Raw genomic sequence first — 55,410 nt, forward strand, 5'->3', positions numbered from 1 at the left:
GTCATGTCCATGGCACCAGTGTGCCCGGGATCCGCGCGGACGGGGGCGTCACGCAACGGTAAGCCCACTGTCGATTGTGGGGCGAGCCGGCGGACTGGGATCATGGGGCGCATGGACCCGGCCTATCGCGTAGACGTCTTCACCGATCCCGGGCTGTGCTCCGCGATCTTCAGTCGATTGCAGCACCGCCACGGCGGGGACAGCTTCGGGGACTACCAGCTCGTGCGCCGGGACAGGACCATCCCCCTGCGCCCCGACAACAGCCTGGACGTGGACGCCGTGCGCGCGTGGTCCCGCGAGGGTGAGGCCGATTTCCAGGTCGTGATCACGGAGATCCCCCGGCGGGCGGGCAAGCTGCCCAAGATGGCGGAGCTGCACTTCGAGGACGGGCTCGTGATCATCTCGCTGCCCGCGCTGGGCTGGCGGGGGCTCACGACCAAACTGGAACGCGCCATCTTCGACTCCCTGGACACCCTGGCCCATCAGGACCTCCGGGACGTCCAGGACCGGCGTGTGCGCTTCGGAGTGGTCCACGAGCAGGACGTGGACACCGGGCGTTCCGTGTTCATTGCGTCGCCGTGGTGGTGGCCAGGTCGCATCCGCCTGGTCCTGGGCATGGTGCGCACCAACCAGCCGTTCCAGGACGTCACCAAGCTCAAGCGCATGTGGGCGGCCGCCTCGGCCACCGGCGCGTTCGGCGTGTTCTACTCCTCCATCTGGCAGATGTCCCTGGCGTTGCCCTCGTGGCGGCTCGCCCTGATCTCGCTCCTGGCGGTTGGGGCCATGGTGGGGTGGCTGATGTTCAGCAACCGCCTGTGGGACCCGCCCCGGCGGCTCGGCAGCCGCGTGGAGGCCGCGATGTACAACGCCTCCACGATCGCCACGCTGCTCGTGACGGTTCTCACGTTCTACACCGTGCTCATGGCGGGGATCCTCGTGGCCGCTCTGGTGGTGATCGAAGTCGGATACATGCAATCCGTGATCGGAGTCTCTCCCTCGCTGAGCAACTACGTGGACATCGCGTGGCTCTCTGCCTCGCTCGGCACGATCGCCGGTGCTCTCGGGTCGAACTTCGACAGCCACGCGGACATCGAGCGGTTGACGCAGGGTCAGCGGAACGCCGAGCGGGTCGAGAAGGACGACGACCACTGACACGGGTCCCCATGACGGGCATTTGGGGCGTCCGAGCTGTCCCCATTTTGCGCTACGAATCAGCGCCGTCGTCCGGTCGATTGCGCGCAATGGAAGCGGGGAATCGGCCTCCCACGTGGGAGAACATGCGCTTGAGTTGATTTGTCCACAAAACTGCGATGGGTCTTGCGTGACGCGGTGACCGCTGGAAATCCTGGTGCGGACGTGTCAGCATATTCATGTCGCAACACGGGACATTCAGTGATATGCGGTCATGACCGGGGGGAATACGGGCCGCACGTCGATGACGGATTCGTACGCGTTCCACGCTGGGGGGCGTGGTGTGTTCGGGTCACCCGTGACGCGACGGTACGAGGTTCATGCCGGGGGGCATGTGCTTCGAGCGGACCTGATCCGCGCCGGTTCTCCGGCATATGCGTCCGCTGCGCCGCATGGACTCCTTCGGGGGAATGAGTCCTGGCGCAGCGGACGCAACGCGTTAAGGGGTCGTACGCCCGACCCGGCGCGTCATGGGGCCTGATGCAGAGGGCCGCACCTCGCGCCGTGGTGGGCGCTCCGGTCGCTTCTGCGTGTCCGAACCTGCTGGGACACTCGAGTCATGACCGCGCCCGCGAACACCGCACCCCTCCGGGACCGAGCCCTGCACCACCTCCGTGAGCTCACGGGGAACCCGCACGCCGATTTCCACCCCGGTCAGTTCGAGGCCATCTCCGCACTCGTCCAGGAGCATCGGCGCGCACTCGTGGTGCAGCGCACCGGGTGGGGGAAATCGGCGGTGTACTTCCTGTCCGCGCTGTTGATGCGGGCCCAGGGCTACGGCCCCACGCTGATCATCTCCCCGCTGCTCGCACTCATGCGGGACCAGGTCGCGGCGGCCCAGCGCGCGGGTGTCCGCGCCGCGGCCATCTCGTCCGCCAACCCCACCGAGTGGGCGGAGATCTCCGCGGCACTGGATCGCGGTGAGATCGACGTCCTGTTGGTGTCCCCGGAACGCCTCAACAATCCCCGTTTCCGGGACGAGCAACTCCCACAGCTCGTCTCCCGGCTCGGACTTCTCGTCGTGGACGAGGCCCACTGCATCTCGGACTGGGGTCACGACTTTCGCCCGGACTACCGGCGAATCAAGGACCTGCTCGCGGACCTCTCGGACTCGGTGGCCGTACTGGCCACCACGGCCACCGCCAACGAACGCGTGATCGAGGACGTCCGGGAGCAGCTCGGGGTGGGCTCCGGGTACCGCGGCGAGGTGTTCACCCTGCGCGGTCCGCTGTCCCGCGCGTCCCTGCGGCTCGGCGTGCTGCGACTGCCCTCCACCGCCACACGGCTCGCCTGGTTGCTCGAACACCTGGACCAGCTTCCAGGCAGCGGGATCATCTACGCGTTGACCATCGGGGCGGCGGAGGACACTGCCCGAGCGCTGACGGAGGCGGGCCATCCCGTGGCGGCCTACACCGGTCGCACGGACGCGGCGGAACGCGAGGAACTCGAGGTCGCCCTGAAGGAGAACCGGGTCAAGGCCCTTGTGGCCACGTCCGCGCTGGGCATGGGCTTCGACAAACCGGACCTGGGTTTCGTGGTGCACCTGGGAGCGCCGTCGTCCCCGGTGGCGTACTACCAGCAGGTGGGGCGCGCGGGGCGCGCGACCGACACCGCGGACGTCCTGCTGCTACCGGGCGGCGAGGACCGGGAGATCTGGGAGTACTTCGCCACCGCGTCCATGCCCACCGAGGAGAAGGCCACCGCGGTGCTCACCGCGCTCGCGGAGAACGGCGGCCCGTTGTCGGTGGCGGCTCTCGAGCCGCGGGTCAACATCAAACGCACCCCGCTCGAGCTGTTGCTCAAGGTGCTCGCGGTGGACGGCGCGGTGGAACGGGTCTCCGGCGGCTGGCAGAGCACGGGCCTGCCCTGGACCTACGACGCCCCGCGTTACGAGCGGGTGCGCAAGGCCAGGATCGCGGAACAGCAGGCCATGATGGATTACCAGTTCACGAGCGAGTGCCGCATGCGCTTCCTCACCCGCCAGCTCGACGACGCCACCGCGGAGCCGTGCGGTCGGTGCGACGTGTGCGCCGGGCCGTGGTACCCCACCACCGTGCATTCCGACGCCTCCGCCGCCGCGGACGCCGCCCTGCACCGGGCCGGTGTCCCCGTGGAACCCCGCGCGCAGTGGCCCACCGGCATGGATCGATTGGGGTTGCAGGCCAAGGGGAAGATCCCGGAAACGGAACGCGCCGAACGCGGCCGCGCCCTGGCCCGGCTCACCGATCTCGGATGGGGGCAGCGGTTGCGGGAGATCTTCCGCTCGGACGAGCACGGCGATCCCGTGGATTCGGTGGTCACGGCGGACCTGGGACGCGCGAGCATCACCGTCCTGGCGCAGTGGGACTGGCAGGAACGGCCCACCGCGGTCGTGGCCATGCCGTCGCTGTCCCACCCACAGCTCGTGGACTCGCTGGCCCGCGGGCTGGCCTCCGCGGGGCACCTGCCGTTCTGGGGCTCGCTCGAACTGAATCCGGACGTCCCCCGCGACTCCCACGGCGGCAACAGCGCCTACCGGCTCGCCGAGGTGTGGGACCGGTTCCTGGTCCCGGAGCCCCTCGCGGAACAGTTGGCGCGGGCGCCGCGGGCGAGCGTGCTGCTCGTGGACGACCTCGTGGACAGCCGGTGGAGCCTCACGGTCGCGGCCCGGCAGTTGCGCCACGCCGGGGCGGACGCGGTGCTGCCGTTCGTACTCGCCGCCCAGGGGTGAATCGGGCGGCCGTGGGATGGATCGGGCACTCTTAAGGGGACACCCAGGCGACGGGAAACGTGTGTAAATTATCCTTGCGACATGGTCGAACACCCGCAACCGCCGCTCGTGGACATCGTGATCCCGGTCCACTCCACCTCGCGGCCTTTGCAGCGGGCCGTGTCCTCGGCATTGCGTGCGGCCCCCGGTGCGGCCCCCGGTCAGTGCCGGGTGACGGCGGTCGCGCATCACCTCACCGCCGAGCAAGTGCATTCCATGTTGAGCGTCGAGCAACGCGCCGTGGTGGACGTCATCGAGTCCGAGGACCGGGGGAGTACCGCGGCCGTGCCGCGCAACGAGGCGCTGCGACGGACCAGCGCGCGCTACATCAGTTTCCTGGACAGCGACGACACCCTCGATCCCGGCGCGGTGACCCGGTGGCTCAGGATCGCCGAGCGGCGCGGTAGCGACCTGGTCATGCCCTTCCAGCACCACGAGAACCCGAGGGTGGACATCACCCCCATCGTCAGGCCGTTGCGCCGTTCGGATCTGGATCCCGTGAAGGACCGCCTGGGGTACCGCAGCACGGCATTCGGACTGATCCGTATGTCCGCGGTCAGGCGTACGGGGGCTCGCTTTGACGAGTCTGCGAGAACGGGTGAGGACCAGTCCTTCGTCATGGCCCTTTATGCGGGGGCACACCGGATCGATATCGCGCCCGGTCTCCCCGGGGTGCTGATGCATGCGGATGGTACGGACCGAGTCTCGCGCCAGCTCCTCCCGATCCGAGAAACCGTGGCAGCAGCCCTGGATCTCGGTCGCGAACCCTGGTTCGCAGGGGTCCCGGACGAGCTGAAGCGGTCCTACATCCTCAAGTACATCCGCGTGAACTTCTTCCCCGCTCTGGAACACGCCGTGCGCTCGGGGACCTGGGACGCCAACTACGCGCGGTCGGCGAACGCCGTGTTCGGCGAACTGACGCAGTACGCGCCGCACGTGACGGACCAGCTCTCGCGCGCGGACCTGCGGGTTGCGCGGTTGTTGTCCCCGGGCGCGGGGGAGCGGGAGTTGCTCGCGGCCCTGGCCGAGCGACGTCGTTACACCACGCCGGGGGCGCTGCTCACCGAGCGCTGGACCCGGGTGCTGGGCCGGCAGGCACCCCTACGGGTGGTCGCCGCGAGCGCCGTCCAGATGCTGCGTTACCGCTGGGCGCTCGCCGCGGGGTCGCGGAACTGAACCGACCGCCGTCGTGATGGGTCAGCCGCGACGGAACCTGCGCATGACCATGGCCACATGCGGTGCGAGATCACGCCATGAGATCGCACACCACAGCGCCAGGAAACCCACGGTCGCCAGGACGGTCACGAGCACGCCCTGGTGCGTGAACACGAGCCACAGCCCGGACAGGATCAGCACGTACCCCAGCACCACCCGGAACATGAGACCGGACCATTTCATGCGGTCGTGGACCCACACAATGATCAGCGGCCCCACCGCACTGATGAGGCAGCCGATCAGGTACCCCATGGCCGCGGCCATGACACCGAGCCGCGGACCCCACCACAGGACGGTGGCGACGCCCAGGACCAGCCCGAGCGCGTTGCACGCCGCGAGCGCGCGGACCCCCCAGCTCTCCCCGCCGTTGAGCCGCGAGTTGGAGGCGTTGAAGCTCGTGGCGGAGACCGCGAAGAACAGGACGATGAGCAGGGGGACGGCCCCGGTGAACTCCTCGGCGCGGGCGTTGTAGAGCACGTGGATCACGTACGGCGCCCAGAGGATGCCCACGCCGAACACGGGCAGGAACATGAGCACCATGACCCGCAGGATGGAATCGAGCTGCTGTTTCATGCCGGCCATGTCCCCGGCGGTGAACATGCGGGCCACGGCCGGCGCGAGGGCCACGAGCATGGAGGAGGAGAGCATGCTGGCCGGCGTCGCGATGCTCACCGCGGCGGAGTACTGACCCACCGCGGCGGGGGTGTCGTAGTGCTTGCCGAGCATCATGGACAGCTGCAGCAGACCCGAAGCGGTGAGGATGTTGATGGACGCCCACGCCGTGAACGAGTTGATCTGCCGTTTGAGGGACGCGGGCAGCGGGCCGCCGGAACGGTGCGGCCAGCCCGGGATCGCGTAGATCAGGTAACCCAGGCTCAGCGGTACCAGCAGCAACGGTGTGAAACCACCCAGCAGCACCACGAGCAGGAGGGTCAGGGTGATCCCCGAGCTGATGCAGTCCCACACGGCCGTGGTCACGAACTGGTTGTTGCCGGTGCGCACACCGCGTACGAAGTTGTAGGCGGACAGCGCGATCACCAGTAACCCCGCCGACAGGGCGTAGCTCGAGGGCAGGTGCAGGAAGAACGTGGCCACCACAACCGCCACCACGGCCAGCACCGCCGAGGCCAGGGCCGCGGTGCGTGACGTGTAGACCGCCACGGACAACTGCTCCTCGCGGTGTTGCTGACCGCGCGCCATGGCGATGAACTTGGCCGCCGCGTTGCCCGAGGCCTGCGGCCACAGCAGGACCAGGAACAGGGCCAGGGAGATGGCCAGATTGACGCGCCCCAGGATCTCACTGCCCAGGATGTTGCCCACCAGCAGGCTGTATCCGAAACGGGAGAGTCCCTGCACGAACACGGCGATCACGGTTAACGCGAACGACGAACCGATGGGGTTGTCCCGGTTCTCGTGATTCGGTGGGGGGAAGAGGATTCCCCGCCACCGCCGAGAGGGGGAGCCTGAGGTGGGGGAGGATGTCACATCCTGGAGTTTATCGACTCGCGTGTCGACCGGACGCATCCCGCGTCACGGCACGGTAGAGGCGGGAGAACTGCGCACCGATCTCCGCGCGGGAGAACCGGGAGCGCACGGTGGCGGCGATGGCGGCCGGATCGGCCTCACGGAAGCGGTCCCGCGCGGTCTCGATCGCGTCCGCGAGCACGGGGACGTCCCAGCTGCGGGTGAGCACCGAGTTCTCGGGGGTACAGTAGTCGTCGAACCCGCCGCTCAGGGGGACCGCGGCGGGCCGACCGGCCGCGATCGCCTCGGCGACGGCGGTGAAGAAGTTCTCCTGGGCGCTCGGCAGGAAGAAGATGTGCGCGTCGGAGAGCCGCTGGGCAATCTCCGCCGGGGGGACCGCCCCGGTCAGCTCGACCCGGTCCTCGATGCCCAGGATGCTGGCGGTCTCCTTCAGCGACTCCATGAGCGGGCCTTTGCCCACCAGGGTGTAGTGCACGTCCACTCCGCGGCGCACCAGTTCCGCGACGGTCTCCAACGCCAGGACGGGGCGTTTGCGATCGATGAGTGCCCCCACGCCCACCAGTCGCAGGGGCGGGCTTGCCGGGAACTCGGCGGCCGGGTGAGGGTTCTCCACGACGCACGGCACCACGTGGGTCGCCCCGGGGCGGGAGAAGCGCGCCATCTCGGTGCACAGCTCGGCGGTCACACCCGTGACCGCGTGAGGCAGTCGCAAGGCATGCCGCAGCCACGCCAACCGCTGCCACAGCGGATTCACACTCGCGGGATTGACCACTCCGTTCCAGTGCTCGGTGTGTATCCAGGGCAGCCGTCGCACGGCCCAGGCCGGTGCGCTCAGCAGGACCGCGGAGAACGCCATCGTGTGCAGCACGTCCGCGCCGCGCAGCCCGGCGGAGAGAACGCGGGTCACGTGCGTGTAGGAGCGCGGATCCGTCACGTCGAGCCACACGCGGGTGACAGGGATGCGCTGGTAGACCTCGTGCTCCGTGGTGCGCGTGCGTCGACCGATGTTCACGTGCACCACTGCGACGTCGTGGCCCGCTTCCTGCAGCGCCCAGCAGTGCTCCACGATGAAGGGGGTGCGGCTGGGGGTTTCCGCGTCGGGGAACCACGCGGTGACGACGAGTGATCGCACGGGACGAAGACCTTTCGGGCGGAAGCGGACGGAGCACAACGCCCCGCACTATGACTACCACGCCGGGGTGTGCTGCCGCTGCATCCCGGTGGGAACGACGCGCCCGCCGCTTTGACCGCTCGCGCACCGTGCCGATAAGCTGGCGTCCGTTGTTTTGGGATGGACTCGTTCTCATGGAACAGAGCATCACGAACGACACGGAGACGTGCCAGAGCGGCCGAATGGACTTCACTGCTAATGAAGGGTCCGGGTTAAACCGGACCGGGGGTTCAAATCCCCCCGTCTCCGCGGAATGTCGAGGGCCCCGCATGTCATGTGGGGCCCTCGTTCGTATCGGGGGTACCCCCGCGATATTTACATTGGTAAAGTTCGTGGCATTCGCAGTCCGGTGCTCCCGCCCACGGGCGTCAGCCACCTCGATCCGGTGCTGATCCCGCCTCCGCGAGCTGATTCCCGAGGGGGAAATCATGCCACGACGCTCCGCACGAACACTTCTCACGTTGTCCGTCTCCGCGCTGTTGCTGGCCACGGCCGCACCCGCGGCGGCCGCACCCCCGGAGGGACCCACCCCGGAACAACAGGCCCAGACGAAACCCCCGACCGTGGGCGGCGTCGAATCCCTCGGAAGAGGAACGGGCGCCCAGGGCAAGGTCCTGGCGGAAACCGACCGGATCGTCGTGAAGTTCAAGGACCACGTCCCCGAGGCGCAGAAGGAAGAGGTCCTGACCGAGGTGGGGACGTCCACCGAGATCGAGGATCCGGAGATCGTCAAGACCACGGGCAACGCCGAGCAGGTGGTGGAATCCGACACGATGCTCGACAAGGCGGAGCAGCAAGCGGTGGTCGAGACCCTCGAGAAGGACCCCGCCGTGGAATCGGCGGAACCGGACCTGATCGTGGTCAACGGGCTCGCGGCGCACACGGCGTCCGCCCCGAACGACCGCTACTGGAACTACCAGTGGGGTCCCCGCAACATCGGTGTGCCCTCCGCGTGGTCGCACGGCACGGGTAACGGCGTGGTGATCGGGATCGCGGACACGGGCCAGATTAACCACCCGGACCTCACTCAGCGCACGGTGCGCGGGTACGACTTCCTCTCGGACCTGTACCACTCGCGGGACGGCAACGGCCGGGACGGCAACCCGCAGGACGAGGGCGACTGGAGCCCCGGGCGGCCCAACTGGTGGCACGGTTCGCACGTGGCCGGGATCGCCGCGGCCCACACCAACAACCGCACGGGTATCGCCGCGGTGGCCCCGGACGCCCGGATCCAGCACGCCCGCGTCCTGGGAGCGGACGGCCGCGGGTACATCTCGGACATCGCGGACGGTGTGATGTGGTCCGCGGGCATCGCCATCCCCGGGGTCCCGCGCAACACGACCCCCGCCAAGGTCGTGAACCTCTCCGAGGCGTGGGACGCTCCCACGTGCGCACCCGTCATGCAGAACGCGGTCAACCGCATGCACAAGATCGGGGTCCCGCTCGTGGTCGCGGCCGGGAACGCGGGCAAGAGCGCCAATCTCGCCGCCCCCGCCAACTGTGGCGGCGCGATCGTGGTCGCCGCGACGTCGTCCCAGAACCGGATCACCGGCTACTCCAACTGGGGGCCCATGGTGGACGTCGCAGCCCCGGGCGGGGACACCAACGCGCCGATCTGGTCCACGGTCAACACGGGGGCGTTCAGCTTGGGCGCGCCCTCGTACGGGGACCTGAGCGGGACGTCCATGGCGGCGCCGCACGTGTCCGGGGTGATCGCCCTGATGAAGGAGCGCAACCCGAACATCGGCGTGGAGGCCATCCGCAAGACCCTGCGGGACACCGGCGTGAACGTGAACGGTTACCGCAAGGTGGACGCGGTGCGCGCCGCCCGCGCGGTGGCGCCCACCGCGCGCGGGGCGATCGCCACGTACTACAAGTCCCATGGTGGGGCGGGCGTCTACGGCAATCCGACCACCGGGGAGCGGGACACGGGCGTGGGCGGCGTCGTGCAGCACTTCGTGAAGAACGGGCGCACCACCAAGCTCTACTGGTCCTCCCGCACCGGGGTGCGCGAGGTCCGCACGTGGACGGGCATCGGCTCGCGCCACGAGGGCCTGGGCGGTGCCCGCGCGGTGGGCATCCCGTTCACCAACGAGCAGCGCACCGCCACGGGAGGCTACTACCAGAGCTTCGTGGACCCGCGTTCGGGCAAGACCACCAAGATCCTGTGGAGCGCTCGCACGGGTGCCCAACCGATCGTCGAGAGCTCGGGCATCGGCCAGGTCTGGGTCCGCAAGGGGTACGAGACCAAGGCGGGGTACCCGATCTCCCCGGAGGTCCGCACGTCCACCGGCGCCTACCAGCGGTTCCAGAACATCAGGACGGGCGAGCGCACGCAGTACACCTGGACCCCGCGCGGGGGTGTCAAGGTCACCCGCATCAAGTGACCGTCCCGCGGTGATCCACCCGCTGCATTTCTGGCCCGAAAGGGCACGCGACCGATTGGCAGCGTGCCTTTTCGGGCCTCGGATGTTCTCGGGCGGTTCGTGGGCGGGGTACGACAGCGCTGCGGCATCCGCGCGCGGACATTACCGAGCGGCGTCGTCCCCCACGCGGGTCAATTCCGTGGGGGTGGAGCGGCGCATGAAGCACGTGAGCACGAGGGCGATCGCCGCGATCACCGTGGCGGTGACGAATGCCGCGTGGACGCCGGGGATGGAATCGGTCACGGTGGTGCCGTCGGCCTGCCGATGAATCACGGTGCCGGCCTGCAGGACGCCCACGAGCAACGCCGTGCCCGCGCCGCCGGCCACCTGTTGCAACGTGGACAGCGTCGCGGAACCGTGCGAGTACAACTGCGGCGGCAGCGGGTTCAGCCCGGAGGTGAACGCGGGCGTGAAGATCAGCGCGAGCCCCACGGACATGGAGATCTGCAGGGTCACGATCCACCACACGGGGGTGTCGGACTGCAACCGGGAGAAGCCGAACATCACGAGGGTCAGCAGTGCGGCGCCGGGAACAGCCAGGGGGCGGGGGCCGAACGCGTCGAACAACCGACCCACGAGCGGTCCCAGCAGACCCATGATGAGCCCACCGGGCAGCAGGATCAGGCCGGTCTGCAGGGTGTCCAGCCCGCGGCCCGTCTGCAGGTAGAGGGGCAACACGATCACACCGCCGAACAACGCCATCATGCCGAGCGCGAGCACCGCCACTGAGACCGTGAAGTCCCGGTGCCGGAACGTGCGCAGGTCCAGGAATGGTTGGTCCTTGCGCTGCAACCGGATCTGCCGCCACACGAACAGGGCCACGAGGACCACGCCCAGCGCGAGCACGGTGGCACCGCCGGCGGTCGTGGAAAGCCAGCCGGACTCGGCGCCGGCGTGGGAACCGGCGGCCCCCACCACGGACAGGCCCTGGACCAGGGAACCGAAGCCCAGCACGGACAGCACCACGGACAGCAGGTCCAGTGTGAGGCTCCCGCGTTCGCTCACATCCCGCAACCGCAGCAGGCCGATCACCAGGGCCAGCAGGACGATGGGCAGTACGAACCAGAACACCGTGCGCCACGGGAAGTGCGCCAGGATCAACCCGGATAGCGTGGGACCCAGGGCGGGGGCCACCGAGATCACGATGGACACGTTGCCCATCACCACCCCGCGGCGCTGCTGGGGGACGAGCATGAGGATGGTGGTCATCAGCAGCGGGAGCATGATCGCCGAGCCGAAGGCCTGAATCACGCGCGCGGCGATCAGCACCCCGAAACTCGGGGACAGCGCGGCCAGCAGGGTCCCGGCCGCGAAACTGCCCATGGCCAGGGCGAAGACCGCGCGGGTACTGAAGCGTTGTAGCAGGAACCCGGTGGTGGGGATCACCACGGCCATCGTGAGCATGAAGGACGTGGTCACCCACTGCACCGTGGCGGCGTCCACGTGCAGGTCTCCCATGATGTGGGGCAACGCCACGTTCAGGACGGTCTCGTTGAGGATCACTACGAACGCGGCCACGAGCAGCACCGCAATGGTCCCGGTGGTGCCCTGGGGGGCGAACGTGCGTGGTTCGGCCGGAGCGGCAGAGGACATGGAGAGGTTCCCAGCGTTGGAGCGGACGGGGTCGGGCGGGCCTTCCGGGGCCGGGCCCCTGTAAGGGTAACGGTCGCAGACGAGCGCGTGCACATGCGCATCGGGAGCGGTTCGCCAGGCCCTCGGCACGCCCGCGGGTGGTGTGCTGGTCGGTCCGTCGAGCACTCGAGCGCGACACCGGCCGGACGTCCACGTCGGATTCATGCCCGGCCCGAACGGGGGTCACCCTTCGTTATCCTGAAGGACGTGGTGATTCAGCAACGCGTGGTGGTGGTGGGAGCGGGCCCCAGAGGTCTGTCCGTGGTGGAACGGCTCGCGGCGCACTCCGCGGCCCACGGGATCCGCGTCCACGTGGACCTGGTGGATCCTTTCCCTCCCGGACCGGGGCACGTGTGGCGCACCGACCAGTCGGAGCTGTTCCTCATGAACACCCCTTCTCTTTTCCCCACCGTGATCGCCGCCGACGGCGCATTGGCAGTCCCCGCGCTGGAGCCCCTGCGGGGGGTGAGCTTCGAACGGTGGCGCCGCGGCGTCGTCGCCGGGGAGATCACCCCGGTGAGCCCGCTCACGGACGAGCAACGCGACCAACTCGCGCGGCTGACCCCGCAGGGGTACCCGCCGCGCGCCACGTACGGGCGCTACCTCGCGTGGGTCTTCGCGACCCTGCGGGAGAACCTGCCGCGCACCGTGGAGCTCGCGGTGCACCGCGCCGAGGCCGTGGACGCGTGGGTCAGGACGGACGGGCGTCATCGCTACTCCGTGGAACTCGCGGGCGGTGTGGTGCTGCCCGCGGACGCTGTCGTGCTCGCGCTGGGCCACCTGGACGCGCACCTGCGTCCGTCCCAGAAGGAACTCGTGGACGGCGCCGCCGAACACGGACTGACGTACTGGCCGCCCACCGTGCCCGCGGACGCCGCGTGGCCCGATCTACCGCACGGCGAGACGGTGCTCGTGCGGGGCATGGGCCTGAACTTCTGCGACGCGCTCGCCCAGCTCACCGAGGGGCGGGGAGGTCGCTTCACGACCGATCTGGACAACCCCGAACGGTTGGTGTACCACCCCTCCGGACGGGAACCGAAGATCGTGGCGGGCTCGCGTCGCGGAACGCCGTACCGGGCGAAGCCGCGGCTCCGGGGGTACTACGCGGCGTCGTTGCAGACCCGCTTCTTCACCGTGGACGCGGTGCGCCACGTTGCGGCCTCGAGCCCCGGCGAGCTGTCCTTCGACCGGCAACTCGGACCCCTGATCCGCAAGGACGCCGTGTGGAACTACTACGTGGTGCTCGCGCGCACGGCACCGGACGCGTTCCTGGGGGACCCCCGGGCGTTCCTGGACCAGCTGGATGAAATCCTCACGGATCGCACGGACGTGAACTGGGCGCGCAAGAGCGACGCGCTGATCTCGGACTCGGTGGTCCCCGGGCGGCAACTGCAGCAGGCCCGGCTCGCTCGGCCCTTCGAGGACGTGAGCTTCGCGAGCCACGACGAGTACGCGGCCGCCGTGGTGCACTACCTGGACCGGGACGTCCACGGGTCCCTGCAGGGTGAGGACGATCCCGTCAAGATGGCGATCGCGTCCCTCAATGCCGCGCGCAGCGTGCTCAAGTGCGTCCTTGCGGAGATCGGCATCTCGGACTCGTCCTGGGTCCACGAGCTGCAGCGCGAGTTCGAACCCTTCGTGGAGGGGCTGGCCTCCGGACCGCCCGTGCTGCGGATCCAGCAGCTCGCCGCGCTGACCCGCGCAGGGATCGTGCGGTTCCTGGGCCCCGAACCGCGCTTCGTCGTGGACCGCTCCGAGGGTTACTTCGTGGCCGCGTCCCCGTGGGTCGAGGCGGCACCCGTGCGCTCACGGTGGATGATCGAGGCCATGTCCCCGAGTAACGACGTCCACCGCAACATCTCCCCGCTGCTCACGCACATGCACGAGCGCGGCCTGGTGCGCGCGAAACTCATGGAGACGCGCGACGGCGCGAGCCCCGAGACGAGCACGGGTCTGGACGTCTCGCGCGAGCGTCCGCGGGGTGCCCACGACGACGACGCCGCGGCCGGCTCGTTCGTCTACCGCGCCGTGGGGGACAAAGACGCGGTGGAACCCGGCATCCACGTGATCGGTCTGCAACTGTCCTCGGTGCAGTGGGGTGTGTCGATCGCGGCCGAGGCCGGTGCACCGGCCCACCTGGGTGCCCGGACCATCGCGGACGCGGACGCCATCGCCCGGGAGATCCTGGGGGAGCCGCGCGCGCGGCAGTGATCCGGCGCGGGCGGCGTCATACGGGGAGTGACCGTGCGCGGAGCAACTGCGCGCCATGGGGCCGGGACGGGTGGGCTCGGGCCGACACCGCCGGAATCAGGTCGACCCGGCCGGGATCGCGCCGAACCATGCGGGTCCCACCACAACCGCGCCGCCGGCTCAGCCCAGGACGGCGCGGGCGGTGCGTTCGTCGGTGACGAGGTGGGACACGTACCCGGCCCGCAATGCCGCGCGCAGGACCGGGGTCTTCGCCGCGCCGCCGGCCACGCAGATCCGGATCTCCTTGTGCCGCAGGGAGTCCAGGGGGATGGCCACGGTGCGGGCGTCGAGCTCGGGCACGGCGGGGTTGCCGGCGTCGTCAATGAAGTGCGAACACAGGTCACCCACCGCGCGCTGCGCGACCCCTTCCCGCTCCTCGGTGGTCAGGTAGTCGCGTGCGAGCAGGGGTGCGTCCCGTCCGGCGGAGCCCACGGTGAACACCGCCACCCGGGCGCTGCGGCCCAGGTCCAGGACGTACTCGATGTGCCGGTCCTGCGCCACGAGACGTTTGACCTCGGGGCTGTCGAAGAGCGCCGGGAGGGGCAGCGTGTGGGGGTAGGCGTTGAACGCGGTGCAGAACATCCGCACGGTCTCGAAGTGCCCCGCCGCCGGTGAGGCCAGGCTGCTGCCGCCTTTGAGCTGGACCATGTGCACGCCGCTACGCGGTTGGGGGGTCAGCGCCTGGGCCACGGCGCGCATGGTGCGACCCCACGTGATGCCCACGAGATCGCCGTCGGCCACATTCTCCTCGAGCATCCGCGCCCCGGCGACACCCAGGTTGTGCAGCAACTCGTGCTCGGTCTCCGCATCGGCCACCACGGTGGCCTGGGCGAGCCCGAACGCGGAGCACAGCTCGCGCCCCACGTCCGTGGACACCGTGCGGGGGTCCCGGATCTCGATGCTCACGAAACCGCGCTCGCGCGCGTGCTGCAGCAGTTTGGACACCGTGGGGCGGGACATGGCCAGTGTCCGGGCCACCTCCGCCTGGGACAGGCCGCGTTCGTGGTAGAGCCGGGCCGCCTCCAGGGACTGGACGTCCCGCGCGGTCAGGTCCACGACGGCGCTCCGGTCACCGGCCGTGCAGCCACGTCACAGCCCCATGATCACGCCGACGAGCGCGGCGTTGAGCATGTTCGTGAGGAACCCACCGAGCAGGGCGAACAAGCCCAGCTGGGCCACGTCCGCGCGCCGGTCCGGGGCCAGCCCGCCGATGGAACCGATCTGGATCGCGATCGAGGACAGGTTGGCGAAGCCCGCGAGCGCGAACGTGGTGATCAGCACGGACTGGGGATCCAGGTTGGGGATCTCCGGGCCGAACGCGGTGTAGCCCACGAACTCGTTGAGGATGGTCTTCTGGCCGATGAAGTTGCCCACCTGTGCGGCGTCCTGCCACGGCACGCCCAGGGCCCACGCGAGCGGCGCGAAGATGATCCCGAACAGCCCCTCGAGGGACCAGCCCTCGAAACCGAAGAGTGAGCCGATCCAGCCGAGCACGGCGGAGACCAAGGCGATCAGCGCGATGAACGCGATCAGCAGGCAGCCCACGATCACGGCGATCCGGCCGCCGCTGATGGCGCCGTTGCCGATCGCGTCGATCAGGTTCTTGGACTCGGTGTCCCGGACCTTCAGCGTGTTCACGGAGGCCACGGAGGTCTCGGTCTCGGGCATGAGGGCCTTGGCCACGAGCAGGGAACCGGGGGCGTTCATCACAGACGCGGCGAGCAAGTAGGGCAGCGGTGCGCCCAGCAGGGAGTACCCCACGAGGGTCGATCCGGCCACGGCGGCGAACCCACCGGTCATACACGCGAACAGTTCGGAGCGGGTGAGCTTGCTCAGGTACGGCTTGATCATGAGCGGTGCCTCGCTCTGGCCCAGGAAGATCACGGTGGACGCGAACACGGACTCGATCTTGGACGTGCCCATGATCTTGTTCAGCGTCGTGCCCAACACGTGCACGAAGACCTGGATGACCCGCAGGTAGTACAACGCACCGATCACGGCACCCAGGAAGATGATCACGGGCAGCACACTGAGCGCGAACACGAACCCGTTGTTGTCACTGAGCAGCCCGCCGAAGACGAACTGCGTGCCCTCGTTCGTGAACCCGATCAGTCCCTGGACCAGGCCGGAGAACCATTTCAGGGCCTCGTAGCCCGGACCCCACTTGAGGATCAGCAGCGCCACGCCCACCTGCAACAGCAGTCCCACCGCCAGGGTGCGCCACTTGATCGCGGTGCGGTGGCGGGATAGGAGAATGATGATGCCCAGGATGAGGACGATCCCCACCAGGCCCTGGAAACGGTCCACGGTGACCCCAGCTTTCGACTTCCGGCGCCGCGACGGGATCCGCCGCGGTGCGAACATTTGTCAAAACTATAATTGACATATTTTCCGATACGCCGCCTAGGATTGCAGGACAGGTCGTGTCCTGGGACGCCCGGCGCCGACACGACACCGTGCCGCAGCTACACGAGGGAGTGATCACGGTGGTTGAAGCGTTCGACGCCGTCGACGTCATCCGCATGAAACGGGACCGCGAGACGCTGTCCCCCGAGGCCATCGACTGGGTGATCGACGCCTACACGCGCGGCGCGGTCGCGGACGAGCAGATGTCCGCACTGGCCATGGCGATCTTCCTCAACGGGATGGACCGAGCGGAGATCTCGCACTGGACCCAGGCCATGATCGATTCGGGCGAGCGCATGAACTTCGGGGAGCTGTCCCGCCCCACGGCGGACAAGCACTCCACGGGTGGCGTGGGGGACAAGATCACGCTGCCGCTCGCCCCGCTCGTCGCGAGCTTCGGGGTGGCCGTCCCGCAGCTGTCCGGGCGGGGGCTCGGGCACACCGGTGGGACCCTGGACAAGATGGAGGCCATCCCCGGGTGGCGTGCGGATCTGAGCAACGCCGAGATGATGGACATCCTGGACACCGTGGGTGCGGTGATCTGCGCCGCCGGAACCGGCCTGGCCCCCGCGGACAAGAAGCTCTACGCGCTGCGTGACACCACCTCCACCGTGGAGTGCATCCCGCTGATCGCCTCCTCGATCATGTCCAAGAAGATCGCCGAGGGCACCGGGGCCCTGGTCCTGGACGTCAAGACCGGCCCGGGTGCGTTCATGAAGGCGGAGGAGGACGCCCGCGAACTCGCGCGCACCATGGTCGAGCTCGGCAAGGACCACGGTGTGGACACCGTGGCCCTGCTCACCGACATGTCCCGCCCGCTGGGGCGCACCGTGGGCAACGCCCTGGAGGTGCGCGAATCGGTCGAGGTGCTGGCCGGGGGTGGCCCGAGCGACGTCGTGCGCCTGACCGTGGCGTTGGCCCGCGAGATGCTCGCGGCGGCCGGCGTGCACGACGCGGACGTCGAGGAGGCCCTGCGCGACGGCCGCGCGATGGACACGTGGAAGCGCATGGTCGCCGCCCAGGGCGGGGACCCGGACGCCCAGCTGCCGCAGGCGGAGCACACGCAGGACGTGCTGGCCGAGACCTCGGGCGTGCTCATCGAGATGGACGCGATGTCCGTGGGCGTGGCGTCCTGGCGACTGGGTGCTGGCCGCGCCCGGCAGGGCGACCCCGTCCAGGCCGGCGCCGGCGTGGAGATCCACGCGGTGCCCGGCGAGCGTGTGAGTAAGGGCCAGAAGCTGTTCACCCTGCACACCGACACCCCCGACCGCTTCGAGCGCGCGCTCGAGTCCCTCCACGGCGGCGCCACGATCGACCCCGATGCCGCCGAGGGCACAGGGGCGCGCGACGACGTCGTGCTGGATCGCATCGCCTGACCCACCGTCCGACCGCAACGACGACGCTCGGGGACCGGGCGTCGTCGCCCCACCGTGGTGCATTGTCACCGCGCCGCACCACCCCCGCGAGGAGAACCGCATGATCACCCGTGAAGAACTGGCCGCCATGGTCGACCACACCCTGCTCAAGCCCGAGTCCACCGCCGATCAGGTCGCCGAGCTCGCCCGGGAGGCGGGTGAACTCGGGACGTACTCCATCTGTGTCTCCCCGTCCCGGCTGGACGTGGACCTGCCCGAGGGGGTCAAGCTCGCGACCGTGTGCGGCTTCCCGTCCGGCGCGCACCCCGCCCAGATCAAGGCCGCGGAGGCAGCCGTGTCCGTGGCGAACGGCGCGGACGAGGTGGACATGGTCATCAACCTGGGCCTCGCCGTCGCGGGGGACTGGGACGGCGTGCGCGACGACATCGAGGCCGTGCGCGCGGCGTGCCCCGCGCCCTCGGTGCTCAAGGTGATCATCGAGTCCGCGGCCCTGACCGACGATCAGATCGTGGCCGCGTGCCGCGAGGCCGAGGCCGCCGGCGCGGACTTCGTCAAGACGTCCACGGGCTTCCACCCCGCGGGCGGGGCGTCGGTCGAGGCGGTGCGCCTCATGGCCGAGACCGTGGGTGGGCGCCTGGGCGTGAAGGCCTCCGGCGGGATCCGCACGACCGAGGCCGCGCTGGCCATGATCGACGCCGGCGCCACGCGCCTCGGGCTGTCCGGGACCCGTGCGGTGCTCGAGGGGCTCGATTCCTGATGAGCGACCAGCTGCTCGAGCGGGTGCGGCAGTGGGTCGAGCACGACCCCGATCCCGCGACCCGCGACGAACTCACCGAGCTGTCGAACGCCGCCGCCTCCGGTGACGAGCCCGCGCTCGCCGAGCTCGACTCGCGCTTCTCCGGACCGCTCGTGTTCGGCACCGCCGGGCTGCGCGCGGCCGTGGGCGCGGGGGAATCGCGGATGAACCGCGCGGTAGTGATCCGCGCGAGCGCCGGGCTCGCCTCCTTCCTCACGGAGCGCGTGGGGCCCGCGCCCCTGGTCGTGGTCGGGTGCGATGCGCGCCACGGTTCCGAGGACTTCGCCGCCGACGCCGCTGCGGTCTTCTCCGCCGCCGGATGCCGGGCCGTGCGGTTGCCGTCCCGGCTGCCCACCCCGCTCGTGGCCTACGCCGTGCGACAACTGGGCGCGGACGCCGGCGTCATGGTCACCGCGTCCCACAACCCGCCCGCGGACAACGGGTACAAGGTCTACCTGGGCGGTCGCGCGGTGGGCTCCGACGACGAGCGCGGCGTGCAGATCGTGCCCCCGGACGACGCCCTGATCGCTGAGCACATGGCCGCCGCCCCTCCCGCGGATCGCGTTCCCCGGGACTCCTCGCGTGTTTCAGCCGCCCACGCCGATCTGGTCGCCGGCTACATCGAACGCGCCGGGTGCCTGCGCGACCCCGAGGCCCGTTCCGAGATCTCCATCGCGCTGACCCCCATGCACGGCGTGGGCCTGGACACCGCGCTCGCCGTACTGCGTGGCGCCGGTTTCGAGCGGGTCTCCGTGGTGGCCGAACAGGCCGAGCCGGATCCCGACTTCCCGACCGTGGCCTTTCCCAATCCGGAGGAACCCGGGGCCATGGACCTGCTCGTGGCACTCGCAGCGGACCAGGACGCGGACGTCGCGATCGCCCTGGACCCGGACGCGGACCGCTGCGCCGTCGCGATCCCCACGGGCGCAGGCACGGGCGATCCCGCACGTGACTGGCGGCGACTGAGCGGCGACGAGCTCGGCGCGTTGCTGGGGGAGAACGCCGCAGCGGATCCCGATCGCGCGGGGGACACCCTCGCGTGCTCGATCGTCTCCGGGCGGTTGCTCGGGCGGATCGCCGAGCACCACGGGCTCTCGTTCCGTCAGACCCTCACGGGGTTCAAGTGGATCGCCCGCACCCCCGGGCTGCGTTTCGGGTACGAGGAAGCCATCGGCTATTGCACCGATCCCAGCGCCGTGCGTGACAAGGACGGGATCTCCACGGCCGTGCGGGTGGCCTCCTACGTGGCCGCTCTCAAGGACCGGGGCGCCACGGTGCAGCAGGAACTGGACCGGCTCGCCACGCTCCACGGGCTCTACGCGACCGCGCCGTTGACGTTCCGGGTGGCGGATCTCTCGCTCATCACCCGCGGGCTGGACCGGCTGCGGGAGAACCCGCCGCGGGAGATCGCGGGCTCGTCTGTGGTCGAGTACACGGATCTGTCCAAGGGCGGGCCCGAGATGCTGCCCACCGAGGGGATCCTCATCCGCACCGAGGCCGATGACCGCGTGATCGTGCGGCCCTCCGGGACCGAACCCAAGCTCAAGTGCTACCTCGAGGTCGTCCTCCCGGTTCCCGAGAACGGTGCCGTTCCCCGCGAGGAGGCCTCGGCGCGGCTCGAGCGGATCAGTGAACAGCTGCGGGAGGTCGTGGGGCTCTGAGCTCCGCGCCCGGACTGCACTTCGGGAACCGCTGGGTGGTTCCCCGGTGACGAGGGTCGCGTGGGCCACGAGATTCTCGTCGAAGGTGCCGGTGGCGGGATCGTAGCGGTCGCACGTGATGAGCCGCAGTTGCGGGTCCGCGAAGACGCCTGGCCCACCGCCCGCGGCGTTCACGTGGCCCAGCACCACGCCCGGTCCCGTCTGTCCCGGTGTCGGCGGGGCCTCCGGGCATCACCATGTGCGAGGACACGAACTCGCCGCACGCGATGGGCACGTCCGTGGCCAGGGGCAGCGCGGGGTTCATCGGGTTCACGGCACCCGCGGCCGCGGGTGTGAGCGCCAGAGCCCCCAGGGTGAGAGTAGGAAGGGCGAGGAGAGCGGACCTCTTCATGAGGATGGCCTTTTGGCTGGATGGGTGCGGGCCGAACTGTGAGGCAACTCACAGCCTGCTGTCTATTTCGGAGGCGGCCAGGACCCATGCAAACGACAAACTTTCTCTGACGTGGGGCGACCTTGGCGGACCGCCGCGCGCCCCATGAACCCGAGGGCTGGTGGGGCGACCGATCCGTGCCAGTAGGGCCGGACATACGAAGGCCCCGGATACCTGACGGAACAGGAATCCGGGGCCTTCGAACTGGGCGGAAGGTAAGGGATTTGAACCCTTGGTACGGGGTTACCGCACACTGGTTTTCAAGACCAGCTCCTTAGGCCGCTCGGACAACCTTCCAGTGTCGCGCGCTCCCGCGGCGGCGCGGGCGAACGAATCGCCATTATTCCATGCGCCGCGCCCGGGGGGCCAATGCCCTCGGCGCGGTGCAGGGAGGGAGGGGTGCGGTGGTGCGCCCCTGGCGCGGGTGATGCCGCTGCGGGAGGATGGGGTACAACGCCGTCGTCAGAGAAGGAAGTGCCATGCGAGCAGTACGCGATGTCCGATCGGGGGGCCCGGAGGTCCTCGAGGCCGCGGAGACCGCCGAGCCGCAGCTGACCCCAGAGGGGGTCCTGATCGCCGTGACCGCCGCGGGGCTCAATCGCGCGGACGTCCTGCAGCGCAACGGCAACTACCCCGTCCCGCCGGACGCCACGGACATCTTCGGCCTGGAGGTGTCGGGCACGGTCGTGGAACTCGGGGCGGACGTCCCGGAGGCGGCGGGTCTCGCGGTGGGCGACAGCGTCGTCGCCCTGGTGGACTCGGGCGGCTACGCCGAACGCGTGGTCGCGCCGTGGCGGCAGGTCCTCCCGCTGCCCGACGGTGTGGACCCGGTCGCCGCGGCGGGGCTGCCCGAGGTGGCAGCGACCGTATTCTCCAACGTGTTCATGGCCGCCGCGGCCCGGGAGGGGGAAACCCTGCTCGTCCACGGCGGAGCGGGCGGGATCGGGACGCACGCGATCCAGGTGGCCCGCGCCCTGGGGCTTACGGTGCTGGCGACCGTGGGCAGTGACGAGAAGATGCGCGTCGTGAGCGAGCTCGGCGCCACGCCCATCAACTACAAGGACGAGGACTTCGTGGACCGGGTCCACGAACTCACGGACGGCCACGGCGCGGACGTGATCCTGGACGTCGTCGGCGCCAAGTACCTCGACCCCAACCTCCGGGCCGTGGCGACGAACGGGCGCATCGTGATCATCGGGATGCAGGGCGGGATCAAGGGCGAACTCAACGTGGGACGGTTGCTCAACAAGCGGGCCGCGGTGATCGGTACGACCCTGCGGGCACGCCCGGCGGACGAGAAGGCGCGGATCATGGCGGCGGTGCGCGAATACGTGTGGCCGCTCGTGGCGTCCGGACAGGTGCGCCCCCTGGTCGCGCGCACGTTCCCGCTCGACCAGGTGCGTGAAGCGCACGAGTACTTCGACAGCGGATCGCACGTGGGCAAGGTGCTGCTGACCGTGTGATCGGGGTGCCCGCGACAGGGTGCCAATGCCGGGACAATGTGGTCCCGCTCGCATACACTCGTGCCAACAATCTCACGCTTCTGCCAGCGTGTTGGCACGAGATCCGGAGCCTTCCCCATGAGCACCACACATCAGCAATCGGCGGGCGCACCCCGGCCCGCGGGCGAGGGTCGCACCGACCTTCCCCCCAATCACGTGGACCCCGAGGTCCTGGAACACGAGCAGACTCGCTGGACCCCGCTGCGGATCGTGATCTGGGCGGGCATCGCCCTGCTGGGCGCGATCGCATGGGCCATGATCGCGTTCGCGCGTGGTGAGTCCATCAACGCCATCTGGTTCGTCTTCGCGGCGGTGTGCAGCTACTTCATCGCGTACCGCTTCTACTCCAAGTTCATCGAACGGAAGCTGACCCGCCCGGACGACCGTCGCGCTACGCCGGCGGAGTACAACGCCAACGGCAAGGACTTCATGCCCACCGACCGGCGGGTGCTCTACGGCCACCACTTCGCGGCCATCGCCGGCGCGGGCCCGCTCGTGGGACCGGTGTTGGCCGCCCAGATGGGCTACCTCCCCGGGACCATCTGGATCATCGTGGGCGTGATCCTGGCCGGTGCGGTCCAGGACTACCTGGTGCTCTTCTTCTCCATGCGCCGCGGTGGCCGTTCCCTGGGCCAGATGGCCCGTGAGGAGCTCGGCGTGGTGGGCGGGTACGCCGCCATCATCGCGACCTTGGCGATCATGATCATCATCGTGGCCATCCTCGCGCTCGTGGTGGTCAACGCCCTGGGCGAGTCGCCGTGGGGTGTGTTCTCCGTGGGGATGACGATCCCCATCGCGCTGTTCATGGGTGTCTACCTGCGGTACTTGCGCCCGGGCAAGGTCATGGAGGTCTCGATCATCGGGTTCGTCCTGCTCATGGCCGCGATCGTTACCGGTGGCTGGGTCGCGGGCACGGACCTCGGCGCCCAATTGTTCACCCTGGACCGTGTGACCCTCGCGTGGTGCGTGATCGTCTACGGTTTCATCGCAGCCGTGCTACCCGTGTGGTTGCTGCTGTCCCCGCGCGACTACCTCTCCACGTTCATGAAGGTGGGCACCATCGTACTGCTCGCCGCCGCCATCGTGGTGGTGCGCCCCGAGATCACAGTCCCCGCGGTCAGCGAGTTCGCGGGCCGTTCGGACGGGCCCGTGTTCTCCGGCTCTCTGTTCCCGTTCCTGTTTGTGACCATCGCGTGCGGTGCGCTCTCCGGGTTCCACGCCCTGATCGCATCCGGGACCACGCCCAAGATGATCGAGAAGGAACGCCAGACCCGGTTCATCGGGTACGGCGGCATGCTCATGGAGTCCTTCGTGGCCATCATGGCGCTCGTGGCGGCGGTGTCGATCGACCGCGGCATCTACTTCGCGATGAACTCCTCCCCGGCGGCCACCATGGGCACCGTGGAGGGCGCCGCGGCGTTCGTGAACTCGCTGGGTCTCTCCGGCGTGCACGTGACCCCGGAACTGCTGCAGGGCACCGCGGACGCCGTGGGCGAAGAGACCATCATCTCCCGCACGGGTGGCGCACCCACCCTCGCGCTCGGGCTGTCGCACATCATGCACCAGTGGCTCGGCGGGGCCTCCATGATGAGCTTCTGGTACCACTTCGCGATCATGTTCGAGGCCCTGTTCATCCTCACCGCGGTGGACGCCGGCACGCGTGTGGCCCGCTTCATGCTCACCGACACCCTGGGCAACTTCATCCCCAAGTTCCGCGACGCCGATTGGCGCGCGGGTGCGTGGCTCACCACGGCCATCATGGTCGCCGGCTGGGGATCCATCCTGATCCTGGGCGTCACGGACCCGCTGGGCGGTATCAACACGTTCTTCCCGCTGTTCGGCATCGCCAACCAGCTGCTCGCGGCCATCGCGCTCGCGGTGTGTCTGGCCATAGCGGCCAACCTGCACCGCTTCAAGTACCTGTGGATCATCCTGCTGCCGCTCGCATTCGACGTCCTGGTCACCGTCACGGGGTCCTGGCAGAAGATCTTCTCCCCGGACCCCAAGGTGGGCTACTGGGCCAACCACTTCGCGTTCAAGGACGCACTGGCCCAGGGACAGACGAGCTTCGGGACCGCCAAGAACGTGGAGGCTATGGAAGCGGTCGTGCGCAACACGTTCGTGCAGGGCACCCTGTCCATCCTCTTCGTGGTGCTCACGATCATCGTGGTGATCATGGCCGTCGTGGAGGCCGTCAAGGCGTTGCGCGGGCACGAGCGCCGCACGCACGAGGACCCCTACGTGGAGTCCCGCTTCTACGCGCCGTCGGGCCTGGGAGCCACACCGTCCGAGAAGGCCCTGGCCAAGCAATGGGACGCGCTGCCGATCGAGCAGCGCACCCCCACCGGCGGAGGACACCACTGATGTCGGGCGCGGCGCAGATCCCGGTGCTCGCCCGCGTCGGCTCGTGGTGGCGCGGCGCGTTGCGCTTCGGCAACGGGGTGCTCGGTGCGGACAAGTACGAGCACTACGTGCAGTACCACCGGGCCTCGGGGTGCGGGACGCCGCTCATGACGGAACGCGAATTCTGGCGGGACTACCAGGACTGGCAGGAGGCGCACCCCGAGGGCCGGTGCTGCTGAAGCGGTACCATGGACTGCTGCCCGCGGGTGGCGGATCGGAAAGGGGTATCGGTGGGTTTCTTCAGCGACTACAGGGCCACGCGCCGCGACGAACGTGAACTGGGCGAGGGCGTCTGGCGCCGGGCCCACGACCGCTTCAAGCGCGGCCTGGACCGCTACCACCAGATCCTGGAATCCGTGCGCGACCCCGAACTGCGCGCCGCCGCCGTGCCTGTGGCCAACGACCTCGCGGACCTGTTGCCCAGGGTGCGCGCCGTGTGCATGGAAGCGCACGTGCGCGCCCCATCGCGCTCGCAGGACATCCCGCACTCCACGGACGGTTACCTCTCGGACGTGCACCGGCAGCTCTCCCGGGCCGGCAATTCCATGGCCCAGGCCGCGGAGGCGCTCACCATGGCGCGGTTCGCCGCGGGCTCCCATGCCCATTCGTCCGCGTCGGGTATGGCGGGGGAGGGGACGTCGGGTCTCGCGGGCGAGTCAGGTTCCGGGGGCGACGCCGCTGGGCCCCCCGAACAGCTCTCGGCACCATCGCAGGGTGTGAGCGCCATCCGACGCCGCTCAACGGTCGTGACGGAGTACGTGACTGCGGCGGAGTGGCTGCTCGGTGAGCATGCGGAGCACTCGCCGCAGGATTGAGGGCCCCACCGGGTGACGGGTGTGTGACCGGATCCGTTACGTCTCTCGGGGTGGTTGACGTTCCCCTGGGTGGTTGACGTTCACGTCGGATGAGCGGTGTCTCAGAGGTATTGCACCCTCAGCGCACCCGATGCCCGCAGGCAACAAATGTGGGGGTGGACGGTGGCGTCTCAGGATCGGGAGGGGCTCCGGGGGTTCCCCTTGCCCGTCGGTCGTGGATCTCGGCCGATTGAAGGAACCCCCGGGGCACCATGGTGTCCCCTGTCCTGGATCATTGGGCAGCCAGAGCCACAACGTCCTGACACATATGTTATGGAACAGCGTTGTGTTTAGGAAGTGTTGCGCGAAATCGTTGCCAATATGTCACCGGCATAAGGACCCACAGGCCTGAAACCACAGATGCCGGCCGGCGGAGGGTGGGTGACAGGGGCCGGCCGCACTAGACAGGGAGCGGGCGCAGAAACGACGATCCCCGCCCTCCGCGCAGCAGGTCCTGCCGGGGAGAACGGGGATGGTCCATGGAGCCGCCTGCCGGAATCGAACCGGCGACCTATTCATTACGAGTGAATCGCTCTACCGACTGAGCTAAGGCGGCGTGACCGGGACCGTTGCGGACCAGATGCACCCGGAAACAATATCAGATCGGGCCGGAACACCACCAATCACGGATCACCCGGGTGCAGGGGCCGGTGGTCGCGTGGATGGCACCCGGCGGCGGGCCTCAGTCACCGCACGTGGCACCCTCGTCCGGCAGGGTGCCGTCCAGGAGGTAGTCGTCCACGGCGCGGGTCACGCAGGGGTTGCCGGAGGTGTAGGCGGTGTGCCCGTACCCCTCGTGGGTGAGCAGACGGGCATCGCCCATCTGCTGCTGCAGGGAATGGGCCCACGGATACGGGGTGGCGGGATCGTGGGTCGTGCCGATCACCAGGGTGGGAGTCTCCAGATCCGCCCGATACGTGTCCAAGGGCTTGACGGGCTTGTCCGGCCAGCCCTGGCACGCGGCCGCACCATAACCCAGGTAGGGACCGAACGTGGGGGCCTGCTGCGTCATCTCACGGGCCGCCCGGGCCATCTGTTCGTCCGTGACGTCGTTGGACACCGTGTCCAGGCAGGAGACCGCCGTGAACGCCATGGACACGTTGGACGTGTACTTCCCGGAGGGTTCACGCCCGTGGTTGGAGTCGGAGAACGCCATGAGCGCGTCCAGGTTGCCGTCCAGGGCCTGCTGCAGGGCGGAGTTCAGCTGCGGGTACGAGGCGGTCGAGTAGAGGGGGACCAAGATCCCCTCGATCGCATTGGTCGGCGTCACGGAGCGTCCGTCCGAGACCGTGGGGCGGTCCTGGGCCACCGAGCGCAACATGCGCTGGATGGTGGCCATCCCCGCGTCCACGTCCGCGCCGGCCACGGCGCAGTCGTTGTTCGTCTCCTGGCAGTCGGCCACGAAGTGGCGCAGGTTGTCCTCGAAGCCCTTGGCCTGCGCGAGCGTGGTGGCGCGATCGTCCAGGGTGGGGTCCACGGCGCCGTCCAACACCATGCGCCCGGCACGCTGGGGGAACAGGTGCGCGTACGTGGCGCCGATCTCGGTGCCGTAGGAGAACCCCAGGTAGTGGGTCGTGGGCTGGTCCAGGACGGCGCGCAGGACGTCCAGGTCCCGGGCCACGCTCTGGGTGTCCATGTGGGAGACCACGGCCGAGGAGTGCTCGTGGCACTTCTCACCGATCTCCCGGGAGCTCTGCCGCACCTCGTCCAGGGACTGCCGGCCCGGGTCGAAGGCCGGTTCGGAACGCCACTGGTCCATCTCCCGATCCGTGAGACAGCGGATCCCGTCCGAACGGTCCACACCGCGGGGGTCGAACCCCACGAGGTCGTACTTCCTGCGCACCTCCTTGGCCGTGAAGTAGTCTGCGGAGCCCATCATGTCCACGCCGGATCCGCCCGGACCGCCGGGGTTGAGGAACAGGGCACCCACGGGGGAGGAACCGGTGGCCTTCAACCGGGCGATCTCCACGGTGGTGTCACCGGCGGAGGGGTTCGCGTAGTCCACGGGGACCGTGATGCCCGCACACTCCAGACCGCTCGGGAACTGTTGCCGTTCGGAGGTCTTGGTGCACTCCCGCCACTGCGGCGTCTGGGTGTAGTAGGACGTCAGCGCGGAGTCCACGCCGGAGGTGACGTCCGGGTCCGCGCTGCCACGGGCGCCGGACTCCCTGGAGGGATCGGCGCACGCGGTCAAGGCCAGCGCGGCGGTGCACAGCAGGACGGCCAGGCGGCGGGGGAGGGAACGGTTCACGGGGTCCTCTCGGCTCAGACGATGGCCACCATCATGGCCTCGAACGCGAGTTGTGCGCTGACGTTGGTGCGGATGCGGCGCCGGGTCTCGCTGATCACGTCGATCTTGTGCAAGGTGTGCTCGGCGGTGGTGTTGATCGCGTACCCGTGGATCTGCTCACCCAGGTGCTGGTTGATCAGGGCCGTCCCGGTGTCGAGCTGAACGCTCAGCACGTCCCGGTAGAACGTGGTGAGGTCGATCAGGAAGCGGTCCAGGGTGTCGGTTTGGATGCGCCGGGAGCGTCGCTTCTGATCGGCTTCGAGCCGGTTGAGGGCACCCCGGATGGCGGGTGGCACACGGCCGGTTTCGGGGGCACCCATGGCCGCGAGCAACTGCGCGCGTTCCTCGTTGTTGCGGGCCTCGGCGTCCGCGGTGGACTCGTCCACGGCGAGGCGGTGCAAGCGGTCCGCCGCCTTGACCGCCCGGGTCACCCCGTGCATGGACAGGGGCAGGGAGACGACCTCCTGGCGGCGGGTGCGGGCGTCGTCGTACAGGGCGAGTCGCGTGGCCACGCCCACGTGGCACTGGGACAACCGCGCGCATTCGATGGCGCGTTGCTCCGGGACCCCGTGCCGGGCCACGAGCAACCGGGCGACGTCCTCGGGGGACGGGACCTTGAGGGTCACGGGGCGGCAGCGGGAACGGATGGTCACGAGCACGTCCATGGGGGAGGGGGCGCACAACAACCAGATGGTGTGCGGAGGGGGTTCCTCGATGCTCTTGAGCATCACGTTGGAGGTGCGCTCGGTCATCCGGTCGGCGTCCTCGACGATCATGATCCGCCACGAGCCCACGGAGGGCCGGTCCTGCGCCTTGATCACGAGCTCGCGGGCTTCCTCGATGCTGATCTGCGGGTTCTCCGTGACGAAATGGGTCACGTCCGCGTGGGTCCCGGCGAACGCCGTGCGACACGCGTGGCACGTGCCGCAGCCCGTGCCGTGCTCGCACAACAGCGCTGCGGCCAGGGCGCGCGCGGCCGTGGAGCGACCGGAGCCCGGGGGCCCGGTGAACAGCCATGCGTGGGTCGGGTCGTTGTCGCGGGCCGCGCGTTGTAACTGCTCCACCACGCGGGGCTGACCGACGACCTCGTCCCACACGCTCACGCGGAGACCTCTGTGCGCTCGGCGAGGATCCCGGTGACCCGGTCCACGATCGCGTCCGTGAGCTCGGCCGCGGGCGCGGACGCGTCCAGGACCAGGTAGCGGGAGGGTGCATGCGCGGCGAGCTCGCGGAAGGCCGCGTTGACGGCGTCGTGGAACGCCCGCGCCTCGGACTCCATGCGGTCCGTGGCCAGGGCGCGCTCGCGGCGTCGGGCCTCGGCGGTGGTCTGGTCCACGTCCAACAGCACGGTGAGCTCCGGGACGAGACCCTGCACGGCCCACCGGTTCAGTTCGAGCACGCGTTCGGTGCCCAGCCCGCGTCCCGCCCCCTGGTACGCCACGGAGGAGTCCACGAACCGGTCGCAGATCACGACCTCCCCGCGCTCGAGGGCGGGGCGGATCCTGCGCGCCACGTGGTCCGCGCGCGCGGACGCGAACAACAGTGCCTCGGTCACCGCGGACACCGGCGCCTGGGAGGGATCGAGCACGAGCGCGCGCACCGATTCCGCGAGGGGTGTGCCCCCGGGCTCGCGCGTGAGCGTCACGGTACGACCGTCGCGGCGCAGGGCGGTCACGAGCGCCGCAGCCTGGGTGGACTTCCCGGCGCCGTCACCGCCTTCGAACACGATGAGGGCCCCGCGCGCTGATTGCTTCACGCCCCCACTGTAGCGATCGCACCCGACAGCTACAGCGGTGCCGTGGGCGTCCACAGGACGGGCCGCACGGCGCCGCGGGATTAGGCTGGAGCAATGCGTAAAGACACCGTGATGGTCGCCGGCGGCCGCCCCGACCACGAACATGACGCGCCCGTGAACCCGCCCGTGGTGCTGACCTCCACTTACCGGGGCACCGGGGAGCTCGACCCCGCGGACCGCACCTACGCGCGGTTGACCAACCCCACGTGGGAGGCGTTCGAGGACGTCCTGGCCCAGCTCGAGGAGGCCCCGTGCCCCGCGCTGTCCTACGCGTCCGGGCTCGCCGCGATCACCGCAGTGCTCACCCTCGTGCCCGTGGGTGGCACGCTCGTGCTGCCGCGCCACAGCTACCAGAGCACCGTGGCACTCGCGCACACGTGGCAGGAGCGTGGCATCTTCACGGTGCGCACCGTGGACATCGCGGACACCGAGGCCACCTCCGCGGCACTCGACGGCGCGGACATGCTCTGGGTCGAGAGCCCCACCAACCCCATGCTTGAGATCGCGGACGTGCCCGCGCTCGTGCGCGCCGCGCGGGAGAAGGGGGTGCTCACGTGCGTGGACAACACGTTCGCCACGCCCCTGCTGCAGCGTCCCTTGGGCGTGGGAGCGGATCTGGTGGTGCATTCCGCGACCAAGTACATCGCCGGTCACTCGGACGTGTTGATGGGTGCGGTGCTGTGCGCCACCCCCGAGCTGAGGCAACGCTTGCATTCCCAGCGATCTCTCGAGGGCGGGATCCCCGGCCCCTTCGAGGCGTGGCTCGCGCTGCGCGGCGTGCGTACGCTCGCGGTGCGCGTGGAACGTTCCATGGCCAACGCCGCGGAACTGGCCCGCCGGCTCGAGGCCCACCCCGCCGTGGCCCACGTGCGTTACCCGGGCCTCGCGTCCGATCCCGGCCACGAGCGCGCCGCCGCGCAATTGCAGGGGGGGTTCGGTTCGGTGATCTCGGTGGTCCCCCACGGCGACGTCGCTGCGGCCGAACGTCTCCTGACGGACCTTCGCGTGTGGACCCCCGCCACGTCCCTGGGCGGGGTGGAGTCCTTGATCGAGCGGCGTCGTCGCCACCACGACGAACCGGAGACCGTCCCCGAGAACCTGCTGCGCCTGTCCGTGGGGATCGAGAACGTGGAGGACCTCTGGGAGGACCTCCGGGCCGGACTCGATGCGCTCGCGGATCGATAGACTGACCCCGTGACTTCCATTCCTTGGGCCATCGTTCTGGCGAACTACCTGGACTACGCCATCACCCTGGTGGTGGCCGTCCTCGCGCTGCTCGCGGTGTTCGACTGCTTGCGGCGTTCGGCGGTGCAGTTCGAACGCGCGTGGAAGCGGACCAAGACGTTCTGGCTCGCCCTGACAGGTGGCGCCGCGGTGGTGTCCGTGTTCAGTGCCGTGTTCTCCACCATGGCACTGCTGGCCGTGGGTGTCCCGGGGACCGGCTCGTTGATCCTCATGCTGATCGCGGCGACGATCGCCGGGGTGTACCTCGCGGACGTGCGCCCCGCTGTCTCGGGCGAGTCCAAGAACCCCGGGTACTAGTAGTAGGCACTTACCGTTCGAGGTCTCTCCCGGAGCGCATGTCGAGCCACCGTGGGGTCGACCTCCCACGGGCTCGGTGTGTCAGCCCTCGACGCGCCATCCCGGTTCGTCCGGCGCGACCGCGGACCACGGCACCGTGAGTTCCCCGAGCCGCCACCGGTGGGGCCCGTGCAGTACGGGCCACCCGGCGGCGCGCAGGTCCCGGCACATCGCCGTCCAGCGCTGTCGATGACCGAATGGTGACAGGGTCGCGTTGGCCAGCCACGCGGCGTCGGCGGCCGCGAGGAATGCGTGGACCCGCTCGCCCGGGACGTTGCGGTGAATCAACGCCTTGGGCAGTCGCGCGGCCACGTCCGAGGGCACGGTGAACGCACCTGGACGCATACTCACGGTGAAGGTGCGGGGGCCCTCCACGGTGCAACACAACCACGTGGCCAGGCGCCCGATCTCGTCGCACGTGCCGTCCATCAGGACCCCGTTCGGCGCGAGCCGCCCGCACGCGAGGTGCCACGCGGCGGGGACCTCTTCCACCGGGTACTGCCGCAGCACGTTGAACGCGCGTACGAAGACCGGGGAGCGTGACCCTGAGGGGATCTCGAAGCCCCCGCACCGGAAGGACAGCCCCGGGCGGGTGTGGGGTTGGGCCGCGGCCACCCGGTCCGGGTCGATCTCGATGCCCATGACCTCCACGTCCGGGCGCACCGTGCGCGCCCGCTGCCACAGCTCGACCGCGGTGATCGGGGCCGCCCCGAACCCCAGGTCCACGAGCAGGGGGTCGTATGCCCGGCGCACGAGCGGGGCCAGGACCCCGGTGAGGTACCGGTCCGCGCGCCGGAGGCGGTTCGGGTTCGTGGTCCCGCGGGTGATCGATCCCACGGGGCGGGGCTGGGTTGGCACACCCACACTGTAGTGCGCACGTCACGACACGCGTTCCCTCGGTGGCCCCGGGGTGGGACAATGGCCCCATGGCTAACGATTCCGCTACCCACAAGCTCATCCTGCTGCGCCACGGTCAGTCCGACTGGAATGAGAAGAACCTGTTCACGGGCTGGGTGGACGTCCCGCTCACGGACAGGGGCCGCGCCGAGGCCACCCGCGGCGGTGAACTGATCGCCGAGAACCAGCTGCTGCCGGACGTGGTGCACACGTCCCTGTTGCGCCGCGCCATGAACACCGCCAACCTCGCGCTCGACGCCGCGGACCGCCTCTGGATCCCCGTCAAGCGGTCGTGGCGACTCAACGAGCGCCACTACGGTGCCCTGCAGGGCAAGAACAAGGCGGAGATCCGCGAGCAGTACGGCGAGGAACAGTTCATGGTCTGGCGCCGTTCCTACGACACCCCGCCGCCCGCCCTGGACGATTCCTCCGAGTGGTCGCAGGCCGGGGATCCCCGCTACGCGGACGTTGCCGACCTGCCCCGCACCGAGTGCCTCAAGGACGTCCTGGAGCGGTTCCTGCCGTACTGGGAGGAGCAGATCGTCCCCGATCTCAAGAGCGGCAGGACGGTCCTCGTGGCCGCGCACGGCAACTCGCTGCGCGCACTCGTCAAGCACCTGGACGGCATCTCGGACGACGACATCGCCGGGCTGAACATCCCCACGGGCATCCCGCTGTACTACGAGCTGGATCGGAACCTCAAGCCCGTGACCCCCGGTGGGCGCTACCTGGACCCGGACGCCGCCGCCGAGTCCATCCAGGCCGTGGCCAACCAGGGCAAGAAGTAACCCTTCTGGCACCGTGACGAATCCCCGGCACACTTCGGTGCCGGGGATTCTCATTGTCGCCGTGTCTCGCGGGGCCGCGGGTACGCCGCCATTCGGAGCGATCGGACGACGCCGCTCGGGCCGGTCCCCGGATGATCCCACCCGGGGCGCGCCGTCACGGGTCCCGGCGGCTCACGCCACCGGGACCCGCACCGCTCACTCGCCGGCGTCGGCGCCGATGTGTCCGTGGCCGGTGGGGTGGCTGTCGGTCGCGGGGGCCCAGTCGCCGGTCACGAGGTAGGAGACCTTGCGGGCCACGGAGACGCCGTGGTCACCGATGCGTTCGAGGTAGCGGGAAGCGAGCGTGACGTCCACCGCGGTGGGCACGGAGGAATCCCAGTCGGGATCCGCGAGCATCTCGAACACCTGCTGGTGCTTGAGGTTCAGCTCGGACTTCAGGGCGAAGATCTGGTCCGCCTCGGAGATGTCCCGGTCCTCGAGCACGGAGATCACGCGCTCGACCAGACGCGCGTCGATGTCGAACATCTCCTCGAAGTGCCCGCGCATGGCCTCGGGCAGGACGGGCTCGGGGAAGCGCAACCGGGCCAGCTGGGCCAGGTGACGGGCCAGGTCGCCCATGCGCTCGAGCGAGGCACTCATACGCAGCGCGCCCACGATCATGCGCAGGTCGGAGGCCACGGGGGACTGCAGGGCCAGGATGTCGATGGAACGCTCATCGAGATCGTTCTGCAGGAAGTCGATGCGAGCGTCGTTGGAGATGACCTCTTCGGCCACCTGGATGTCGGCGTCGAGGAATGCGGTGCGGGCGCTGCCCAATGCCTGCTGCACGAGCGTGGCGATCTGAATCAGCTCCTCACCGACCTGGTGGAGCTCAGCCTGGAAAACCTTACGCACAGGGGGCGTCCTTTCGTTCATGGCAAGTCCTGGTCCGTAGCCTACGCGGGTTGAGTGGGCCGGGTGCCATCGGGATGTCATCGGGGGAGCGGCACGACGAATTCGCACGCGCCCGACCAGGTTCACAGGCTGCCGTGAACGAATCGTCATCCCCAGGTGAACGTTCGTTGAACCGGCCCCCACGGGGCGCGGATCACCGGGGTGCGTCCGGGCGGGCCGTCTAAGCTGACACCGTGAGCGATACGTCGATTGCCCTGCTGGCCGGTTTCATCGGCTTCTTGCTCGGCATCAGCGGGGTGATCGCCGTGCGGGTGAGCCAGCGGCGTCGCCATTCGCTGGCGGACGTCCAGGAGCCCACGCTGCCCGAGGGCACCGCGGAGATCCTCGCGGCACTGGGCCTCGCGTACGTCGTGGTCGACGGCGTGGACGGCGTTGTGCGCGCGTCCCCCGCGTCCTACGCGTTCGGGATTGTGCGCGGGCACACGGTGGTGCACCAGGACCTGCTGGAGATGATCCGCAATACGCGCCGCAACGGCGTCGTGGAGGAGAAGCGCCTGGAGCTGACCCGCGGGCAGTTCCAACACGGGTCGATCGTGCTGGACGTGCGGGTCGTGACCCTCGCGGACGAGTACATCCTGTTGCTCGCGGATGACCAGACCGAGATCGTGCGCGCCCAGTCCATCCGCACCGACTTCGTGGCCAACGTCTCCCACGAGTTGAAGACGCCCGTGGGCGCCATCAGCCTGTTGTCCGAGGCCATCGAGGACGCCGCGGAGGACCAGGACGCGGTCCGCCACTTCGCCGCGAGCCTGCAGCGCGAGTCCATGAGGCTGAGTGCGCTCGTGCAGGACATCATCGAACTGTCCCGGTTGCAGGCCACGGACGTGGTGGCCAAAGGCACTGCCGTGGATCTCAACCGCGCGGTGCGTGAGGCCGTGGACCGGAACAAACTGGCCGCGGAGGCCAAGAACATCAGCATCAAGGTGGGCGGGCGGATCGAGACCCCCGTGTTCGGGGACCCGGACATGCTCGTGACCGCGGTGCGCAACCTGATCGACAACGCCGTGCGGTACTCCCCGGAGAACACCCGCGTGGGCATCGGCCTGCGGGAGCGGGAGGGGATGGCGCACATCACCGTCACGGATCAGGGCCCCGGCATCGCGGAGACCGAGCAGGACAGGATCTTCGAACGTTTCTACCGGGTGGACAGCGCTCGGTCCCGCCAGACCGGGGGTACCGGTCTGGGATTGAGCATCGTCAAACACGTCATGGCGCAGCACGGCGGGGAGGTCTCCGTGTGGTCCCAGCCGGGCCGGGGGTCCACGTTCACCCTCGTGCTGCCGCCCATGGAGGAACCCGAGGACCAGGCGGAGCCCCCACGCGGAGGGCTGCGTCAACAGCGAGTGGAGGAGCGCGCGTGACCCAGATTCTCATGATCGAGGACGAAGAATCCCTGAGCGACCCGTTGGCGTACCTGCTGGGCCGTGAGGGGTTCGAGGTCACCGTGGTCGCGGACGGGCTCGAGGCCGTGGCGCAGTTCGACCGCACCGGCGCGGACCTCGTCCTGTTGGACCTCATGCTGCCCGGCCAGTCGGGGACCGAGGTCTGCAAACAGATCCGGCAGCGCTCCACGGTCCCGATTATCATGCTCACCGCCAAGGACGCGGAGATCGACAAGGTGCTCGGGTTGGAGCTCGGCGCGGACGACTACGTGACCAAGCCGTATTCGTCGCGCGAACTCGTGGCGCGGATCCGGGCGGTGCTGCGGCGGCGTTCCGAACCGGAGGAACTGATCACGGCCACGGTCGCCGCGGGTCCCGTGCGGATGGATGTCGAGCGTCACGTGGTCCACGTGGGCGGGGAGCCAGTGGCCATGCCGCTCAAGGAGTTCGAACTGCTGGAGATGCTGCTGCGCAACGCGGGCCGCGTGCTCACCCGGGGCCAGCTCATCGACCGGGTGTGGGGTTCCGACTACGTGGGGGACACCAAGACCCTGGACGTGCACATCAAGCGGCTGCGTTCCAAGGTGGAACCGGAGCCGTCCGCGCCGCAGCACATCGTGACCGTACGCGGTCTCGGGTACAAGTTCGAGCCCTGATCCCGACGCCTCCACGGAGCGGCACCCGTATGACGTAAGAACCGCACCCTTAGCAGGGTGCGGTTCTTACGTCTGTACACAGGTCTGAGAAAGCGAGCGCCCGGACCCTCGTGTTCGGGGCCCGGGCGCTCGCTCGATCTCGCCGGTCGGCGCGGGTGGTGTGAGGGGTCAGTGCTCGCCGTGCGCCTCGCCCGCGGGGGCCGGAGTGTTGGAGGGGTTGGCCGGGGTGGACGGTGCGCCGCCGGGCACGAAGGATGCGTAGCGCGGGTAGGTGTGGTCCAGGACGGGGACCTGGGTGGTCTGGTCCTGGTCGTCCGCGGTGAACGTGGTGTCCACCATCAGGCCGGGGTTCGCGCCGGCTCGGTCCAACAGCACGGGCCGGGACTTCTCGAGCACGACCTCCTGGTTGGCGGGGACCTCCACGCTCGCGCGGGCGCCGTTGGCGTCCATGGTGACGGTCTCGGTCTGGTCGCCGGTGTTGATCAGGGTGCCCAGCACGCGGCCCTCGGAGTTCTCGTCCTCGGCGACGACCAGGATGTTGCGCAGCTGGACGTCACCCAAGTCCATCTGGATCCCGTCCGTCGGGGCGTAGCTGTCCATGGTGGCCTGCGGGCTGATGTACGCGCACCCGCTCACACCGGTCAGGACGGCGAGTGCCGCCGCACCCATTCCGAGGTGCTGCAACTTCTTGTGGGCGGCGTTCTTCACGGCACGAACTCCTCGGGCTCTCTGACAGCGGGTGCAAAATCTGCAGTCAGTCTATCGGTTTGGCCACGGATCGTCTGCATCCGCGCCCCGTTCGTGGCGCGCCCGTAGGCCCGTGGTGCGCGCGCTTATGGAGTGACGACGACGTCGCACGGCCGGGTCACGCACACCCGCCCGGGCGCTGCCCGGGTGGCCTCCATAAGGCCCCGTGATGCGGTCCGTGGAGCGGCCACGGACGGGGCTCGCGGGAAGGTGGGCAATCATACACCGTGGTAGACTTGGCGGGCTGAAAGGGGTTTGTGCATGGTTTTTGAGGTTGGCGAAACGGTTGTCTATCCGCACCACGGTGCCGCAACTATCGAGGAGATCAAGACTCGAACCATCAAGGGTGAGGAGAAGATGTATCTCCGGTTGAAGGTCACCCAGGGCGATCTCATGATCGAGGTCCCGGCGGAGAACGTCGATCTCGTGGGTGTGCGGGACGTCGTGGACGAGGAAGGCCTCAAGGAGGTCATCGCGGTCCTGCAGGCCAAGGACGCCGAGGAAGCCTCCAACTGGTCGCGCCGCTACAAGGCCAACCTCGAGAAGCTCGCCTCCGGCGACGTCCTCAAGGTCGCCGAGGTCGTGCGTGATCTGTGGCGCCGCGATCGCGGCAAGGGCCTCTCCGCCGGGGAGAAGCGCATGCTGACCAAGGCCCGCCAGATCCTCACTTCCGAGCTGGCGCTGGCCAAGAAGATCGACGAGGAAGAAGCGGAGAAGCGCCTGGACGACATTCTGTCCGCGGCCTGATCCCCGCAGCACGTCTTCGTGTCCCAGATTTCCGACCTCGCGAGCCCGTCCGCCATGGACGGGCTCGCCGTCATTGTGGTGGCCGCCGGTTCCGGCACGCGGCTCGGGTACGGGATGCCCAAGGCGCTCGTCCCCGTGGCCGGTCGACCGATCCTGGAGCACGCGCTTGCCACGGTGCGCGGGACCCTGCGCGGTGCCGCGGTGATCGTGACCGTGCCCGCCGGAGACACGGATCTCACGGCCGTCGCGCGCGCCGCGGGGGCCGCGGCCGTGACCGGGGGTGCGACACGCGCCCAGTCGGTCGCGGCGGCACTGACCGCCCTGCCCGCGGGTGCCACCCACGTCCTGGTGCACGACGCCGCTCGCTGTCTCACCCCGCCCGCCGTCCTCGAGCGGGTGGTCACCGCCCTGCATACGGGTGCACAGGCCGTGGTTCCCGTGACCCCGGTGACCGACACCGTGCGCGGGGTGGACACCCACGGGCGCAGTACCGGGACGGTGGACCGGGCGGGGCTGCGCAGCGTCCAGACACCCCAGGGTTTCGACCGTGCACTGCTCGAACGGGTGAACCGCGCGGCCGGTCTGCTCCCGGACGGGCCACTGGACGCCACGGGGGAGGACCCCCAGCTCGGGCACAGTGTTCGAACGGCAAAGGCGGCCACCACGGTGAGGGGTTCCGCAGGGGATCCCGAAGGCATCACGGACGATGCGAGTCTTGTGGAACTGTTCGCCCCCGAACACCCCGTGGAATTCGTGGCCGGGGACGAGGAGTCCTTCAAGATCACCCGTCCCCTGGACCTGGTACTCGCCCACGCGATCGTGCGTGAGCGGGACTCGGCCTGTCCGGCACAATGGCCGCATGACTGACGCATCCCCAGGCCCCGCCGATCCATCGACCCCGGAACCCCGGCCGTACCCCGTCCCGCTCGTGGGGATCGGGGTGGACGTGCACGCCTTCGGCCCGGAGGGCACCCCGCTGTGGATCGCCGGACTCATGTGGCCCGGCGAGCGGGGACTGAGCGGGCACTCGGACGGGGACGTCGTGGCACACGCCGCGGCGGACGCGCTGTTCTCCGCGGCCGGCGTGGGGGACCTGGGAGCGCACTTCGGAACGGACCGCCCGGAGTTCGCCGGGGCCTCGGGGTGTCGGATCCTCTCGGAGGCAGTGCGGATCGTGACCGAGGCCGGCTTCCGGGTGGGCAATGTCTCCGTCCAGCTCGTGGGCGACCGACCCAAGTTCTCCCCGCGGCGGGACGAGGCCGCCGCGGTGCTCACGGAAGCGGCCGGCGCGCCGGTGCACCTGAGCGCGACCACCACGGACGCTCTGGGGCTCACGGGCCGGGGCGAGGGTCTCGCGGCGATCGCCACCGCGATCGTGTTCCCGCGCGGCTGAGCCCAAACGGGCGGCGACCGAGCCCGCCGGCCGCAACCCAGCAGGCCGGTCGAGTCCACCGGGGGAGCCCGCCAGTAGTGTCGGCCGACCGAACCCGCCCGCCGCGAGCGTGCGGCGCCACCCCGTTAGACTGGCAGGGTGACTTTGCGCTTCTACGACACCGCTTCCGCGACCGTCAAGGACTTCGTCCCCGTGCAACCCGGCGAGGCGGGCCTCTACTACTGCGGTGCCACGGTGCAGGGCGCACCGCACATCGGCCACGTGCGTTCCGCGCTCGTGTTCGACATCCTGGCCCGCTGGCTGCGCTTCCGTGGCTACGAGGTCACCACGGTGCGCAACGTGACGGACATCGACGACAAGATCCTGGCCAACGCGCACGCCTCGTTCGAGAACGACTACCAGGGTGACCACCCGCGCGAACCGTGGTGGGCGCTGGCCTACCGGTTCGAGGGTGTGTTCGGGCGGGCCTACGCCGCGCTCGGTATCGAGGCCCCCACGTACGAACCCCGGGCCACGGGCCACGTCCCGGAGATGCACTCGCTGATCCAGGAGCTGATCGACGCCGGGCACGCGTACCCCGCACTCGACGATTCCGGCGACGTCTACTTCGACGTCCGTTCGTGGCCCCGCTACGGCGAACTCACCCGGCAACGCGTGGAGGACATGCAGGACGCCCCGGACGCCGATCCCCGCGGCAAGCGCGATCCCCGCGACTTCGCGCTGTGGAAGGGACACAAGGAGGGCGAGCCCGCCACGGCGTCGTGGGATTCCCCGTGGGGCCGCGGCCGCCCCGGCTGGCACCTGGAGTGCTCGGCCATGGCCCACAAGTACCTGGGCGCGCACTTCGACATCCACGGCGGCGGCTTAGACCTGCGTTTCCCGCATCACGAGAACGAGCTCGCCCAGTCCACCGCGGCGGGCCGCCCGTTCGCCAACTTCTGGCTGCACAACGGGCTCGTGACGTACGAGGGCGAGAAGATGTCCAAGTCGATCGGCAACACGGTCTCCCCGGCGAGCATGCTCGAGGAAGCACGGCCGCTCGCCGTGCGCTACTACCTGGGCCAGGCCCACTACCGTTCCGTGCTGGACTACCGGCCCACGTCCCTGCGGGAGGCCACCGCCGCCGTCGAGCGCGTGGAAGCCGTCCTCGCGGCCGCGCAGCATTCCGGACTCAGCGTGTCCTGGGAGCACACGGATGTGCCTGAGGAGTTCGTCGCGGTCATGGACGACGACCTCAACGTGCCCCGCGCGCTCGCGGTGCTGCACGAGACGGTGCGCGCGGCCAACACGGCTCTCTCGGGCCCGGAGGCCGCGACCGCCCAGCCGCTCGTCTCCGCGATCGCGGGCATGTCCGACGTCCTGGGATTGCTCCCCTTGATGAGTCTCGACGGCGCTCGGGACGCCGACGGCGCCGAGCACCGCGCGCTCGACTCCCTCGTCCAGGACCTGCTGGCCCAGCGTGCCGCCGCGCGTGAGGTGAAGGACTGGGCGCTCGCGGACCGCATCCGGGACCAGCTGGCCGCTGCCGGCGTCGTCGTGAAGGACGGTGCCCGGGGGTCCGAGTGGTCCGTGGGGGAATGAGCCTGGCCTAAACTGGAGCCAGATCGCCGACCACCCCGGGGCGGCCCGCGGGCCGTGACCCGTGACAGACACGGAGTACTGACCATGGCCCAGAAGAACCGACCCGGAGCCACGCGCAAGAAGAAGGGTCCGGTCGTGGGTAGCGGCGGCCAGCGCCGCAAGGGCCTGGAGGGCCGCGGCCCCACGCCCAAGGCCGAGGACCGCGTCTACCACAAGGCGTACAAGGCCAAGCAGGCGGTCGCGCGCAAGCAACAGAACCTGCACCGGCGTCCGTTCCGCACGGGGGCCGGGCCCATCAAGGAGGACCTCGTCACGGGGCGCAACGCCGTGCTGGAGGCCCTGCGCGCCGGGGTGCCCGCCAAGACGTTGTTCGTGGCCACCAAGATCGAGATGGACGACCGCGTCAAGGACATCCTGCAGTTGTGCGCCGAGGCCCAGGTGCCCACGCTCGAGGCCTCGCGCGGCGAGCTGGACCGGCTCTCTGCGGACGCGATCCATCAGGGTGTGGTGCTGCAGGTCCCGCCGTACGACTACCAGGACGCTGACGAGCTCGCGGCCTCCCTCATGGCCGACCGGGGCGAGGATTCCCGCCCGCCCCTGCTCATCGCGGCGGACGGGATCACCGATCCCCGCAACCTGGGCGCGATCATCCGCAGCGTCTCCGCGTTCGCCGGGGACGGGGTCATCCTGCCCGAGCGCCGCTCCGCCGGGGTCACGGCCACGGCGTGGAAGACGAGTTCGGGTGCTGCGGCGCGCGTCCCCGTGGCCAAGGCCACGAACCTCACGCGCACGCTCGAGAACTGCAAGAAGCAGGGCTACTTCGTGGTCGGCCTCGACGGCGGCGGGGACGTGGACCTGCCGCAGCTCGAGTTGGCCACCGAGCCCCTCGTGGTGGTCGTGGGTTCCGAGGGTAAGGGCCTGTCCCGCCTGGTGACAGAGCACTGCGACGCGATCGTGTCGATCCCCATCGAATCCGCGATGGAGTCCCTCAACGCGTCCATGGCGGTGGGGATCACGCTGTACGAGATCGCGCGCCGGCGTGCAAGCGCGTAGTTATCCGCTGGGCGTCCACCCCTCCCCGTCCGGGGACGGGACCGCCAACGTCGCGGTGTACGCCCCGGGACTGACCGAGGTGGACCTCATGTTCCGGCGCCCCGGTGAATCGTGGCAGCGGTTGCGGCTCGCGGGGGAGAACCACGGGATCCATTACGCGACCGTCTCGCGCCCACGCCATGTGCCGGAAGTGGAACTCACCCCGGACGAGCTCGCACGGGACGTGTGTCCCGCGATGCCCGAGGGAACCGAGTACGGATTCGTGAGTGCCCGGCCCGAGGGCAGTCCCGTGCCGGATCCGGCGTACGAACCGGTCCTGCTGGACCCCTACGGGCGGGGACTGACGCGTGTGGCGCCACCGCGCGGCGTCGTCAATCCCGGCGCGGACGCCTACGGCGGGGAGTACGTCTCCGTGGTGGTCGCCCAGGACCACGAGTGGCGCGACCACGATCGGCCCCGGCCGGCGTGGCGCGAGACCGTGATCTACGAGGCCCACGTGAAGGGCCTCACCATGCTGCACCCGGGGATCCCTCACGAGCTGCGCGGCACCTACGCGGGACTCGCGCACCCCGTGATGCTCGAGTACCTGCGCAGCCTGGGGATCACCGCGGTGGAGCTGTTGCCCGTGCACGCCCACCTGGACGAGGCCCACCTGACCGCGAACGGGCTCACCAACTACTGGGGGTACAACACCCTCGCGTTCTTCGCACCCCATGCGGGGTACGCGACCAAGGCCGCCCAGGAGGCCGGGCCCACCGCGGTGCTCAACGAGTTCAAGGCCGCCGTGGACGCCTTGCACGGCGCGGGGCTGCAGGTGTTCCTGGACGTCGTGTACAACCACACCGCAGAAGGCGGACCCACGCAGCGCCCGTACTGCTGGCGCGGGCTCGGGGACCGGGAGTACTACCGCCACGACGAGCACGGCAACTACGTGGACGTGACCGGGTGCGGCAATTCCATGGATTTCGGCAACCCCCAGGTCGTGCGCATGGCGCTGGACTCCCTGCGCTACTGGGTCACGCAGTGCCACGTGGACGGCTTCCGCTTCGACCTGGCCCCCGAACTGGGCCGCGACGAGCACCACCACTTCACGCGCAACCACCCGTTCTTCGTGGCGATCGCCGCGGATCCGGTGCTGCAGGGCGTGCGGATGATCTCCGAACCGTGGGACGTGGGCGCCGGTGGCTGGCAGACCGGGCGCTTCCCCACCGGCTGGGCGGACTGGAACGACCACTACCGGGACACCGTGCGGGACTTCTGGCTCTCGGGTCAGCGCACCTTGCGTCGCGGGGGCGGTGGGGGCACCGCCGGTCGGCTCGCCGGGGCGATCTCCGGGTCTGCGGACCTGTTCGCCCCGCACGGGCGCACCACGCTGGCCTCGGTCAACTTCATCACCGCGCACGACGGGTTCACGCTCTACGACCTCACGGCGTACGACGCCAAGCACAACGAGGCCAACCGCGAGAACAACGCGGACGGCACCAACGACAACCACTCGTGGAACCACGACCACGAGGGCTTCTCCCCGGACGTGCGCGTGCGGGCCGCCCGCGCGGCCACCGCGCGCAACATGATGGCCACGCTGTTGTTCTCGCAGGGCATCCCCATGATCACCGCGGGGGACGAGCTGTTGCGCTCCCAGGACGGCAACAACAACGCGTACTGCCAGGACAACCGGCTCTCGTGGGTGGACTGGCGACTCACACCCCTGGACCGGTCCATACTACGCACGACCCAGCGGCTCATCCGGATCCGCCGGGCCTTCCTGGCGAGCCAACCCCGGGACTTCCCCACGCGCCCCCGGGACGTGGTGCTCAATTGGTACGCGAGTTCCGGGGAGCCCATGAGCGACGATCTGTGGCAGACGGACGGGGTCCGTGCGCTGCAGGTCGTGATCGGCGCGCGCGGGGGTGACCTCGCGGGACTGTTCGTGCTCAACGGCACCGCATCGCCCGTGGCCGTGGTGTTGCCGCGCTTCGAGAACCTGGCCGGCTCGGACGTGGAGGTGGCCTCGTACCGGCTCGTGCTCGCCACGGACCCTCAGCTCGACGAACTGACCGGCAACCGATGGCGTGCCGGGGAGGAGCTCACGGTCCCGGCACAGAGCATCGCGATGTTCGCGATCGCGTGAACCGGGCGGGCCGGACGTCAGTCCCCGGCGTTGCGCACGAGAGCGAGTTCGGCCGGTGAGGCCAACTCGTCGTGGCGCGGCAACACCCTCACGGTGTACCCGAACGGGCCGGAGCGGTCGATCGTGATAGGTCCGGAGAACGTCATGCGTCCCCCACCCAGCTCGGTCACGTCCTCGAGCGTGGCGTAGGACCGTTCGTGGATGTGATCGGTTTCCGAGACACGCCCGTAGCTGACCTGCACGGTCACGTCCTCGGGAGTCAGTTCGCCCAGATCTACGTACGCGTTGACCGTGAGCTCGTCACCGATCTGCGGTTCCTGGCGCACACCGTGTGCGTCCACGTGCTCGATCCGCAGCTGCGGCCACGCGGTACGCACGCGCTCGACCCAGTGGGCCGTGCCGCGGGCCAGGGCGCCGTCGTCCGTGGTCACGCGCCGGCCGGCGACACACGCGGGGACGTACAGCTCGTTGACGTAGTCGGTGAGCATCCGCCGGGCGGAGACCTTGGGTCCGAGGGTCGCGAGCGTGTGGCGCACCATGGCGAGCCACTGGTGCGGCACGGTGCTCGCTCGCGACGGCGCGGTGTCGGGTCCGGCCGCGGTCGTGGCGTCCTCGGAACCGTCACCGTAGAACCGCGGTGCCACGTGGCTCTCGATGAGTTCGTACAGCGCGGCGGCCTCGATGTCATCGCGCTCGTCCGTGCTGGCCTTGTTGTCCGCGGTGGGGATGGCCCAGCCGTTCTGCCCGTCGTACATCTCGTCCCACCACCCGTCCAGGACGGAGAGGTTGAGCCCGCCGTTGATCGCGGCCTTCATCCCGGAGGTCCCGCACGCCTCGAGCGGACGCAGCGGGTTGTTGAGCCACACGTCGCACCCCGGGAACAGGACACGCGCCATGGCGATGTCGTAGTTGGGCAGGAACACGATCCGGTGACGCACCTGCGGATCATCCGTGAACCGTACGAGGTCCTGGATCATCCGCTTGCCCATCTCGTCCGCGGGGTGGGACTTGCCCGCGACCACCAACTGCACGGGGCGGCGGGGGTCCAATAGGATCCGCTTGAGCCGTTCCGGGTTGCGCAGCATGAGCGTGAGCCGCTTGTACGTGGGGACGCGGCGTGCGAAACCGATGGTCAGCACGTCCGGGTCCAGCACGGACTCCGTCCAGCCCAGTTCCGCGTCCGCGGCACCGCGGCGCTTCCACGAGGCCCGTAGACGCTCGCGGACGTCGTGCACGAGGCGTTCCCGCAGGGCGCGGCGGGTGGCCCAGAGCTCGGCGTCGGACACGTTGTAGATCCTGCGCCAACGAGCGGCCGGGTTGGTGTCGTTCTCCTCCGGGTCCACGGCCATGCGCCACACGGCGGGGTCGATCCAGGAGGGGACGTGCACGCCGTTGGTCACCGAGGTGATCGGGACCTCCTCGGTGTCGAAGCCCTCCCACAGCCCGTGGAACATGGACCGGGACACGGCACCGTGGAGCTCGGCCACGCCGTTGGCACGCTGGGCGAGCCGCAGCCCCATGACCGCCATGTTGAATTTGCTCGGGTCACCGCCCGGCATGGTCTCCGCACCCAGCTCAAGCACGCGCTCGGAGGGGACATCCGGGGCGAGCCCCGCGGCGAGGACGTGGGCGATCTGATCGCGTTCGAAGCGGTCGATGCCGGCCGGGACCGGGGTGTGGGTCGTGAACACGGTCGCGGCGCGCACCGCGGTGAGTGCTTCCTCCCACATCATGGCCTGGGCGTCGGCCCCGGGGTTCATGAGTTCCTGGATCCGCTCGACGCCCAGGAAACCCGCGTGGCCCTCGTTGCAGTGGTAGACCTCCGGCGTGGGCGCACCCGTGATCCTGCTGTGCGCGCGCAGCGCCCGGATCCCTCCCATGCCCAGCAAGAGTTCCTGGTACAACCGGTGGTCGCTGCCGCCGCCGTACAACCGGTCGGTGACGTTGCGTGCGGCGTCGTCGTTCTCGCTGATGTTGGAGTCCAGCAGCAGCAGCGGCACGCGGCCCACGTCCGCCCGCCAGATCTGCGCGGACAGCGTGCGGCCCTCGGGCAGCGGTAGAACCACGCGCGCGGGCGTACCGTCCGCTTCGCGCAGCAGGGTGAGAGGGAGTTCATCCGGGTCCAGCACCGGGTAGGTCTCCTGCTGCCAGCCGTCCCGGGACAGCGACTGCTTGAAGTACCCGGCCTGGTACAGCAATCCCACGCCCACCACGGGCACGCCCATGTCGGACGCGGTCTTCAAGTGGTCCCCGGCGAGGATCCCGAGTCCGCCCGAGTACTGCGGAAGCGCGGACGTGATGCCGTACTCGGCGCTGAAATACGCCACGGCCGCCGGGGCGTCCTCGCCCTGCGTGCGCTGGTACCACTGGGGTTCGGTGAGGTAGGTGTCCAGATCGGCGTCGAGGTCGCGGATGCGCGCCACGAGCTCGGGGTCCGCGGCGATCTGCTGGATCTCCTCGCGCGTGAGCGAGCCCAGGAGCTTGACGGGGTCCCCGTGGACCGCGTCCCACGCGTGCGGGTTGAGTTCGGCGAAGAGGTCCTCGGTGGGCTGATGCCACGTCCATCGGAGGTTCTTGGCCAATCGTGAGAGTGCGGCGATCGACTCGGGCAGGACGGTGCGGACGGTGAACCTGTGGATGGCCTTCACGGTTCCGAGCCTAGCGGCTGTGGCCCCGCCGCTCCACGGGGTCCGACGTGTGACGTGAGCGCGTCGCCGTCGCGGTTCGGGGACCACGGCCACGGCCTTATGAATCGGGGCGTTTGTCGCTAACGTTGGTCTCGTGTCGCAGCAGAACTCACAGCCCCAGGGCCGCCGTCCGTCCTCAGACCCCGTGCCGGATCCCCGCGCGGGCGATGCCCACCCGGACGTCGGGTCCCGCTTGACCCCGCCGGTCCCGGCCACGGGCGTTCCCGACATCGCCCCCTCGGTACGCCGAGCGGAGGCCCACGACGATGCCGCTCGCGTCCCGTCCGCGCCGGAGGCAACCGAAGCGGCGTCGTCCGCCGGTGCCGGGCAGCCGGACGCCCACGCATATGCGGAACCGGGTGCGGCCGAGGAGGTCGCCGCGGTCGTAACACCTACCGGGGACACCGAATCCGAGGCGCAGCCCGCATTCGACCAACAGTCCGCACCCGGAGCGCAGCGCGAGCCCGACACCCAGTACGAGCCCGACACCCAGTACGAGCCCGGCACTCAGTCCGCACCTGATCCGCACGCCGAAGCCGCGGCGCAGGCCCCGGCCGAGCAGGACACCGATTCCGGGGACGACGAGCACCTGGCGGACTTCCCGTCGGACGATCTCGTGTACGGGCGGATCCCCGTGACGGACGTGAGCCCCGTGATCGAGGGTGGGCGTTTCCCCGCCACGGCCGTTCCCGGTGAGGACATCCGGGTGAGCGCGACCGTGTTCCGCGAGGGTCATGACTCCCTCGGTGTGACCGCGGTGCTGTACGACCCGCAGGGCCGTGAGACCCAGCGCCGACCCATGACGCTCGTGGCCCCCGGGACGGACCGCTACGAGGCGTGGCTGCGTCCCGAGCACGAGGGCCCCTGGAGTTTCGCGGTGGAGGGCTGGTCGGATCTCTACGACACGTGGCACCACGCCGCGCAGATCAAGTTGGGGGTCGGCCAGGACGTCGAGCTCATGTTCCAGGAAGCGGCCCTGCTCTTCGACGCCGCCTCCAAGGAGTCCGATCGCGCGACCGAGGAGGCCCGGGTCTTCGAGGACGCCGCCGAGGCGATGGCGGACACCGACCGCACGCCGGAACAGCGGTGGGAGATCGCCACGTCCCCGCAGCTCCTGGACTACGTCCGTGAGCGGCCGCTGCGTGATCTGCTCAGCTCGTCCCCGCGCTACCCGCTCGGCGTCGAGCGCGAGGCCGCGGGTCGTGGTGCGTGGTACGAGTTCTTCCCGCGCTCCGAGGGCGCCACGTACGACCCCGAGACGGGCGAGTGGACCTCGGGGACGTTCCGCACGGCCACCGCGGCCCTGGACCGGGCCGCGGCCATGGGCTTCGATGTCGCGTACCTCCCGCCCATCCACCCGATCGGGCGCAACCACCGCAAGGGGCCGAACAACACCCTCACGGCCGGACCCCAGGACCCGGGTTCCCCGTGGGCCATCGGTGGGCCGGAGGGAGGTCACGACACGATCCACCCGGACCTCGGGAGCTTCGAGGACTTCGACGCGTTCGTCGCGCACGCCCATGATCTCGGTCTCGAGGTCGCGCTGGACCTCGCGCTGCAGGCGTCCCCGGATCACCCGTGGGTCGCCGAGCACCCACAATGGTTCACGACCCGCGCGGACGGCAGCATCGCCTACGCCGAGAACCCGCCCAAGAAGTACCAGGACATCTACCCCCTGAACTTCGACAACGACCCCGAGGGCCTCGCCGCCGAGATACTGCGGGTCGTGGAGCTGTGGATCGGTCACGGCGTGGACATCTTCCGCGTGGACAACCCGCACACCAAGCCCCTGTGGTTTTGGGAGTGGCTGATCGTCAGGGTGCGCAAGAACCACCCGGACACGGTGTTCCTCGCGGAGGCGTTCACGCGTCCGGCCATGATGCAGGGGCTGGCCAAGGCCGGGTTCCAGCAGTCCTACTCGTACTTCACGTGGCGCAACACCAAGGAGGAGATCGAGGAATACCTCCAGGAGATCTCCCACGAGACCTCCGGGTTCTACCGGCCCAACTTCTTCGTGAACACCCCGGACATCCTCACCGAGTACCTGCAGTTCGGTGGCCCGGCCGCGTTCAAGGTGCGCGCGGCCCTGGCGGCCACCGCGTCCCCGCTGTGGGGCGTGTACGCCGGCTTCGAGTTGTTCGAGCACGTCGCTCGTCCCGGGGCGGAGGAGTACATGGACAACGAGAAGTTCCAGTTGCGCCCGCGCGACTTCGACGCCGCCGTGGAACGCGGCGAGTCGCTCGCGCCGTACATCACGCGCCTGAACCGGATCCGCAAGGACCATCCCGCACTCGGGGACCTGCAGAACCTCACGCTGCAGAATTCCACGGACGACGCCATCGTGGCCTACAGCAAGACCAAGACCGTGGAACGGGACGGCGAGCAGGTCCGGGACACCGTGATCGTGGTGCTCAACACGGACCCGCACAGCGCGCGGGAGGCCACCGTGTGGCTGGACCTCGACTCCCTGGACCTGCAGGGCCAGGACTTCAACGAGGACGGCTCTTTCTGGGTGGACGACCTGATCTCCGGTGCGAGCTGGAAGTGGGGCACCCACAACTACGTGCGCCTGGATCCGTACGTGGAACCCGCGCACGTGCTCAGCGTCCGCCGCGGGGTCAAGTGAGCGAACGCCGTCGTGGTGCGCCCCGGCCGCTGAGCGCGGCGCACCACGGCGGCCGGCACCCCGCACCCGTCATGACCGACACGCACGTTTCTCCGAGAGGGCAGTCCAGCCGACCATGAGCACCACTCCTTTCCAACTCAACGCTCCCGGGCTCGCGCACGACCCGGACTGGTTCCGCAAGGCCGTGTTCTACGAGGTGCTCGTGCGAGCCTTCTCGGACGCCAACGGTGACGGCTCCGGCGACTTCTCGGGTCTGATCGACAAACTCGACTACCTGCAGTGGCTCGGGATCGATTGCTTGTGGCTGCCCCCGTTCTACGAGTCCCCGCTGCGGGACGGCGGCTACGACATCTCCGACTACTACTCCGTGCTGGACGAGTTCGGCACCGTGAGCGACTTCAAGCGACTGGTCGCGGAGGCCCACGCGCGGGGTCTGCGGGTCATCACCGATCTGCCGCTGAACCACACCTCGGACCAGCACCCGTGGTTCCAGGCCTCCCGGGAGGACCCGGAGGGGCCGTACGGCGATTTCTACGTGTGGTCGGACACGGACGAGAAGTACCAGGACGCGCGGATCATCTTCGTGGACACCGAGGTCTCCAACTGGACCTTCGACCCCGTGCGTCGGCAGTTCTTCTGGCACCGGTTCTTCTCCCACCAGCCGGACCTGAACTTCGAGAACCCCAAGGTCGTCGAGGCCGTGTTCGACGTCGTGAAGTTCTGGCTGGACATGGGCATCGACGGCTTCCGCGCGGACGCCATCCCCTACCTCATCGAGGAGGAGGGGACCAACTGCGAGAACCTGCCCGGGACCCACGACTTCCTCGTGCGGCTGCGCGAGATGGTGGACCGCGAGTACCCCGGCCGCGTGATCATCGCGGAGGCCAACCAGATGCCGCACGAGGTCGTGGAGTACTTCGGCACGGAGCAGGCGCCCGAGTGCCATATGTGCTTCCACTTCCCGATCATGCCGCGGATCTACTACTCATTGCGCGATCAGAAGGCCGCGCCCATCGTCTCCACCATGGAGCACACGCCGCAGATCCCGCGGGGCACGCAGTGGGGCACGTTCCTGCGCAACCACGACGAGTTGACGCTCGAGATGGTCACGAGCGAGGAACGCCAGGCCATGCTCGGGTGGTACGCCCCGGATTCGCGCATGCGCGCGAACATCGGTATCCGACGCCGCTTGGCACCCCTGCTCGACAACTCCCGCGCGGAGCTCGAACTCGCGCACGCGCTGTTGTTGTCCCTGCCCGGGTCGCCGTTCCTGTACTACGGGGACGAGATCGGCATGGGGGACAACATCTGGCTCGACGACCGCGACGCGTCCCGCACACCCATGCAGTGGACCCCCGACCGCAACGCCGGCTTCTCCACCGCAGATCCGGGCAAGCTCTACCTCCCGGTCGTGCAGTCGCTCGTCTACAACTACACGCAGACGAACGTGGAGACGCAGCTCGCGTCGTCCTCCTCCCTGCTGCACTGGATCCGGCAGATGCTCATGGTGCGCAAGGCGCACCCGGCGTTCGGTCTGGGGGACTACGTCAACGTGAGCACGGACCACGAATCCGTCCTGGCATTCCTGCGCCGCTTGAGCCCGCAGGACGCGGACGACGGCGCGGGGGAGACCCTGCTGTGCGTGTTCAACCTTTCCCACGTCCCCGCGAGCTGCAGCGTGCACCTGGCCGAGTACGCGGGCCGGGGCACCCGGGAACTGTTCGGCGGTGAACCGTTCGGCTCCTTCTCGGAACAAGGCGACTACCGCATCACGCTCGGTTCGCAGGACTTCTTCTGGCTCCGGTTGCGCACGACCCCCGGCACGGACGGTTCCCACCCCGAGACGGTGGCCATGCCCATCATCAAGCCCACGCGCAACGAGTGAGCGCGCGCGGGTACGGCCCGCGCGCGAAACAGTGATTGTCCAGACGAAAGCGGGGGACCCTCCATGACGGATCAGCAATTTCTCGACAGGTTGCGCGACTGGTTGCCGCGGCAGCGGTGGTTCCCGTTCACGGCCACCACGGACCAGTTGCGCTTGAGCGTCGTGGGCCGCGCGACCCTGGATTCCGGCACCGGATCGCATCGCGGCACGGAACGCATCATGTTCCTGGTCCAGGTCACGGTGGGCGAGCGCAGCGAATTGCTCAACGTACCGGTCGTGCGCAGCACCGAAGCTCTGCCCGAGCTCGAGCGCTTCGCGATCGGCAGCTATTGCTCCGGTGGCCCGGACCGTCCCCTGCCCGAGCAGCTGATCGCGGGTGCGGAGGCCTCGGCCTCGTTCCTGCGCCGCGCCATCTCGCACGCGGGTTCTTTCCGCGAACGACGCCGCTCGGAGCGCTCGCGGGCCGCCCAACCCATCACCTCGGAGGACTCCCCGGAGGCCGGTCAAACCGCCGGCGCCCAGGAGAAGGCCGGCGCGTCCGGTCGTAGTGAGGCCCGCGCCGAGGCACAGGGCAGCGAGAGCACCACCGCGGACGAGACGGCCACGTTCCACCTCTACGACGCCGTGGGGGACCCAGGTTTCATGGACCGGGTGCTGCGGATCATGGATGCGCAGCTGACCGAGGGCGGGGTGCTGCGCCACGGGATGGGCCTGCACGGCCGCTACACCGGGGCCATGAACACGGATTATCGGATTGGCTCCGCGGATCAGGTGCGGGTGATCTCCTCAGAGCAGTCCAACACGTCCGTGATCCTCGCCCCGCAGGACGCGGAGGAGTCGGATTCCGCGCTGGGCGGCGACGCGGTGATCGTGAAGTTCTTCCGCGTGGTGGGGGAGGGGCGCAACCCGGACGTGGAGGTGGGCGTCAAACTCACGTCGCACGGTTCCACCGCGGTCCCGGCCACGGCTGGATGGCTCGACGCCCAGTGGCGCCAGGGCCTGGTCATCACGTCCGGTCAGCTCGCGGTGGCCGCCCAGTTCCTCGCCGATTCGCGGGACGCGTGGGCCATGGCCCTGGACGCGGCGAACCATGCCCGGGACTTCTCCGAGCTCGCGGCCGAGCTGGGTGCCACGACCGCGCGCGTCCACGCCGACCTCCTCGGCGCCTTCGAACCCGTCACCGCGGACGACGATGCTCGGCGCCGGTTCCTGGACGACCTCGCCTCGCGGATCCGCTGGGCGTGGGAGTCCTGCGGGGACTACTTCGATTCCTACCGGGCCGAGGTCGAGGACCTGCTCGAGCAGCTGTCCCGGATCCGGGAGATCCCCGCCCTGCAACGGATCCACGGTGATTACCACCTGGGCCAGGTGCTGCACAACGACGCCCAGGGGTTCCGGATCCTGGACTTCGAGGGTGAGCCCCTACGACCCATTAAGGAGCGTGTCCGCCCGGACGTGGCCCTGCGCGACGTCGTCGGCATGCTGCGCTCGTTCGACTATGCGGGCGCCATGGCCGCGCGCGAGCGGGACGAGGACATGAGCGCCTGGACCGACGCGGTCTCGGACGCGTTCCTTGAGGGGTACGCCCGCACGAGCGGTTCTGGCGTGGACCGGGATTCGGTGCTCTTCCGCGCCCTGTGGCTTGACAAGGGCCTGTACGAAGTGGTCTACGAGCAGCGCAACCGCCCGGGCTGGGTCGCGGTCCCGGCCGGTGCCGTGGTGCGTTCGCTTGAACGTGCGCGCTCCCGTAACGTGAGGCGTGAAACACACGAGAGCCACACACCTGCATCCAGAACCGAGGATTTCGTGACCCCTGAACACCCCGAGAACACCAGCCCCGCGGCGTCGTCGACTCCTACGGGCCCCGAATCCACGCCAACCCCGACATCCGAGTCCGCGCAGCACGCCGACGGCCGGGCGTCGTCGGCGGAACCGCGCAACGCGCGGGGCGCTGCGTCGGAGGCGACCGGGACGAACGACGCGTCGGCTCGGACCACCGACGGTAATGACGTGACGGCTCCGGCGGAGACCGCGGGCGGGAACCACGCGTCAACTCGGGCCGGGACTTCCCAGCAGAGCGTCGCAGCGGCGTCGGAACGGGAGCACCCCGCGGGCGGGCCCGTGCCCGTGAGCGCGGACGTGCTCGCAGCGGTGGCCGAGGGGCGCTACCACGATCCCCACGCGGTGCTCGGGGCGCACTTCAACCCGGACGGTTCGGTGACCATCCGGACCCTGCGACGCTTCGCGACGCACGTCTCGGTGCGCACGCTCAACGGGACGTTCCCCCTCGAGCACGAGTGGGGTGGGATCTTCACCGGCGTGGTCCCCGCGCACGACGAGGGCAAGATCCCCGACTACCGCGTCCTAGTGACCTATGCGGGCAAGGAGCCCGCCGAGGTCGACGACCCCTACCGCTTCGCGCCCACCCTGGGCGAGCTGGACCTGCACCTGATCGGCGAGGGCCGGCACGAGACCCTGTGGACCGTGCTCGGTGCCCACGTGCACCACTACCCGTCCTCCATGGGGGACGTCTCCGGAGTGAGCTTCGCGGTGTGGGCCCCCAATGCCCGGGCCGTGCGCGTGATTGGTGACTTCAACGGGTGGGACGGTTCCGAGCATGCCATGCGCTCGCTGGGTTCCAGCGGTGTGTGGGAAGTGTTCGTGCCCGGCATGGGCTCCGGAGACACCTACAAGTTCCGGATCCGGGCGGCGGACGGCTCGTGGCGGGACAAGGCGGACCCCATGGCCTTCGGCACCGAGATCCCGCCGTCCACCGCGTCGCGCGTGTTCGAGTCCTCCTACGAGTTCCAGGACGACGCGTGGATGCAGGCCCGCGCGGCCAAGGATCCCCACAACGCACCCATGAGCGTGTACGAGATGCACATCGGCTCGTGGCGCATGGGTCTCGGCTACGTGGATCTCGCCCGCGAACTCGTGCAGTACCTCACGTGGCAGGGCTTCACCCACGTGGAGTTCATGCCCGTCGCGGAGCACCCCTTCGGTGGTTCGTGGGGTTACCAGGTCACCGGCTACTACGCGCCGTCGTCGCGCTTCGGTTCCCCGGACGAGTTCCGCTACCTCGTGGACCAGCTGCACCAGGCCGGCATCGGTGTGCTCGTGGACTGGGTCCCCGGCCACTTCCCCAAGGACGAGTGGGCGCTCGCCAAGTTCGACGGGCAACCGCTCTACGAGCACCCGGACCCCCGCCGCGGCGAGCACAAGGACTGGGGCACGCTAATCTTCGATTACGGCCGCCGGGAGGTGCGCAACTTCCTCGTGGCCAACGCGAACTACTGGCTCGAGGAGTTCCACGTGGACGGGCTGCGCGTGGACGCCGTGGCCTCCATGCTCTACCTGGACTACTCGCGCAACGACGGCGAGTGGGAGCCCAACCAGTACGGCGGACGCGAGAACCTCGAGGCCATCGCGTTCCTGCAGGAGGCCAACGCCACCGCGTACCGGCGCAATCCCGGGATCGTCATGGTTGCGGAGGAGTCCACGTCTTTCCCAGGGGTCACCAAACCCACGAGCGCCGGCGGTCTCGGCTTCGGGATCAAGTGGAACATGGGGTGGATGCACGACAGTCTCGAGTACATGGCCGAGGATCCCGTCAACCGGCACTACCACCACAACAAGGCCACGTTCTCCATGGTCTATGCCTACTCGGAGAACTTCATCCTTCCCATCTCCCACGACGAGGTCGTGTACGGCAAGGGCTCCCTGCTGCGCAAGATGCCGGGTGACCGGTGGCAGCAGCTCGCCAACGTGCGCGCGTACCTCGCATACATGTGGGCCCACCCGGGTAAGCAGCTGATCTTCATGGGCACCGAGTACGCCCAGGAGTCCGAGTGGTCCCAGGAGCACGGCCTGGACTGGTGGCTCTCCGAGACCCCACCGCACCACGGCGTGCAGGAGCTGGTGAAGAGCCTCAATGAGATCTACCGCGAGACCCCGGCCCTGTACGCACGGGACAATGACCCGTCCGGTTTCGAGTGGATCGACGCCAACGACGCCAAGCGCAACACGCTGTCCTTCACCCGATGGGACGACCAGGGCAACCCGCTCGTGTGCGTGGCCAACTTCGCGGGCAACACCCACGAGCGCTTCCGGTTGGGTCTGCCGTGGGCGGGTGAGTGGGACGAGGTGCTCAACACGGACTCTGACATCTTCGGTGGTTCCGGCGTGGGCAACCTGGGCCGGGTCACCGCGGCCGAGGGTGCATACAACGGGAAGCCGGCGTCCGCCGAGGTCACCGTCCCGCCGCTCGCGGTGTTGTTCCTGAAGCCGGCCAAGGGTGCGAGCACCAGCCCGACGGCGCGCGACCGGGACTGATCAGGTCACGCATCATTGAATGCAGAACCCGCGGGAGCACGTGCTCCCGCGGGTTCTCCGTCTCCGGTTTGCCGTCTCCCGCGGGGGCGTGTAATGTCTTCCGAGTTGCCACGGCAGCGGCCGCGAAGGCCGAACGGGGCAACGAAACGGAGTCAATCCCACCACTGACGAGCCGCGCACAACGGCGAGAAGGTGTGCTAGGATGGTTCCCCGCAAGCCGCTGAGGAGCGGTGACAGCAGGAAGCAATCGAGAGTTCATTTCGAGTTGCAGCCTGGGTCACCCGCAGCTAAGCTTGCAGATCGCAACCGACCGTTGTGGCCCTGGTGAGGGGTCGTGT

At 69.3% G+C, this 55,410-nt stretch carries 39 protein-coding genes and 3 tRNA genes (1 of these 42 only partly in view); 27 read left to right on the forward strand and 15 right to left on the reverse strand.

What is annotated here, in order from left to right; genetic code table 11:
* Positions 1-11, reverse strand: partial view of an SRPBCC family protein gene (locus tag Q9R22_RS10435; RefSeq protein WP_131333395.1) — the 5' portion only. 388 nt of this gene lie to the left of the window's left edge; 11 of the gene's 399 nt are visible here — the first part of the coding sequence; its start codon is at positions 9-11; its stop codon lies beyond the left edge, outside the window.
* A 100-nt stretch (positions 12-111) separates the two neighbouring features.
* On the opposite strand from Q9R22_RS10435, the gene Q9R22_RS10440 reads away from it, so the two are divergent.
* From Q9R22_RS10440 to Q9R22_RS10450, 3 genes are all read left to right on the forward strand, one after another.
* Entirely contained in the window at positions 112-1,152 is a 1,041-nt protein-coding gene (locus Q9R22_RS10440) for a hypothetical protein (protein WP_207387844.1), read from the forward strand.
* Between the two features lie 598 nt (positions 1,153-1,750).
* Positions 1,751-3,901, forward strand: a complete 2,151-nt coding sequence (locus Q9R22_RS10445) for an ATP-dependent DNA helicase RecQ (protein WP_131333393.1) — start codon at positions 1,751-1,753, stop codon at positions 3,899-3,901.
* Between the two features lie 81 nt (positions 3,902-3,982).
* Complete coding sequence (locus Q9R22_RS10450) at positions 3,983-5,116, forward strand: glycosyltransferase (protein ID WP_131333392.1); 1,134 nt, start codon at positions 3,983-3,985, stop codon at positions 5,114-5,116.
* Positions 5,117-5,137: 21 nt separating this feature from the next.
* Here the strand turns inward: Q9R22_RS10450 and Q9R22_RS10455 are convergent, their stop codons facing one another.
* The gene (locus Q9R22_RS10455; RefSeq protein ID WP_311254192.1) at positions 5,138-6,640 is read right to left on the reverse strand and encodes a lipopolysaccharide biosynthesis protein; all 1,503 of its coding nucleotides are present in this window, start codon (positions 6,638-6,640) and stop codon (positions 5,138-5,140) included.
* A 10-nt stretch (positions 6,641-6,650) separates the two neighbouring features.
* Complete coding sequence (locus Q9R22_RS10460) at positions 6,651-7,772, reverse strand: glycosyltransferase (RefSeq protein WP_131333390.1); 1,122 nt, start codon at positions 7,770-7,772, stop codon at positions 6,651-6,653.
* A gap of 199 nt (positions 7,773-7,971) precedes the next feature.
* Between Q9R22_RS10460 and Q9R22_RS10465 the strand changes: the two genes are divergently transcribed.
* Together Q9R22_RS10465 and Q9R22_RS10470 are read left to right on the forward strand one after the other, a co-directional pair.
* A tRNA-Ser gene (locus Q9R22_RS10465) sits at positions 7,972-8,060 on the forward strand.
* 179 nt (positions 8,061-8,239) lie between these two features.
* Positions 8,240-10,198, forward strand: coding sequence for a S8 family serine peptidase (locus Q9R22_RS10470; protein ID WP_165489811.1), 1,959 nt, complete (start codon positions 8,240-8,242; stop codon positions 10,196-10,198).
* Positions 10,199-10,339: 141 nt separating this feature from the next.
* On the opposite strand, the gene Q9R22_RS10475 is transcribed toward Q9R22_RS10470, so the two are convergent.
* Positions 10,340-11,830: an MDR family MFS transporter gene (locus tag Q9R22_RS10475; protein WP_131333389.1), complete on the reverse strand. Its 1,491-nt coding sequence runs from the start codon at positions 11,828-11,830 to the stop codon at positions 10,340-10,342.
* A gap of 246 nt (positions 11,831-12,076) precedes the next feature.
* Here Q9R22_RS10475 and Q9R22_RS10480 point away from each other — a divergent pair, with 246 nt between their 5' ends.
* Positions 12,077-14,080 carry an FAD/NAD(P)-binding protein gene (locus Q9R22_RS10480; protein WP_131333388.1) on the forward strand — a complete coding sequence of 668 codons (2,004 nt, stop codon included), beginning with the start codon at positions 12,077-12,079 and terminating at the stop codon, positions 14,078-14,080.
* A 159-nt stretch (positions 14,081-14,239) separates the two neighbouring features.
* Here Q9R22_RS10480 and Q9R22_RS10485 read toward each other — a convergent pair whose 3' ends face one another.
* Both Q9R22_RS10485 and Q9R22_RS10490 read right to left on the reverse strand, forming a co-directional pair.
* Entirely contained in the window at positions 14,240-15,175 is a 936-nt protein-coding gene (locus tag Q9R22_RS10485; RefSeq protein WP_131333387.1) for a sugar-binding transcriptional regulator, read from the reverse strand.
* 33 nt (positions 15,176-15,208) lie between these two features.
* Positions 15,209-16,483, reverse strand: a complete 1,275-nt coding sequence (locus Q9R22_RS10490; protein ID WP_242670477.1) for a NupC/NupG family nucleoside CNT transporter — start codon at positions 16,481-16,483, stop codon at positions 15,209-15,211.
* 122 nt (positions 16,484-16,605) lie between these two features.
* Between Q9R22_RS10490 and Q9R22_RS10495 the strand changes: the two genes are divergently transcribed.
* The 3 genes from Q9R22_RS10495 to Q9R22_RS10505 all read left to right on the forward strand — a co-directional run bounded on the left by Q9R22_RS10495 (position 16,606) and on the right by Q9R22_RS10505 (position 20,358).
* Positions 16,606-17,901 carry a thymidine phosphorylase gene (locus tag Q9R22_RS10495; protein ID WP_131333989.1) on the forward strand — a complete coding sequence of 432 codons (1,296 nt, stop codon included), beginning with the start codon at positions 16,606-16,608 and terminating at the stop codon, positions 17,899-17,901.
* 100 nt (positions 17,902-18,001) lie between these two features.
* On the forward strand, positions 18,002-18,658 hold the full coding sequence (gene deoC, locus Q9R22_RS10500) for a deoxyribose-phosphate aldolase (protein WP_131333386.1): 657 nt from the start codon (positions 18,002-18,004) through the stop codon (positions 18,656-18,658).
* Positions 18,658-20,358, forward strand: coding sequence for a phospho-sugar mutase (locus Q9R22_RS10505; RefSeq protein WP_131333385.1), 1,701 nt, complete (start codon positions 18,658-18,660; stop codon positions 20,356-20,358). Before deoC ends, Q9R22_RS10505 begins: the two co-directional genes overlap by 1 nt.
* Before the next feature lie 639 nt (positions 20,359-20,997).
* Here the strand turns inward: Q9R22_RS10505 and Q9R22_RS10510 are convergent.
* Positions 20,998-21,085 (reverse strand) — tRNA-Ser (locus Q9R22_RS10510).
* A 182-nt stretch (positions 21,086-21,267) separates the two neighbouring features.
* On the opposite strand from Q9R22_RS10510, the gene Q9R22_RS10515 reads away from it, so the two are divergent.
* The 4 genes from Q9R22_RS10515 (at position 21,268) to Q9R22_RS10530 (ending at position 25,508) form a co-directional block, all read left to right on the forward strand.
* Positions 21,268-22,251: an NAD(P)H-quinone oxidoreductase gene (locus Q9R22_RS10515; RefSeq protein ID WP_131333384.1), complete on the forward strand. Its 984-nt coding sequence runs from the start codon at positions 21,268-21,270 to the stop codon at positions 22,249-22,251.
* A 117-nt stretch (positions 22,252-22,368) separates the two neighbouring features.
* On the forward strand, positions 22,369-24,654 hold the full coding sequence (locus tag Q9R22_RS10520) for a carbon starvation CstA family protein (protein WP_131333383.1): 2,286 nt from the start codon (positions 22,369-22,371) through the stop codon (positions 24,652-24,654).
* On the forward strand, positions 24,654-24,872 hold the full coding sequence (locus Q9R22_RS10525; RefSeq protein ID WP_064846287.1) for a YbdD/YjiX family protein: 219 nt from the start codon (positions 24,654-24,656) through the stop codon (positions 24,870-24,872). The genes Q9R22_RS10520 and Q9R22_RS10525 overlap by 1 nt, the downstream gene beginning before the upstream one ends.
* 51 nt (positions 24,873-24,923) lie before the next feature.
* On the forward strand, positions 24,924-25,508 hold the full coding sequence (locus Q9R22_RS10530; protein WP_131333382.1) for a hypothetical protein: 585 nt from the start codon (positions 24,924-24,926) through the stop codon (positions 25,506-25,508).
* A gap of 519 nt (positions 25,509-26,027) precedes the next feature.
* Here the strand turns inward: Q9R22_RS10530 and Q9R22_RS10535 are convergent.
* The 4 genes from Q9R22_RS10535 to tmk all read right to left on the reverse strand — a co-directional run bounded on the left by Q9R22_RS10535 (position 26,028) and on the right by tmk (position 29,593).
* Positions 26,028-26,103, reverse strand: a tRNA-Thr gene (locus Q9R22_RS10535).
* Positions 26,104-26,229: 126 nt separating this feature from the next.
* Entirely contained in the window at positions 26,230-27,798 is a 1,569-nt protein-coding gene (locus Q9R22_RS10540) for an alpha/beta hydrolase (protein WP_131333381.1), read from the reverse strand.
* Positions 27,799-27,812: 14 nt separating this feature from the next.
* Complete coding sequence (locus Q9R22_RS10545) at positions 27,813-28,940, reverse strand: DNA polymerase III subunit delta' (RefSeq protein ID WP_131333380.1); 1,128 nt, start codon at positions 28,938-28,940, stop codon at positions 27,813-27,815.
* Positions 28,937-29,593, reverse strand: coding sequence for a dTMP kinase (gene tmk, locus Q9R22_RS10550; RefSeq protein WP_242670476.1), 657 nt, complete (start codon positions 29,591-29,593; stop codon positions 28,937-28,939). The genes Q9R22_RS10545 and tmk overlap by 4 nt, the downstream gene beginning before the upstream one ends.
* 93 nt (positions 29,594-29,686) lie before the next feature.
* Between tmk and Q9R22_RS10555 the strand changes: the two genes are divergently transcribed.
* Both Q9R22_RS10555 and Q9R22_RS10560 read left to right on the forward strand, forming a co-directional pair.
* On the forward strand, positions 29,687-30,817 hold the full coding sequence (locus tag Q9R22_RS10555) for a PLP-dependent aspartate aminotransferase family protein (protein ID WP_131333378.1): 1,131 nt from the start codon (positions 29,687-29,689) through the stop codon (positions 30,815-30,817).
* Between the two features lie 9 nt (positions 30,818-30,826).
* Positions 30,827-31,174, forward strand: coding sequence for a DUF2516 family protein (locus Q9R22_RS10560; RefSeq protein ID WP_131333377.1), 348 nt, complete (start codon positions 30,827-30,829; stop codon positions 31,172-31,174).
* Between the two features lie 81 nt (positions 31,175-31,255).
* Here the strand turns inward: Q9R22_RS10560 and Q9R22_RS10565 are convergent, their stop codons facing one another.
* On the reverse strand, positions 31,256-32,071 hold the full coding sequence (locus Q9R22_RS10565) for a class I SAM-dependent methyltransferase (protein WP_131333376.1): 816 nt from the start codon (positions 32,069-32,071) through the stop codon (positions 31,256-31,258).
* A 68-nt stretch (positions 32,072-32,139) separates the two neighbouring features.
* On the opposite strand from Q9R22_RS10565, the gene Q9R22_RS10570 reads away from it, so the two are divergent.
* Positions 32,140-32,898: a phosphoglyceromutase gene (locus tag Q9R22_RS10570; protein ID WP_131333375.1), complete on the forward strand. Its 759-nt coding sequence runs from the start codon at positions 32,140-32,142 to the stop codon at positions 32,896-32,898.
* A gap of 195 nt (positions 32,899-33,093) precedes the next feature.
* Here Q9R22_RS10570 and phoU read toward each other — a convergent pair whose 3' ends face one another.
* A complete protein-coding gene (phoU, locus tag Q9R22_RS10575) occupies positions 33,094-33,792 on the reverse strand; it encodes a phosphate signaling complex protein PhoU (protein ID WP_064846278.1) in 699 nt (232 codons plus the stop codon).
* Positions 33,793-34,025: 233 nt separating this feature from the next.
* Here phoU and Q9R22_RS10580 point away from each other — a divergent pair, with 233 nt between their 5' ends.
* Together Q9R22_RS10580 and Q9R22_RS10585 are read left to right on the forward strand one after the other, a co-directional pair.
* Complete coding sequence (locus Q9R22_RS10580) at positions 34,026-35,213, forward strand: cell wall metabolism sensor histidine kinase WalK (RefSeq protein ID WP_131333374.1); 1,188 nt, start codon at positions 34,026-34,028, stop codon at positions 35,211-35,213.
* Positions 35,214-35,224: 11 nt separating this feature from the next.
* The gene (locus tag Q9R22_RS10585) at positions 35,225-35,890 is read left to right on the forward strand and encodes a response regulator transcription factor (RefSeq protein WP_241181152.1); all 666 of its coding nucleotides are present in this window, start codon (positions 35,225-35,227) and stop codon (positions 35,888-35,890) included.
* Positions 35,891-36,058: 168 nt separating this feature from the next.
* Here the strand turns inward: Q9R22_RS10585 and Q9R22_RS10590 are convergent, their stop codons facing one another.
* A complete protein-coding gene (locus tag Q9R22_RS10590) occupies positions 36,059-36,598 on the reverse strand; it encodes a hypothetical protein (RefSeq protein WP_131333373.1) in 540 nt (179 codons plus the stop codon).
* Positions 36,599-36,898: 300 nt separating this feature from the next.
* Between Q9R22_RS10590 and Q9R22_RS10595 the strand changes: the two genes are divergently transcribed.
* The 6 genes from Q9R22_RS10595 (at position 36,899) to glgX (ending at position 43,542) form a co-directional block, all read left to right on the forward strand.
* Positions 36,899-37,384 (forward strand): CarD family transcriptional regulator, encoded by a 486-nt coding sequence (locus tag Q9R22_RS10595; RefSeq protein ID WP_064846759.1) that lies wholly within the window; start codon positions 36,899-36,901, stop codon positions 37,382-37,384.
* 18 nt (positions 37,385-37,402) lie between these two features.
* A complete protein-coding gene (locus tag Q9R22_RS10600) occupies positions 37,403-38,251 on the forward strand; it encodes a 2-C-methyl-D-erythritol 4-phosphate cytidylyltransferase (protein ID WP_242670475.1) in 849 nt (282 codons plus the stop codon).
* On the forward strand, positions 38,244-38,777 hold the full coding sequence (gene ispF, locus Q9R22_RS10605) for a 2-C-methyl-D-erythritol 2,4-cyclodiphosphate synthase (protein ID WP_131333372.1): 534 nt from the start codon (positions 38,244-38,246) through the stop codon (positions 38,775-38,777). Before Q9R22_RS10600 ends, ispF begins: the two co-directional genes overlap by 8 nt.
* A gap of 138 nt (positions 38,778-38,915) precedes the next feature.
* The gene (gene cysS, locus Q9R22_RS10610) at positions 38,916-40,358 is read left to right on the forward strand and encodes a cysteine--tRNA ligase (RefSeq protein WP_131333371.1); all 1,443 of its coding nucleotides are present in this window, start codon (positions 38,916-38,918) and stop codon (positions 40,356-40,358) included.
* Positions 40,359-40,442: 84 nt separating this feature from the next.
* A complete protein-coding gene (rlmB, locus tag Q9R22_RS10615) occupies positions 40,443-41,411 on the forward strand; it encodes a 23S rRNA (guanosine(2251)-2'-O)-methyltransferase RlmB (RefSeq protein WP_131333370.1) in 969 nt (322 codons plus the stop codon).
* Positions 41,398-43,542 (forward strand): glycogen debranching protein GlgX, encoded by a 2,145-nt coding sequence (glgX, locus tag Q9R22_RS10620; RefSeq protein ID WP_311254193.1) that lies wholly within the window; start codon positions 41,398-41,400, stop codon positions 43,540-43,542. Before rlmB ends, glgX begins: the two co-directional genes overlap by 14 nt.
* 17 nt (positions 43,543-43,559) lie before the next feature.
* Here glgX and glgP read toward each other — a convergent pair whose 3' ends face one another.
* Positions 43,560-46,190, reverse strand: coding sequence for an alpha-glucan family phosphorylase (gene glgP, locus Q9R22_RS10625; protein ID WP_311254194.1), 2,631 nt, complete (start codon positions 46,188-46,190; stop codon positions 43,560-43,562).
* Between the two features lie 628 nt (positions 46,191-46,818).
* On the opposite strand from glgP, the gene Q9R22_RS10630 reads away from it, so the two are divergent.
* The 3 genes from Q9R22_RS10630 (at position 46,819) to glgB (ending at position 55,072) form a co-directional block, all read left to right on the forward strand.
* Positions 46,819-48,855, forward strand: coding sequence for an alpha-1,4-glucan--maltose-1-phosphate maltosyltransferase (locus Q9R22_RS10630; protein ID WP_131333987.1), 2,037 nt, complete (start codon positions 46,819-46,821; stop codon positions 48,853-48,855).
* A 115-nt stretch (positions 48,856-48,970) separates the two neighbouring features.
* Positions 48,971-50,740: a maltose alpha-D-glucosyltransferase gene (gene treS, locus Q9R22_RS10635; RefSeq protein WP_131333367.1), complete on the forward strand. Its 1,770-nt coding sequence runs from the start codon at positions 48,971-48,973 to the stop codon at positions 50,738-50,740.
* Between the two features lie 63 nt (positions 50,741-50,803).
* Positions 50,804-55,072 (forward strand): 1,4-alpha-glucan branching protein GlgB, encoded by a 4,269-nt coding sequence (gene glgB / locus Q9R22_RS10640; RefSeq protein ID WP_131333366.1) that lies wholly within the window; start codon positions 50,804-50,806, stop codon positions 55,070-55,072.
* Positions 55,073-55,410: the final 338 nt, after the last annotated feature.

Origin of the sequence: Kocuria sp. PD6, assembly GCF_031844145.1 — a bacterium.
GTDB classification, from domain to species: domain Bacteria; phylum Actinomycetota; class Actinomycetes; order Actinomycetales; family Micrococcaceae; genus Kocuria; species Kocuria marina.

Bases quoted from the DNA above. Each gene is read 5' to 3' on its own strand.
- Q9R22_RS10515 (WP_131333384.1), top strand. From the start codon at position 21,268: ATGCGAGCAGTACGCGATGTCCGATCGGGGGGCCCGGAGGTCCTCGAG.
- Q9R22_RS10450 (WP_131333392.1), top strand. From the start codon at position 3,983: ATGGTCGAACACCCGCAACCGCCGCTCGTGGACATCGTGATCCCGGTC.
- Q9R22_RS10440 (WP_207387844.1), top strand. From the start codon at position 112: ATGGACCCGGCCTATCGCGTAGACGTCTTCACCGATCCCGGGCTGTGC.
- Q9R22_RS10555 (WP_131333378.1), top strand. From the start codon at position 29,687: ATGCGTAAAGACACCGTGATGGTCGCCGGCGGCCGCCCCGACCACGAA.
- deoC (WP_131333386.1), top strand. From the start codon at position 18,002: ATGATCACCCGTGAAGAACTGGCCGCCATGGTCGACCACACCCTGCTC.
- glgB (WP_131333366.1), top strand. From the start codon at position 50,804: ATGACGGATCAGCAATTTCTCGACAGGTTGCGCGACTGGTTGCCGCGG.
- Q9R22_RS10525 (WP_064846287.1), top strand. From the start codon at position 24,654: ATGTCGGGCGCGGCGCAGATCCCGGTGCTCGCCCGCGTCGGCTCGTGG.
- Q9R22_RS10520 (WP_131333383.1), top strand. From the start codon at position 22,369: ATGAGCACCACACATCAGCAATCGGCGGGCGCACCCCGGCCCGCGGGC.
- Q9R22_RS10470 (WP_165489811.1), top strand. From the start codon at position 8,240: ATGCCACGACGCTCCGCACGAACACTTCTCACGTTGTCCGTCTCCGCG.
- Q9R22_RS10445 (WP_131333393.1), top strand. From the start codon at position 1,751: ATGACCGCGCCCGCGAACACCGCACCCCTCCGGGACCGAGCCCTGCAC.
- Q9R22_RS10595 (WP_064846759.1), top strand. From the start codon at position 36,899: ATGGTTTTTGAGGTTGGCGAAACGGTTGTCTATCCGCACCACGGTGCC.
- Q9R22_RS10505 (WP_131333385.1), top strand. From the start codon at position 18,658: ATGAGCGACCAGCTGCTCGAGCGGGTGCGGCAGTGGGTCGAGCACGAC.
- Q9R22_RS10475 (WP_131333389.1), bottom strand. From the start codon at position 11,830: ATGTCCTCTGCCGCTCCGGCCGAACCACGCACGTTCGCCCCCCAGGGC.
- ispF (WP_131333372.1), top strand. From the start codon at position 38,244: ATGACTGACGCATCCCCAGGCCCCGCCGATCCATCGACCCCGGAACCC.
- Q9R22_RS10490 (WP_242670477.1), bottom strand. From the start codon at position 16,483: ATGTTCGCACCGCGGCGGATCCCGTCGCGGCGCCGGAAGTCGAAAGCT.
- Q9R22_RS10585 (WP_241181152.1), top strand. From the start codon at position 35,225: ATGATCGAGGACGAAGAATCCCTGAGCGACCCGTTGGCGTACCTGCTG.
- treS (WP_131333367.1), top strand. From the start codon at position 48,971: ATGAGCACCACTCCTTTCCAACTCAACGCTCCCGGGCTCGCGCACGAC.
- rlmB (WP_131333370.1), top strand. From the start codon at position 40,443: ATGGCCCAGAAGAACCGACCCGGAGCCACGCGCAAGAAGAAGGGTCCG.
- Q9R22_RS10570 (WP_131333375.1), top strand. From the start codon at position 32,140: ATGGCTAACGATTCCGCTACCCACAAGCTCATCCTGCTGCGCCACGGT.